Here is a 55729-nt window from a genome sequence, read left to right on the forward strand (position 1 = left end):
GTTCCGGCGACGGCGACGGCGACGGCAACGGCGACGGCTCCTACACCAGCTGTTAATCCTTGACGAATTGTGATGAAGTAGAAGGTAATCAAGATAATTAAAGCAACCCAGCCCCCAGTTTGGTTTTCTATGGATGGGCTAAATATCAGCGACACTATGTAACCCTTAAAAGCTGAGAACAATCCTGACAGTGCCGACAATAAGAATGAGATAATAACTAAACCAATTGCCCAACGTCGTTGTAGTCCCGCTTTGGCATGGCTAAAGTTTGCACCTGTCAGGTTAACACCGCTAAAGTTTGCTCCTCGAATGTCCGCATAGCTAAAGTTTGCCCCCTCAAGGTTTTGTCCTTTGAAAGAGCGCCCACGGAGATTTTGACCTGAGAAGTCCTTGGGCATAGTTTTTAAAGCAAGATGTCTTGATTTACATTGTTATACAGATTTGGTGTAAGATATTCCAGATTTTGGGGAAAAAAATGTTATTGCTGTTAAATATGGCTAGAAATGAAATAGGCTTCGTCTGTACTTTGAGCCTAATGACACAGAGCGTCTGTAATCTTGCGATCGCACATAAGTCCGAAATGGCCTAATGCACTGCTGTAGTAATTATCAGACAAGCAACTATAACGAACTTATATAATTCAACCACAGGGACATACCCCAACTCGAACCCAGTCATAATGGCTGGGTTTTTGAGTTTTGATGGTAGTGTTGTGCTTCTTGCGTGACTGTGGTTAGAAGCGACGCAATGTTTAACTGAAAAGGACGTAGACGTGTAGCAGCTTTTATCTCATATCAATAATCTTCTTTCAGCCCTAACACCAAAGCATCTTCTGTTTTGCAACATAATTCCAGTCTTTAAGCTGCAAAGCTCGATTTGAGCTTTTGATTTTTCTTAAGCTCAAGATTTTAACTCTTTGCTTTATGTTGTCAACTCATGAGGAATGCCTGCTCTTCCTAGAAAAGATTCGTTGGGACGAACAACCAAGATGCCCTTACTGTAAATCAACAAATGCTGCGGCTCTTAGGAAAGAACGGCGGTATCACTGTAATACTTGCTTTACATCATATAGTGTTACGGTTGGTACACTTTTTCACCAAACTCATGTAGATTTACATAAGTGGTTCCAAGCAATCTGGCTTGTGCTAAACCAATCAAGAAGAATTAGTGTACGTCAGCTTGCCAAGGAGATTGGAGTTAGTAAAAACACAGCATCGTATATGATTACCCGTATTCAGAAAGCTATAAATGATGAGCCAGAACTATTACATCAGATTATGAATGCACTAGATTAACATAAAACTCAAGAATTAGCAGGAACTCAAATACTTTAAATACTTTTGGATGTGTCATCTATGATTATTTCAAAAATGATTCTTTCAAGAATTACCATAAAAACAGACAAAAACTGGGCCATTTTTACAGCATTATTTCTCATTTTTATTGCTTTTGTAATAGCCCGTTTATTACCTTTATTAATTCCTCAAGAAGCAAAGTACTTAGAATTCATTATTAATGGTTTTTTTGTACTATTTTCATGGGATATGGTTAATGCAATGGTTGGAGGAGCAATTGACCAAGCAGTTGAATCAGCCAACCAGCAAAATATTGATAATTTGAAGGCCAAAACCCCAGAAGAATCTCATAAGAAGCAAGATTTAGAATTTATGGCATGGGTTACAAGCAAAAATATAAAAGGTAGAAATTCACTTTTACAAAATGATAATGAGCTTGAAATAATCAAAACAAAGGCTCTTATTCGTGATGAAATTGTCAATGTATTGACGAAAAATCAAGATAATCTACTAACAAGTATTGCTACAAAGGCTTCTAGATATACTTTAAATAAAGAAAAATTAACTCATGAAGAGCAGTTGAAAGATATTGATCTACATGAACTAGAAATCTTTAGACAAGATATTTTTATATACCTAAAAGCTTGGTTAGTTATTAGCATAAAATATGATAGAGAAATGCAATCTGAATTGATTAAGCAGAGCCATCCTAGCGAAGAATCACCAAAGAAACAAGATTATTTAAAGGCTCTCAGATACATCAAAGATAACCTAATGGAAAGGGACACTGTAGCCCAGTATTTTCAAGAAAAGTATAAACATGAGGCTAGAGAAATTATCAAGTTCTACCTGAATCGACTTATTGAAAGGATAAAAAAAGAACCGTGATAGCTCTACCTGCAAAAGTCTAATAGACTTTTATAATTTATCTGCTTCCTCTAGTTGTTCCAATGTTATAGGCATTTCTGAGGCTTTTAATTTTTTAACAAGTTCTTCATATTCAAGTAGGCTAGATACTTGATCAAAATTTCCTGTATCTAAGTTTTCTGAAATATTTTTCTTGGCTTGTGCAATCTTATTTCTCGTAACTACGTTTATATGTGGAGTTCCGGGCATAGCTTTTTCAATTGCGTCTAAAATTACAACTGCTTGCCTTAGTATCTGCTTCAATCTAGGCCATTGCTCAGAATTATGCATTGATTGCTTTTCCCAGTAAAAGTGTGCAATCGAAATCATATTTGGCATTTATTAGGATGTCTATACCGCAATCTTGGACAGATGTATAAGTAGCACATAATAAATCAAGATTATTTATAATTTCAGTCACAAAAGCTGTTAACAAGTTTTACTCTACACAGTATCATCCATCCAACCACACTCTGGGTTTGGGCAATCCCAGTGAACACGCGCTGACCAGTCCCGGTCAAATTCTGCACCGCACCGAGGACATTTACCTGTAAACATTGGATGCCAGTCAATTAGTTCTAGCTGTTCCTCTCTAGTCCATCGCTGATTGGGTTGCAAAATCAACTCGCCATTATAGTAGGTTGCCCCTTCTGGCTCCCACAGTTCTACTGATTCGGCGTTAGGGTCTTCTCGAAAGTCTAGGCAACTGCTACCATCTACCCCCGTCGGATGTACGACACAGATGATGTGGGGGTTCTGGGCGTAAAGGAGACAGCGATCGCACTCTGGGATTTTTGGCATAATACCAGTTTAATACCCTGCTTTTACGAATATATTTAACTAAATAAGTTTTCAAGGAGGTAAACAAAATAAATGAATAAGATTGGATTGGTAGTTGCAGCAGTTGTTATCATGTCACCTTTGACCTTAGCTGTAAAAAACGTGCAAGCTGTGAACGAGCAAGTAAAACCAACTCATAGTAATCAACCAGAACAGTCTGTGCAAAGAACTTTTACAAGCTTGATAAATGCTGTTGAACAAAACAACTACACTCAGTTTATATCTCAAGGAAATGCTGCTTTCAAAGAAGGCATTACAAAGCAAACATTTACACAAGTTAGTGGACAGTTGGCTCCTCGCATCAAAAAAGGGTATTCGGCAGTTTTCTTGGGAAATCTGAATCAGCAAGGGTATCAAGTTTATTTATGGAAACTGACATTTAAGGATGGCAGTGATGATGTTTTAGCTAGACTTAGCCTCAAAGATGGAAAAATAGGTGGATTTTGGCTGAATTAATTGATTCACATTGGTTCTTGGTTTTATGTTTCTATAGTTACAGTTTGTCAAGAGTGGGAGCGCAATCATTGTAATGCTTGTAACCTCTGCTGCAATCGGGTATATCGCTCTTGGGACTTTGTAGAACGAACGCACATACTGATTGCCTTCTTGTTGCCTATAATAATCGCCAGTTTCTTGGCACGGGTTAACCCTGTATAAAGTAAATTGCGAGTCAGCATCATGTAATGTTGGGTATACAAAGGCAAAATCACTACTGGGTATTCAGAACCCTGCGATTTATGTATGCTAACGCTCCAGGCTAAAGCAAGCTCATTCATGTCAGCATAATCATAAGTAACTTCGCGCTCTTGATACTGGACAATTACTTCCTGTTCTTCGGTATCTATTGTGGTGATAAATCCCACATCGCCGTTAAAAACTTCGCGTTGGTAATCGTTGGTTAATTGAATTACCCTGTCACCAGCTCTAAAAACTGTTCCACCCCTGGTAATTTCAATTTTTTCAGGGCTAGGTGGATTAATTAACTGTTGGAGTACATTATTGAGATTGCGTGTACCGACTAATCCCCGTGACATTGGTGCAAGCACTTGTACATCAGTAGCAGGGTTAAAACCAAGCCGAGGAACCAAATCAGTAATCAACTCGCTAATTGCCTGTACCCCATGTTCTGGTTGTAATCCTCCACCGTGCCAAAGACAATCAGATTGAGGTGTGTCAGAAATTGATTCAATATTGGGATATTGCCCCCGGTTAATTAGATGCGATGCAGTAATGATTTTACTACTGGCAGCTTGGCGAAATACTTGAGTGAGCCTGACTACAGGCACTCTTCCCGAATTAATAAAATCAGCCAGCACGTTACCCGCACCTACCGATGGCAATTGGTCAATATCTCCCACCAGCAGGAGTTGGGCATTGTCTGCCACAGCTTGAACTAAAGAATACGCTAGAAATAAATCCAGCATACTGGCTTCGTCTACAATAATTGCACTATGGGGTAACGGGTTAGTGCGATCGCGTTTAAAACTGCGAGTTCTGGGGTCAAATTCCAGCAGACGGTGAATGGTTTTAGCTTCCAGTCCCGTCATCTCGCCTAACCTTTGCGCTGCCCGTCCAGTTGGTGCAGCCAGGGCAATTGATTTACCCATTGCCTTCCATAAACTGACTATGGTGCTAGTGCAGAATGTCTTACCGACACCAGGGCCACCTGTAATGACTGTGAATCTAGAGTAAGCAGCCGTCTCTACTGCTTGTTGCTGTTCGGGTGATAGTGAAACTTGGCGGCTACTGCTAAAACGCTCCAACCAAGCACGGACGCGAGGAATATCAGAACTGATGGGGTAGGTGAGGCGATCGCGTACCAATAGAGCTAAATTTTGTTCAGTGTAAAAGTAAGTAGGCTTGTAACAATTGAGCGTTTTATCGGCATCACGTTCTCTAATTAGCTCATCTTTCAAAGCCATATCTTTGATAGTTTGAGCGATCGCATCTTCTGTTGGTTGATGGTCAGCAGTCGTAAGCAGTTTAGTCACCGATTCAATTAATTCTGTTTGAGGTAAGTAGCAATGTCCGTCTTCTGCTGCTTCACTTAAAACATGAACAAGTCCAGCAAAGTAGCGAAACTCGGAATCTGCGGGAACCCCCAAATTACGGGCAATTTTATCAGCAGTTAAAAAACCAATGCCATAGATATCAGTCGCAAGCTGATAAGGATTATGAGTAACTGTATCTATGGATTTATCGCCGTATTGCTTGTAAATTTTGACTGCGTAAGTGGTGCTAACGCCGTGACCTTGCAGAAATACCATCACTTCTTTAATGGCTTTTTGCTCATTCCAGGCTCTTTGAATCATGGCAATACGCTTTTTGGCGATGCCGTTGACTTCGCTCAAGCGCTCAATTTGGTTTTCAATAATATCTAGAGTCTCTATCCCAAAATAGGCAACAATCCGTTTCGCAGTAACAGGCCCCACACCTTTAATTAGACCACTACCTAAATACTTCTCAATTCCTGTGAGAGTTGCAGGTTTGGTTTCTTTATAATTAACAACTTGAAACTGCAAACCATATTGGGGATGTTCGCGCCAAAAACCAGTTAATTGCAGCGTTTGTCCTGGCTGGATATCTGCAAAGCTACCAGTAATCGTAGTTAGTTCCTTAGCACCAGAGCGTTGCAAACGTGCCACAGTATAACCTGACTCTTGACTGTAATAGGTCAGGCGTTCTACTACTCCGGTAATTGATTCATGTTTAGGAGTCGCATTGACTTGCTGCTGGCTTGGTAGGGGTGTAGTGGACATCACTTTCAGGAAACGGCGCAGCTATTATACTCGATACTCACTGTTGGAAAAGTCATAGAGTGAGCTTTTATAGTATTTATGTACTATAAGATTATAGAGAATAGCGATGCCTACGGTTCAAGAAGTCTATCTAGTTTGGAATTTTCGGTATAGCACCAGTTTATTCAGTTCACCCAAGCGATCGCAAGTCTTAAAAATCAAATCTTTATTTTTTGAGCTTTGGGAACTGCATAAACAGAATCATTGGCAGATCGACTAAGGAAAAGAAAGTTTTCCGTTCCAAGACACTCTTCAGGCCATGTAGAGCTTTTTATAGAACGTAAATTAATTGGTATATTAGCCTTGTCACTTGGGGTAAGCTTATTAAATCGATGTAGGCTTAGTAGCCTTTCATAGCTATTAAGTTGGTGAGTGATTAAAAAAGCAATCGGATAAAACTTAATCATATTGAAAAAGCCGCTTGTTTGGAGATGTCCTCTCATGGCTGGCATTACAAAATCTCTCAATATAATAGTTTTTTCATAAGGATAAACCCAATATAAAATATGAATATCATCAGGAATAGGCAATGAAGGCTCTAGAATACAAGGTCTTATGAGATTGTCTATAACTACTTCATCTGTCTCTGTTTTGGCTGCCAGAAGATGACCTAAGACAGAACGCATGATTGCATTTGGGTGACATTCAATTTCAAAGGAGTCTGGTAGAATCAATTTGCTATTAATGAAATTTTCGATTTTCTGACTAAATTCACCCAAAGCCCAATCATATCTTGTACCCAATCCATTATTACAATCGCTGCATATTGTTCTATAAGTTATTCCATTTTGAGAAATTCTTGGACGAAATGAGCGCTCTCCTGTCATCTCATACAAAAGCCTAGAGATGACTATATTTTTAGCTGGAGGACATATTTTAGGGGGCACATGATCATCTGATAATTCTTTCTCTTGCTGGCAAATATTACAAATATTATCCTTTTTCTTAAACTTTTCAATGATTGATTGTTTGCTATTTTTCATAACACCAACTAAATCGTGGGAAAATATAGTTCTGCGAGAACTAACTTGTTAACAGTTTTTAGTTCTGCAATAAATTGGGCGATTGCATTTTGCTTGGTCAATGCCTGCGGTAATGATATCAGTGTGACAGCTAAGATAAGTAGTAATGGTTTAGTAATGTGCTTTGTTTCAATACACTTGTATATAAGGATAAGAGTCTTTAATGTTAGCGTGAAAATATTTCCCGTGCGATGAGGCACTTATTAGTCCCCTATAAGTGGACTCTGGAACTCCCGAATATTGGTATACACTTCCGTTATTAAACTCAACTTCAAGTGTGCGAGTCGTAGCATCGTAACCAACACTGTGCAAATTGCGTGAGTTAACTGGCGTTCGTAGCATTATTTTTTCTTATAGTAAAGTAAACGTCAGGTGGGCTGTCCTCACCTGAACGTATGGTTTGATTTAACTCACCAGTTTTTACCCCTTGGGTGGGTGTGGATCATTGCCATAGCTGTTCCGCTCTCGAATTTGTCCTTCTCGATTATGGATCAACAGTTCTGACTGCTGATTAATAGCAATCTCGCGTCCACGCGCAATCGCTTCTTGCTGAGTAGTGAATACCTGAGTTACTTTAGTAGCACCTTCAGACTGGACTGCCCATCCTTCAGCATGGGGGACAATGTGCTGATTTTTGCTTTTTGTCATAAGAAGTATCACTTATGTAGTATGACATATACACGCTAGCACAAGGTTTACTAATTGACTTCACTAGACCTTTCGTTCATAAATTGAGTTATATAATTTACACCTACTTAAATCTAAAGCTCTAACCTGACGATTACAAGTCAAATGCACAATATGCAATTGTGCGATCGCCTTTCAGCTATGGGAGAAGCTGAGGCAATCGCTAGTCTATTGCCACTCTTTATAGTACATTTGTATTTAAAAAATTCCTTAGAGAAAGCCACAGTCCCCGCCTCAAGTGCGGGTATTTTATTTTGTTGGTACAGGGTGCGATCACTCCTCGTTCTGGGCGAAATACAATTGCACTCCATGCCTTTTCATTGTTTTTACGGAGAGCGCACAAGCCTAGATGTAGTTAAGATGTGTCAAATGATATATCAACTTATCAAGTTTGTTATTTGGAGTAAAAATCATGGGTCAATGGATTGATTTTCAACAAACTGTTAATCAAAGACTGGTGAGAGAAGACCTAGATAAAGAACAAACCAAAGTCAAAAACATGAATATCAAGGGACACTCTCTTGTCCGGGGTATTGCTGGCTCTGGGAAATCCTTAGTATTAAGAAATAGAGTAGAGACAATAATTGAGGAATTTGATAATATTTTGATTTTGAGCTATAACCGTTTTATGAGTGGATGGCTCAACTCAAAATTACAAGAGAATAGTATTAACAGAAAAATTACCTGTAATACATTCCACAGTTGGGCTTATAATAAGTTAGGCTATGATTATAAATTTGATAACAATGACGAATCCAGAAAGCAAATTATAAGCTTTGCTAAAAATTCAAAATTTAAATATCAAGCAATATTAGTAGATGAAGCACAAGATTTTTATGATGAGTGGTTTTTAGCTCTTTTAGAAATTTTAGATGAGACTAATTCCCTATTTTTTGTGTATGATAACACTCAATCAGTATATGGCCAGCCGCATAGAAGAAAGCCAGAATGGACATGGAAAAGTTTAGGAATTGATATTGTAGGACGTTCTCAAATATTTGATGTTAATTATAGAAACTCTCCTGAAATACTAGAGTTGGCTTGGGAATTTATACTCTGTTCTTTATCTGAAGCCAATATGAAAGTTTCCAAAAAAGGACAAGCTGGAAACAGAATTGGTGATATTATTCAGCCTAAAAAGAAAACATCTAGAAGTTCAAATATTCAACCACTTTTATTGCAAATTTCAGATCAGGCAATGCCCGCTAAGATTGCACAGCAAGTTAAATATGCGTTAGAAAGCTATAAAGAATCTTCAATCGGCGTTTTGGTACATCCACAAAACTGGCGATTAAAAGAAGCTATTGGCAGAGAGTTATCAAGCTTAGGTATTCAGCATCATGCCCCAAAAAAATCCACAGACAGAAATATGAATGTAGTGGATAGACCTTTTGTAATTGTTGACTCTTGGAATGCCTTAAAAGGTGTTGAATTTGATGCGGTTATCATTGCTGGACTGGATAAAGCGGATGAAGACCCAGATGATCTAGATAAGGATTTTCAAGAAAAAGCTGGCATTTACACTGCCATGACTAGGGCAAGAGATCATTTAGTTGTACTGTATAACACAAAAAACTCCATTGTTGACCTGATGGAAAGTGCTTTAAACTCCCCTGATCAATTAGAGAGTGAAGACTAAAACAGTCATTTCGTTGATTGCGATCGCCCCCGCCAAATTCTTAGAGGAAACCCCAGGCATACATCGTCCCCCTTAAAAACCCATATAAACATCTACCATTTATGGCTACTCTAATTCCCTCATTTAATAGTTGCTCAATGCGGATGACCCCTGGCGAGAGGAGATTAGCGCAGCGCTTGGAGGACAAATTAGAGGATGACTATTTACTTTGGTATGACGTGCCAGTAGGTAAAAAGCAGCTGCACCCAGATTTTATAGTACTGCACCCCAGCCGGGGCTTATTTATTCTGGAGGTGAAAGACTGGAAACTCGACACTATTCAAAGTATTAACCCCTCCACAGTCACCATCATTACAGAGAATGGGATAAAAGAAGTCAAACACCCACTACAACAGGCCAGAGATTATGCCCTAGCAGTCAACAAAATGCTAGAAAAAGACCCCGCCCTGGTGCAGCAAGAAGGTAAATATCAGGGTAAGCTGGTCATTCCCTATGGTTACGGCGTGGTATTTACCAACATCACCCGCAAAGGGTTCAATGAAAGTGAACTACCAGCAGTGTTTGAGGAACACTTGGTTATCTGCAAAGATGAGATGTATGAAAACATCGATGCAGGCGAATTTCAGCAACGACTTTGGGATTTATCGGCATATCAATTTGGCAAGACCCTCACCAGTAGCCAAATAGATAGAATCCGTTGGCATATCTTCCCAGAATTACGCATTAGTGCCAAGCAGTTATCTTTATTTGATGTAAATACCACCGAAGAATCACCACAGTTGCAAATCCCCGACATTCTCAAAATTATGGATTTGCAACAGGAACAGTTAGCCAGGAGTCTAGGTGATGGGCATCGGGTAATTCATGGTGTAGCGGGTTCAGGAAAAACCATGATTTTAGCCTACCGTTGCCAGCACCTTGCACAAGTCAGTAATAAACCAATTTTGGTACTGTGTTTCAACGTCTCTCTTGCTGCCAAACTCCGGCAAACTATCCAAGACCAAAACAAAGTTAGTCGCATCAAAGTACGACATTTTCATGGGTGGTGCATGGATTTACTCAAAAAGTATGACATCCCCAGACCCGACTCTAGAGAGTATCAAGGTGAAGCTTATATAGAAGAACTGGTTCAAAGAGTAATTACAGCCGTTGATGCCAAGTTAATACCGGCTGGCACTTATGGCGCTGTCATGCTAGACGAGGGTCACGACTTTAAACCAGAGTGGTTAAAGTTGATTGCTCAAATGGTCAACCCCGAAACCAATTCTTTGCTTATCCTCTACGACGATGCCCAAAACCTCTACGGAGAAAAACGCACTAAGAAATTTAGCTTTAAGAGTGTAGGCATCCAGGCACAGGGACGCACGACCATTTTTAAACTCAACTACCGCAACACAGAGCAGGTGTTAGGGGTAGCCTATGAATTTGCTAAAGAAGTGATGACTCCTACCACCGGGGATGATGACCAAGTAGTATTGGTAGAACCGACTAGTGCAGGACGGCAAGGGCCCAAACCAGACCTCATCCGTTTACCCAGTTTTAAACACGAGGTAGATTACCTTGCAGAGCGAGTGCAACAATTACACGAGCGAGATATCCCTTGGAACGAAATAGCAATTATCTATCGCTCCAACTTTATGGGCGAAAACATTTACAACAGTTTCCAACAAGCCCAAATACCAATAGAGTGGGTAAATGCCAACAGTGACAGCCGCAACTATCACCCGGACGAGTTAAGTATCAAACTCATAACCATGTACTCCAGCAAAGGGCTAGAGTTCCCAGTGGTGCTTATTCCTGGTATTGGTTTTATGCCTGACCAGTACGGACACGGTACACCAGAAGAAGAGGCGCGGTTACTTTACGTGGCGATGACACGAGCAATGGAGCAGTTGATTATGAGTTGCGATCGCCCTTCAGAATTTACCAGCCGTTTGGAGACAGTATTAGGTAAAGTAGCAACAAAAATAATTTAATCGTAAAGCTTGCCCACAGACAAAAGAACTTGTTAACAAGTTTAGTTGTAGGACAATAGGAGCAATCGCACTTTATTAATTTCTTGCAATTTATTTTTTATTTTCAATATTGAGGTGAACATTAAGGTAATGTTTACTAATAGTTTTATTACATTCTATAAATTAAAAAAATTTTAATTTTCTGGAATAACACGTTGAGGAGCTTGCACAGCACTATTGCTATGGATATGACTAATTACTTCGCTTGCACTTGTAACATCTGCATTAAGCTTTATCTTTTCTAATTCGAGCTTATCATTCAAAAACTTGTGTTTTAAATCGAACTCAGTAAATAATTCACTCCATTTTTTTACGTATATTTTATAATTATCAACAAAGTAAACTAGTGATTTTTCACCATGAGACTTAGCATTTTGTATTTCTCTTTCAATATATTTAGATTGATCAAAATCATTACCAATTAAATAGAATTCCCAAGACATATTAGAGGCATTGAATTCATCTTGTTGTAAAATTACTCCCATATATCTTTTTACCTGTTCAAGTTCTTTTGAGCCAAGCTTAATTTTAGGATGTTTTAACTCTACAACTACATTATTAATAGAAGAATTATTTAGAAGCTGCCGTACCATAAATATATCCATCTCTCTATTCTTATCAGAATGATCGATAGAAACTACGGGCTTTTCGCCCCTTAATAGATAAATATATCTACGTAATGCTTCTTCAAATTTTGGTTCAGCAGCAGTTACAAGATGATATTCCTCACCAAAAATCCAGTAGTGATTTTCAACAAATTTTTGAATATGATCTCGCTCATTAGCTTCCAAATCCGGTTTGAAAACTAAATTATTTAATTGATTAATAGCTCTGTACCTATCTTCTATCAATCTTACAGTTTTAATAATATTTGCAAGTTTTGTAATTTTTAAAGATTCGGATAAGTGTTCTAATTCAGAGGAGTCTAATTTTATAATTTCTCCCAGTACATCAATTAACTTATTTCTCTCATCTGAATCAAGTATTAAATTTAAAAAATGAACAAATACTTTTTTTTGTTCAATGTTTAGAGAACTGAAAATTTTTGGCTCTACCTGATATAATTCTTTGAGAAAATCTTCTAGCTCATTTTTTCTGTGTTGATCCCAAGTATTATTGCCAAATTTTGGAAAAGCATTATTTCTTTTAAATTCTTCTATAATCTGGTCTGATTTAGTCTTAAGAAAAAGTTTTCTGCGATTTTGAAGCTGCTGATTAATAAAATGAATTAGAGAATGATAAATCTGTCCATCTGGCGTATTTCTTAATACAGAAATTTCATAAGGGAAAAAATGTTCTTGATTAAAAAAAGAACTTTTAACAAAAATACTATGAGAAAAATTATCACCTTTATTATTGAGAGTAGTCGTATTGCTATATATTCCTTCGCCTTTTGAGTTGATAAAGTAGTATCTTGAATATTCTTTATTTAGGCTTTGAAGCCAGCGAATAAATTTTACTTTAAATAAATATTCACCAATTTTATGTTCTAATTCAATAGAATCACTAATAAAATTTTCTTGATAATTTAAATCTGAGTCATTTATTTTAATTGAAAAATTTCTCATTGAATTTAGTTCAATAAACCAACTAAACTCTCTATATAAATAACTCTTAATTTCATTATCAAAATCATCAGGGCTAATTGTATGAATATCATAGAAAGAAACTATTGTTCCTGTTTTTTCATCAGTTTCTCTTTCTTCTGATATATCATAGTTGTCTAATTGATTTGCATTTATAGTTATGCTGTACTTGTACTTTTTACCTTCTTTTTCATAAACAGTGTTCCATTTTGCTGAAGAACAAAAAGTAAAAAAAGTTAACCTACCTATACCATTAGTACCGTGAATAGATGATAAGTTTTTTGAAGTACCAAGAGTAAGTTGTTTATTAGATTCATAAAAAAGCGTAAATCTACTTGAATCAGCAATACCACATCCGTTATCTATAATTTTGAATTCCGATATCCTTCCATAATCATCAGATTTAATCAATATCTTAACTTCAGTAGCTTTTGCATCAAAGCCGTTCCATATATATTCTGCAATAGATGACAAATAACTATGATGTTTAAGTGCTTTTAGAATGCCTAATGAAGTAATTTGAATATTTTTCATATATTTCTACTTTAGAATTGATACTGCTATATGTTGGAACAATTTTGAAAACAAGTAAAATGAAAAAAATATTTTACTTAATACTTAATTAAGTCGACAAAAAGCGACAACATTACTAATAAAACAGAAAAGTACATAATCAACAATGTATCATAACGTAAGTGACATTAAACGTCTACAAAACATCGCCTCTCGTTCTTAGACGAAAAATTATGAGCGATCGCTATAAAGTGGCCGGGTACGCCATACTACCTTTACTATGTGTTTTCTAGTACATTACTAGCCAGTTGTGGCGAAGCGATGACCGAGTGCTGTGAGTTGGCTGCTGAGTTTTTCTACAGCGTTGGGTCAACAACTGGCGATTTGTGGCTGTTCTGTTGTGTTGATATCTCATTTAAACCGCAATTCAGAGATAAGTTATGCCAAATTGCCAGAACCTTGAAACATGGCGGTGTAACTTCAATTTTTTTTAAGAGGAAAGCGTAGGCGCAGCCCCTTAAAGTAGACATCGCCACCTCACAACCGCAAACCCTGCTAAAATCCCTGTATTCAGTACACTAACTACCATGTCTGGCAAAGGATTTGGACAACGCCAACCTACAAAAATCGATAAACTTGTTGAATCTGCGGTGCGTTATTGCCAACAGCGACAGCCAGAAGCATTAGACCAAATTTTTGACAATCTGCCTGTTAAGCTTAACCAGCAAGTGTTAGATGGTACAGTAGCAGCTTTAAAAAAAGACATTGATTGTCTCAGTTGGCTGTGTGGTTACTTTGCATCGGAAATTAACAGCACTTCAGACAACGATAAACCCTACCATCCCATTACCTTGTTATCAAAACTTTTGATTAAATCTGGAATGCAGCCATTCGTTGATTTTATGCCCTACATTGGTTGCCGCATTTCCATACTCAATAACGATAAATTTGAAGCGCTGCCGCCTAGAGTGCAAGCAGCAGTTAGAGAAGCTTTTGATGTGGTAGAAACTAGTGGGGAAGAGGCACAAAGAATAAATGAGGCATTGCTACGTGAGTTGGAAGTGTAATAGAACTGCCGGATGAGCGATCGCGCAAAGCGCCCGCAAAGCGCGATCGCACCCAAAACTTGTTAACCAGTTTATTGCTTCTGAGGGTAACTGAAGGCGATCGCTACTATTTAATAAACGCCTTGTAATCTTCAATTTTAGTAGCCAAGCGAGATGCTAGAAACGGGCTGGCATCGTGCAAAGCTTCATAAATCTGAATACCTTCTTCTCGATATCGAATAATTTTGTCTTGATTCCAATAATGTGGAGGTGCTTGGAGGTTGCTGATTCTATCTGCTAATTTTACCATCCATATTTCTGGCGGTTGCTCTTTTATCCTTCGTAAACTATCTGACATTTGGAGATGTTTTGCTAAACTTTCATCTTTAGTCAATGCAAGTACACCATTAGCTACTGATTCACCAAATTCAGTTTTTATTTCCTCAAAAGTGGTATCAGTATCTTCGATTGTGTCATGTAAGATAGCACATTGAATAGCAAGGTCGCCATCATGTTCTTTTTCTACACTTAAGGCTGCAATGACTTCCATACTTACAAAACTCAAGTGCATGATGTAAGGTATATTTGACCCTGGCACTTTTTGACCTTGATGTGCGTGTGCAGCAAACTTATAGGCTTTGATGTAACTTTCTTGTGACCAGTTTTGTAAGCTGAGTTGATATGTTTCCATTTGTCAATTTTGGTCATAGGATGTAGCGACGAGCGTAACGCTTGCAATAGAAGCGAGTTATAATTTCGCAGGCTCTAACAAAACCTCCAAACTGTTTTCCCACTCATCGAAGAACCCATCAGGCCATCGGTCAATTCTGCCGTCTTTATTAATGCGGGGTGACACAACTTTAATAAAAGCTTGATCTTGGTTGTGGTGACGTTGAAAGTAATGTAATTGCACATCTTCCGGCTCAATTTTACCACTATGTACCGCAAGACGAATACCGTTTAAAATCTGCTCACTATGAGTTTCTACCACAACTTGAACGCCACAGTTAGCAGCCAGTGCTAACAGCTTACCCAACATTGTTTGTGCTTGGTTGTGAAGTCCGGTTTCTGGGTGTTCAATAAGAATTAACACACCTGGACTGGAAGCGAGGATTGCAACGATAATTGGTAAAACGTAAGCAATGCCGTATCCAATAGGGTCACTAAATTTTAAGTTAACCAAATCCATATCTAGATGTGCATTAACTTGGATGCGTAGACCAGAACTTATTTCTCCCATCCATGCCTCAACTTGGTCTAGCAAATTTATTGATTTTCCTTGCGGGTGAGCGAGTTCGGCGATAGGGATTGGTTGACTACCGTAGGTATAAAGAAAATGTGCTGTATATTCGCCAAGCGCACCAATTTGTTTAAGTTCTTGCACTTGGTAATTTAAGATTCCTGATACAACTTTTGCACGTTCTGATTGAAGGTGATAAAGTTGCCCGTTGAAAATGCTTGACTGATAAACATCGGCATCAACAGAGTTGAATCCACTCTCTAAAAAATTTGCTTCTCTCTCTAATGAGTTGTATTTAAAGTGCCATGTTCCTTTAGTTCCGTTTTTTAAACTAAGCTCAAATCCTACGTAGTCTTGTTTGGCATTTTCATACAAAGCATCATTAGCTGTGCCAATATTTACCAAGTTTCCATTGAGCAATAAACCAGTGCTTTGTAGTAAATTTTGCTGGTAAGATTGATGCAGCAGTGATAGTGCTTGCAACACAGAGGATTTAGCAGTGCTATTATAACCAGAGAGCAGGGTAAGTGATTTGAATTCAACCAATTGATTCTCAAATGCTTTAAAATTTAGCAGCCGTAATGAGCTAATCATTAAATTTAAAATATATATTATTGTTAATTCAATTTTATTCTAATTTTGTTATGTAGTTAAAGCTATTTTAGGAAATTTATCTTTTTAATAAATAACTGATATTTTAGTAGTATTGGCGGTTGATGATGGAATCTCAAAATCTTTTGTTGGGACAGTATTTAAGCCTTATCGATTTTTGCACTTGCACTAACACTTATCAAAAGTACACCAAGCAGATTAATCCGTTTCCTACAAACTCCGATAGTATAGATGCTTTGCAAAATCTCTGCAATCATATTGTTGATCCTATTATTCACCATTTTGGTCAAGAGCAATTTCAACTTACTTATGGTTTCTGCTCCAAAGACTTGAAACGTTTTTTGGAGCAGAAAGATCCTGTAACAGGCTTAAAAAATGGACGGGTTGCCCCAAATCTTGACCAACACATGGCACATGAAGTCAACCGCAATGGAAAATACTACTGCGATCGCTTGGGAGCCGCCTGCGATTTTCGGATTGCGAATATATCGAGCAATAAGGTTGTTGACTGGATTTTAGATACACGCTTGCCATTTGATAGGCTGTACTACTATGGCATCGAGCGACCGATTCACATTAGCTATGGTGACGAGCATAGCCGTAGTATCTGCACGTTTACTACAAGCGGGACACCTACTACAAAAGGTATTGAGGCTTGGATAGATTTAGCTAAGAAAATTAAATAGCGATCGCCGCCGTCAAAACCGAGCTAGATTGCGAGACTCAGCAAAGATATTAATGAGGTCAACAACAGCAGTTGATAGTACACCAGGGAAAGAAGCGGTATCATCAAAAACAGTATAAAATCTGACAGCCACATCCTCTTTAAGTGCTAGCGAGAGCGAACCAGATTTACTGTAGTTTCTGTAAGCTAACTCTAAATAAGGTTGAGCCATCTGTAATTTTTCCTGGGAAGGAAGGCGATCGCGCTTGGTGTGTGAATTGAAATTAGGATCAGCAGGTACTAAGTTCCAAAGTTCGTTGATCGGATAGAGAGATACAGGTAAAAGGTGGTCTAAATCGTATCTGATACCATAAGAAATGTGCTTTTGTGTCCAGGGGCAAACAAACTCTGTTCCTTCCATCAAGAGTACATCAACATGGTTGCGCTCCCAACTCAAAGGTCTGCGGTTGTCTGGTCTATCTGTTAGCAGCTGATAAATAAAACCTCGATGCGCTTTTTGCTGATTTTCCTGTTGAACTTTCTCTGTAAACAAGCACCATTCATGAATACAAAGCGCTTCAATCCACAATGACATCTCTCCAAAAGTTTGCCAGAGTTCGGCTTGAATTACTAAGCATTTGTCTTCTGGTTTAGTACCTGGAATTGCTATAACTGGAGTGCTAAGTTCTGTATACTTTAAGGGTTTATCAAACACACTCCAGTGACCAAACCCTGCATATTTAACTGGCATTTCAATTGCCTTGCTAATGGCAGTGAGGGCAGTTTGGTAGACTTGAAGTAACGGTTTGGAGTATGCAAGATATTTTCGCGGGACTCTCAGCTCGTTTATGAGGAAAAAGCCATCGCTAGGGCTTGAGGTTCCACCAACAATTGATTCCCATTCACACCGTAGTCTCTCTAACTCAGGGCGAAACGACATATCATTTCGCAATTGAGCGTTCAGTGTTGTTCGTTGCCCTTGCAAAATGGGTTCGCTGGGTTTGACAAATGGCCAATAGTAAGCCACCCAAAACTGTGCTAGTAAACGCAAAGGAACTGCTACGTCTGCTCTTGGGTTCCGCAAATCGGGGAAGCTGAGGACGACATCATTAATCGCACGCAGCAAGGCTATTTTGTAACTTGTGACTTTCGTATCGTGCTTGAGAATTGTGCTGATAATTTTGCTTCCCGATGACATAACAGGAGTTAAAAACATTACTCTATAGTGTTCCCGTTTTCATCCCGTTTTATTTCTACAACTGTGACATTAAACCCTTCCCATTCCTGGATAGTAAACCCAGCTTCGGTTTCTTCTGGAAACTTGGTTGCCATTTTTTGCCAAGCTTCTTCTTCGCTTTCAGCCCAGATGTAACGACCTTGGCGTGCGGTGATATCATCACGACCTATGCAGTCGTGTGAGTATAATGCGTTACGTGTACATCGATATTCGCGCATAGCTGCAAATGAATAAAGATTTAGCTTACTACGTTAAGAAGTTTTCTCCCAAATCTGCATCCAACAAAATTGGTTTAAACGTTAGCCCCGGCGCACCAAATAAGCCCATACTGCTGCTGTCGGTAATTGAAATGATAGCAACCGGACAGATAGCCAAAAACCAACTCCCCTTCAATGCCGAACTTATCGTCACGTTTCTTAAACTTTGGAGCCACCTAGAACCAGTACGCAAGCCGGATATAGGTTTACCTTTCTATCACCTCACTAGCGATCGCTTTTGGCATTACCAAATGAAACTGGGTTTTGAATCACTGATTGCTGCCAAAATAAAAATCAGGACTCCTAGCACCATTAGGGAAACTGTAGAGTATGCCTACCTTGATGTTGAACTGTGGACACTTCTGCAAAATTCTGAATCTAGAAGTTTTTTAACCCATGTGCTAATTGATTCCTGGTTTAGTGATAAAACACAGGATATTGAACAGTTACTTCAGGTCAACGCCTTTGCTGAACTACAAGACCAGTTGCAACGCTCCGGCGGCAAGGTCTACAAACCAGAGGAATTAGAAGATGAGCAAGCTGTAATTGTGCGAGATGGTGCTTTTCGCAAAATTGTAGTTTCAACTTACAACCAACGCTGCGCGTTTTGCGGGTTACAGATACTCGATTCACTTGGTCAAAACATTGTGGACGGGTCACACATCAAACCATTCTCCCAGTTCTACGACGACCGTATCAATAACGGGCTTTCACTATGCAAAAATCATCACTGGGCATTTGACCGCTTTTGGTTTACTATCAACGACGATTACACCATCATCGTTGCTGAGAACCTGCGAGAAGATTCACCCAACGCTAGACCAATGCGAGAATTTAGGGGCGATCGCATTATCTTACCAAGTCAACAACAGTATTATCCTAGAGTTGATGCAATGAGATGGCATCGCCAGGAGTTCTTAAAGCGCAGCGCATGAGCAAAAAACCTAAAGGTTGGTTTAATGAAATTGTTATTCGTCCTACCTTACCTGTAGACGGTTACGAAAGCTATGAAAAGATGTGCGGTATTGTTGCAGACATTTACTACTCTGCGGAGGAACAAAAGCTACTGCGTCAATTAAGGACTAATCCCGCAGAATCGATGTACATCACCCTATACACCTTGTTTAAAGTAGGTCTTGCTAAATGTCCTGCTTATTGGGTGAACAAAGATTTAGTTGAAGCATTGCTGCAATCGGTTTTAACCGTTGACGTAGACAGTTTAAATTGGGCAATGAAAACGGGAATGTTTATGCTGCCCAAAGGAGTAATTCTTTCTCCTGAAAATAAGAGCGTTGATGCTATTTTTTGGCATTATGATAGTGAAGCTGGTATCCTTTATTGGACAGCAACCGATGGATCTAGTTTCTTTTGCCGCAGATTTAAACTTGATGCACAAAAACTTACTTATACTGATTCACAAGATATTGATCCTAAGGTAGTCAAAGGATTTAATGAATATTTGCACTCAATTTTACTGCGATTAATTTTGATAATGGAATGCCGCCCTGAACTTGTAGATACAACAAGCGAACTAGTCAGGGTGAATAGAGGTTTTGGCAAAGCGCAAGCGCAAGATTTTTATCAACCACTTTGGCTAGGACTTGGATATCGACTCAAACGTGAAGGGACGCAAAGTAGTGAAGGCAGTAGCGGTACACATGGTACTAAGAGCGTCCATTGGCGCAGAGGCTTCTTACGCAATCAGCCTTACGGTGAAGGCAGACAGCAAAGAAAACTAGTTTGGATTGAGCCAGTTTTAGTAATGGGTGGGAAAGAATCATAATGATATCTGACGATAAAATCAATGCCAAATATAAATCTGGTCAATACATCGCACCATCTTGCCTAGCAAACAAGAAATAAAAAGTTAATAAAAAAGTTATGTACACGGCTTATCCCTATGTAATCAAAAATGATAGCGGTGCATACCTGCAAACCGATGCAACGATGCTAAACCCCATCTGGGGCAATATCGACACTGCAATGCACATTCGCCACTACATTGGTGCAGTAACAATTCAAGAAGTAACAGGCAGTTGGGTCTACCAACTCAACCGCGATTGCTATGAATACAATTTTGTCAGCTTGTAAATACATAGTAAACTATGTAGAATATTAAGAGTAAACGATAAGCTATACCGTAGGCGATCGCACATTCTGACTATCCCCAAAACCATCATGAATTTCAATGACTAATGCACAATCCCAAATTGATGAGCTTTTTAAGCTTCTTGAACCGCTAAACAAAACTCAAGGAGAGCATTCGGTCAGTGTAACTTTCAATCCCGGCATGAAAGGTGGAGTTATTAACTTTATGCTGGACTGGAAAACTTTCATCGGTGAGCAAGAATTTGACAATATTGATGAAGCAATAAAATTTGCATACTCTCTTCAAAAGAAAGCAGGTATCGATTCTATTAGTTAATAAAATTAATTAGTTTTGTTTTTATAAAATGTACTACGGTTATCGTTGTTATACCAAAGAAAATAAGCCTTTGGGTTGGCTCTACACATTTGATAGTAATACTGAATATGCTTGGACTAATAAAGATTTACGTTTGTGCAAGCGTTGGAAAACTGAACGGGGTGCAAAGAAACATTTTGATCATTGCAACACACGTTGGCAGTTCAAAAGTCAAGGAGGTTATCTCAAAATTGAAGTTATGCCAGAGTTTTCTGAACATAAGTCTTCTGCTAAGTCTAATCAGCAGCGATGGAATGAAGCCAATCGTGATGCACTTTACCAAGCCCAAGAAAATTACAACCAAAAGCGTCCTGTAATGTCATTTCGTCCAAAAGCCGAACTGTTGGAATGGCTGGAAGAGGAACGCACAGTGGATGATAATGCTGAACCAGAAACTGATGCTTCACTTCTAAATCGTAAATTAGAAAAACTTAAGAAATTAGAACAAAAAGGATTTTAGCGATTTATTTAAGGATAATTAAAATGTCAAATAAAATATTAAATTTTGAATTAATTGAAGGACTACCAGAAGAATATGGAACTTATTTCTTATTATTAGAGGATGGTTCTATAAAACAAGGATATTTCGGATCTTTTCCTTATCCTCATCATCAAGAAGAGATTGCTAGAGTTGCTAACTGTGAAGATGAAGAATTTCATTATGAAAAATGTGTTGGTTGGCTAAAACCTATAGAATGATTTGTTTTAATACAACGATTTATATATAAAATAAAAATATGAAAATATCTATGTAAAACAATGAAAGCAGAAGAATTAAAAACTATAATTATTAATATTCTTGACGAAAAGCCAAGATTTTTTGATGGTGTTTGCGCTAAGGATATTAAAAACTTGCTTTTAGAGCATTACGAAATTTCTGTAAGTGAAAGAACAATTATTAAAGTAATGATGGAAATAATAGATGAGGGTCAGAGTAAATTTGGTGGCTCTGGTTATGTTTGTGGTGATGATAGTACACTAACATGGGCGGATGAACATAGTAATGCAAATTCAAAACTGAGAGGATTACATAAGTATTGGTGGTTTAATATTTAGATAATAAAAATATAAAATCTTGGACATTAGTTATGATGTATTATTTAATCTATACTTTATAAGTTTCATAGTTTTGTAGATACAAAAAAATTAATTTTATGAGTAATAAAGAAGCGATAAATGAAGTATTTAAAAATCAGAGATACATGACCCCAGAACAGCTAAATATTGCTCAGGAATTTCAGAAGACGATAGAGGCTGAGTATGCGCTTTGTGCTGGGGAAATGAAAAAAGCTAAAAAAGCAGCAGCATCTGGAGCTACATCAACTAACTCAGATGAAAAATTGTCAATAAACTATGCCTGTTTAGAAATTGATGCGATTCGTGAATACTGGTTCAATCGGCTAGTCAGCCTCATACAAATCATCGAACACCGAAATCCACAACTTGAAAAAGAACTAGCAAATAAGTATTTAAATAATGAGCAGTAACTTAGACCGTCTGTTGGCAATATTAAAAGAACAAGCAGACTTGATTGATAAACTTAACACACGTTCTGACTTTCAATACAAAAGTACACAAAGGCTAGTTTTGGATTATGGTAAACCTTTTGTAACTCAGGTTAAATCACCATTTAAAGGTGAACGTAAAGCTTGTTTTGAAAACTGCTACAAGGCATTATGGGACTATTCGCAACTAAGTTACTGTGAAGGGTTTGCTATTGATGATGAGTTAGATTTTGCAGTATCTCATGCTTGGTTAGTTAATAACGCAATGGAAGTAATTGACCCTACATGGATTGGAAATAAGTTTAAAGGCAGTACTTATTTTGGAGTAGTTTTTAATAGAGAATTTGTGATGGAGATGGTAGAAATTACTAAAAGTTATGGAATCCTTGATAGTGACTATATGAATGAACACCAACTTAAACAAGAAGGTTTTCCACCTCACGCCCTTCATCCCGTATTTCATTCTTCTGTAAGTGTGCCTGAATAAAACAGTTCTGGGTGCGATCGTATTATGCAAAATTATTCTGATTTAGTCATCTGGAAATTGCCAAGATGAAATACTTTCTACATCTTTGCTACTGCATTGAATACAAGTAACATCAAATGCTGAATCCATCCACTCATAACCGCAAGCACGACAATGACAAAAAATATTATTACGGTTTGCATCTTTTATACCCTGATGCCATTGTTGTAGTTGGTCTGGATTTTGAAAAGGAAAATTATCAGACATTCTCGTAAGCCTCTTATTGTTACAAAAAAATTTTACCCAAACGGTTGCCCCCACTGCTCCCACATTTCCTTGTTAAATGGCGATCGCCACTTCAAAATTAAACTCAATTCCAACTCCTGCCGTGCGCGTCGGTCAACCGGAGTGTCCCACCAAAACGCGATGTTAACTGCTGTCTTTATTCCATAGCGATAATGCAAATCCTGGTAGCTGGCTATGTAATCCTTGCAGGCGTGAATCCCTTTCCAGCGCTTGTTACTTCTGCAAGTTTCCCCTACATATAAAATCAGGCCAGCCGCAGAGTCAACGATGAAGTAGAGACACACATCGCCGGGGCTATCTGCTGGCATTCTCCAAAAAGAGAGCGATCGCACTGACAACTGCAACGGATCAATCCTGTCTGGGCCGCAGTGCGCCGGGGCTAGATCAAATAATGCCGTCTGTTGTGGTGGCTGAATTTCCCTTACTACCTGCTGATAGTCAAAGATTTGCGCTTTCCACTTCAGCAGTACTGCCTCGCTCATCACCAGCGCCTCTGTTCTAGGTGCTGGTGTGGGTTTCACTTCTGGAAATAGGTTTAGCTGGTTGGGTTCCAAAGTCATCACTGGGAGTTACAAAGCAGATTATCTCTCAGAACTGAATCGAGTAAACCTGTTAACAGCTGTAGTTCTCTTGGAAAGTGAGCGATCGGTTATTCTTCGGACTTCAAATTGTGCTTTTTGATTATTTCCTGGTTCTCAGGTTTATTGAGCCAATCTTCTAGAGCCTCAGCGATCGTATCGCTTAGGTTTTTATCTTTGAGGGCTACTACTGCCCGAAACAATCGGTTTAACTCTGGAGAAACATAGCCCCGTAATTCCTTCTTCTCGCTCATCAACCTTGCACAGCGTACAACGGCTTAATTTTTGCACAGCTTTTTAGGATATTTTGATTTAGCGGTTTATCCTATTATCCGATTGTCCTATTTCGGCGATATGATTGTGAGTGTTGCAACGCGCAACGGCGAAGCGATCGCCCCTCGGCTGGGCACCAAACAGAGCGATCGCGGATGTTTACCCCCATATTGGGAGACTAATAAATGATGACACAAAACTTTTTGTCAGGTGCTAACAACCCCACCACCAATCAAACATCCTCTGAAGCAACCCCTCTTAAAGAACCGCTCAAACATCTGTTGATTGGTTCTTCTAAAGCTGTAACTAGCACAATTCACTACTTGCAGGTGATTGGCTATGCAGATGTTGGAGATTGGAGTCCTTTACTACCCAGTCCTAATCCTGGTGAAGTCATGAGCATTTTGAATAGACCTATTGTGGTGAAATAGTCGTCACGCCAAATCTAAGTAATAGATGCCTCCAAGCGGGAGTTATTTTTTGGCGGTAATTTGAGAAGGTCAAAAGTGCGATCGCTTGACCTCCAGTTCTGTGGAAAGGGAGCGATCGCCCTTTATCCCTTCATTCTTAGAGAAAGCCCCCAAGCCAGATATCGGAATGTACCGCCCTTTTTCAAAGAGGGAAGCGGGGATGCTCTGATGCGAAAGGGAGAATAATAAATGATTGTTCGGACTTGACATTAATCATGAGCTAAAATATTTAGTATTTTTGTACTAAAAGTAGCTATGAGCGATGAGCAAAGAAGACATTTTAGGTCAAATATCTGGCGAAGATTGGATAAAAAAAGGTGGTTTGGATGTTCCCGACGATATTTTTAGCGCCTTAGAGAGTCCGTTTGATTGGTTCGACGAGTTAAAACCTATCAGCTTTTCCAGAGGAAATTTACCCACCATAGAAAATATACTTAGCTACTTTTCTGAGAGCGAGATAAGTAATATCGTAAAAAGTTCGTCCATTGAAATGTTACGAACTTCCTACGGTATCAACAAGTGTTTTAATTCCAAGGTGTACAGTAATTTGGCTGCAAAAGGCGACCAGCTTGCAGCTAGTTTAAAATTAAAAACTCGTGACCTTCAGATTTATCAAGCCGCTATTCAAGCAAACAATTTATTCTTGAATGTGGGTTTGTTGAACAAGCAAGTTAGTTCTAGCAGTTATGACGGACAAATGGGAGAGGTTTCAATTTATCAGAAAGTTAAAGCAGCAGAAATTAACAATAAAGATTGGTTGCACAGTCTAGCAGAGAAAATTCAAGAGAAAGCAGTTCAGATTTTAGAACCTCTGCTTGACCAGTTACAAGAACGGAAAGATTCTATTCCAGAAGAAGTAATTAGAGGTATTCAGATTGTCAGGGAAAAGGTATTAGACGAATTTGCAAAATTCTATATTGATTTAGAGAAAAGTTTATTAAAGATAAAGAATGATTTTGCTGAGGGCATTAGAGCATTGAAGAAAAAAGCTCTAGACCCTTTTCTGGCTGACATGAGAGAGTTAAGGAAAAAAGTACTAAATCCGGCAATTAAAGATTTTCGCAAACTTATAAACAAACTTAACAAATTATTGGCAATAATAAAAGACGAAAAATACAAAAATGATTCGGTTGGCGGCTATACAATTTCTTCAAGTTTCTCACCCAGCGCGATTGTTCCTGTTGCTTCGCCGAGTGTTATTGATGTGATTGGCGTGGTAAATGCGATCGCTTCTGGATTGCTGCAAACATTCATCCTCAAAGGCGTAGCTATCCCCGCACAGTTAGCAGAAGCAGTAACTAAAACAGTGACTAGTCTTGTTCTGAAGGGATTAAACGCATCTGGGGCTGAAGCAGTTCGCTACATCGCCGGAGGAGTACTAAGAGGTGCAAAAGACTTACTTCCCGCAGTATTTAATAATACTGGAATGTTTGCAGGAGCTTGGAGTTTTCTAACTTCATGCGCTCCCTACATAATTGCCGCAGCAGTGATTATTATCATTACGATTAAGTTGAGTCAAAAGGCTGATATCGGTAACTGGATAACAGTATTAGCAGTAGGTAATAACAATCAGGAACCTGATACAGTATTTGCTAGACTCCTTGGTGATGCTCAAGAAAAGCTTAAGGACTTGGGCAAAATTAAAGAAGATTTGATTCAAGAAACAGGGAAACAGTATGCCAATATCTACGCATTTTCATTTGATGGAGATGCGAGGAAACTATGTATTGATATGAGTTTGGCTGTACCAATTCCTATGAAAGATGAAATAGCTAATACATTATGGACTGAGTTTTCTACAAATTTTGATTTTTTGAGTAAAGAGTAAAGAGTATGAGTATTCAATTTAAAAACACGAGATATTTACCAGATGCCTCTCAGGGTAGAATCGAGACTGTTTCTGAGTGGCAGGTGTGGAGTTGCAAGAATAAAAACTGGTCAGAAGCACCTGTTGTTGTTAGCCGCAATATATTACTTGCAGGACTTCACCCTAAATTAGAATTTTGTATTGGGGAAATTGAGAAAACCGAAACTAACCCGCGATCGCTAGACTCATTCAAGCCAAAGGGATATGAGGCTGCTTTCTTTTTGGATATGGCAAGTGGTTCTAGGAATCACGGGAGATTTACGTTTACTAATAAACAGACTGTAGGTAAGAAATATTACGGCGAGGCAGCCAAAGACCAATGGAAACGCATTATCTATGGATCAATTCTGCACACTGGCTGTAAGAAAATGGTCTATCAACAAATGAGATTCATCGTCGTTGATGATGAAGCTAAAGATGATGATGGCAATTTCTTGGATGACCAAGTAAACAATATTCACTGGGAAAGTGGTGATTCTCATGCCAAAGCTAGTAAACGTCTGATGCAACTTTTGGGCTTACCTGCTGACCCAGATGGTGATAACAACTATGTAGATGAAGGTAGACCCCTACAGTTTCGCGCTGCTTTGTGGGGTGAGTGGATTGGCAAGGGTACAGTTGCCTACAACCCCAAGCTTGATAGTTTTGGTGCTGATTTAGTAATTCCACTATCCTCACTCAAGGGCAATAAACCGACACTGGGCAACCATGAAGGCAAGATTCTCATGGGTTTGGTGTTTGAAGCAGAAGAACGCCGCGCAAAACCAGGATGGATGTTGTTTCAGTGGTTTGATTTTGAAACTTTACAAAAAGATAAGATTATCAGTCGGCTAGAAGAAAAGTGCGATCGCCTATCCAAAGCCTACAACAGCATCACTGACCTAGCCGAAATCCTGAGAATCGACCAGTCTGAAGCTGAAGCCGAACTTGAAGAAGGGTCTGACAAGCTTCAATCGGAAGCTGAGTATGAGAACACAATGATCCGCATCATCCAGGCAGACAAACAAGGAATATTGCTGCTGCACCCCTATGTTGTGCGGCGGGTGAAAGAGCGTATGCAAGCTGTCTGGTTGAATTTAGCTAAGGCCGCAGGTGTGCGGTTCTATTCACTTATGGCACAACCTGACGAATTGCTAGCTCACTACCATATTGTTCTACCTGATGGACGAATTAAAGGACGAAAGGTATTTTGCGCTCCTGACTTTGAAGAGGGCGAGTACATAGTTTTCTGTAACCCCATGCGGCACTGGGGCGATTGTCAGCTGTGGGAGAACCTTCATGAAGGAACTTACATCAACAGCACTGGTATTATGGCTGCACCCCGTTTACTTCTTCTAAACCTGGGGCGCGATACCGATGGGGATTTTATTCAACTTATCAAGAGCAGTGCGTACCCAAATATGAGGGAGGCGATCGCTAACTTTGATGAACCTCCAGCAACGAAGAAATTTCCTAAAATGGCACTGACTGGTAACTTACAACAAATTGCCATCAACTCAATGAATGACTTAACGGGGATTGTTGCCTCGCTGTTGGCAAGGGCGCGTTCTGGCGGTTGTGAGCAAATCGTTTTAAACATTCCTGCTGGGGGTGAACAGAAACAAGATGAGGAAATGCGGATTATCGATTTTCTCTCTCAGCAGGTGCAAATCGCGGTTGACTCTCTCAAGAGTGCTTACCCCAATAACATCAATGGCTTAGATGCTGTTAAAGCGTTTCTGAATGAACAAGGCGCTGAGTCTCCTTGGCTCAAAGACTTCAAAGAACCAGCCTGTTACCGTGACCGTCCTTGTGCAGTAAAAGCAGATGCTCTTGATACCGTATCCCGCATAGTTCAAACAGTTAATTCAAAATGGAAAGCACCAGACCTCCGGCTTGATTCCTCACCTAGAACTTACGAAAAGGTTTTGTTCAATGATGTAAGTTATGCACCGGAACAACTAGCGATCGCTATTTCTCACCGGGACACCTACCGAGATGCAATGCGAAAAGCTATTGAATGGAAAGAAGGCAATGATGGGTCTACTAGATTAATTCGGGAAACTGCGGAGGCAACAAAGGCCAGTAAGCAAAACATTCTGGAAACTGCCAAACCTGACGGCACTTTCTACGAAGCGATGTCTTGGGTTAGTGCCTACTGGACAGTGGCACATCAGGCGGAAACTGGCGATGCTGGATTAGTGTTTATGATCTTCGCTGACGAAATTGTGGAAAAGCTCAAGAACTCTAAACCAGAGGAAGCCAAGGTTATTATTTGCTACGCAGTTCAGCACGGTTCTTGGTCAGCACCACAAAAAAACCCTTGGAAAGGGCAAGAGGTAATGGTTCGTGCTTACATTCGTGAAGTTTCTAGCAAGCAATATCTAGCCCTTGAGATGAAATGGGAGGGTGCAAAAACTCAAATCGGCTGGTTTCACTTAGGAAATATTGGTGAAAAATATCGTCCCTATATGCTCCCAGGAATTACTAAAACCATGAAGATTTACTCAACTAGATTCAAGGATTCTAAAACAACTGAAGTTACACTTTTTGATCCAAACATGACCGAAGAAGAAATCAAAGACTATCTTTTCTTCAAATAGCTATAATTAGCTATAATCATGTGAAGGTTTTGCGTTTGTTTTCTAATTATGAACTCCCACTTATCTGAATACATTCAGTCTTCAACTGGTTACAACAAGACAACTGTTGATAGCATTCTTGAGTCTTTCATTAATTTTGTACAAGTTTCACTTCGTAAAGGAGAAAATGTCAAACTAGAAAAATTTGGGGTTTTTTCTCACAAAGATTTACCCGAACGTGACGGCAGAAATCCCAAAACAGGAGAAGCAATTAAAATTTCTGCCAGACGAAAGGCAGTGTTTAAATTTGCTAATACATTTTCGATTGAACCTGACCCTGCTGTTTCACAGTCTGTATTGCCAGTTGAGCAAAATAAAACCGAAGTTTCTAAAGTCCCCCCACCAATTCCACTAGAGCTACTAGCAAGTGGTACTGAAAACTTGTGGCATATACAAATCAATGGTCAACCTGTTGAAGTGCCTGAGTCTCAACTTGTTGCCAAGGGGTTAACCGAAACAACTCCGTTGTGGAGTGAGCGCACTGGTTGGAAACTTGCTCAAGACATCCCTGAACTAGGTTACTTGTTTAAAAAAGCTGCTTAGTTTGATGCAGAAAAAATGAACCCTCCGGTCAAATTAAGGAGGGTTATATTTTGGGCATTAATTTGTAGAAAAAGAATTAAAAAAATACCCTGAACCAAATTAGTCCAGGGCTATAGATGGAAATGGGCTGTCAAACTAGATGCAATTAGGTCTGAATTAACAGAGTCTGTGCGTAAACAGTTTCGCTACCTACTGTTCCGGTGATAAACAAACCAACTTGTGCATCGCTTGGGCTGTCAACGTACCATATCTTTGCATCTGTTAGTTGCTTGAATACTTCATACAATTGCACGTAGTACTCAACTGCTTCAGCTTCGCTAGCTAGGCTTTCTAAAGTTGCAGTTCCAGCATCAACCATATCACTCTGATTTTTGAGTTCTGCGATCGCATTATTGGCAAGTGGCACAAACACTTCGTCCAACGTCTTACTAGTGATAATGCGATCCTTGGGAATGCTATTAGAAGTTGCACCAGCCTTAATGCGTAAACTTCTATCCAAAGACAAGAGTTTGTCACTGTCAATAACTGCTTTTGTTCGTCCAGGCTTTAGCGGTGAGTCACTTTCCGATTGGCCCCAAAAGTTATAATCTTTCAGGACTGCATTTAATGTTTTAACTACCAAACTTGCAGTTTCAAAAGCCATTTTGTCTCCTGATTTTGAGGTAGGCTTTAACTTTTAACACTGCCTAGTTTAGCAAAGGTAGTACAAATTAACTATATTTTAAACATTTCTTTTATCCTGAATTAATCTTGAATGATTCGAGAAAATACCGGATGTCTCAAGCTTTTTATAGAACTACTAGAACTATTAGTGATGCCCATATAAATTACCTCAATCTTAGCTCCAGTATATTTGGATTGATTAGCCCAAATATCTAATCTTTCTGCATCAGTAAATCCAGTGCCAACTTTGGATTTTACCGCAACTTCACCTGCCTTACCTTCAACAGAAAGTTTTCCCAGGCTTTTGGAATATTTGCCAGTACCTTTGTGAAATTCCGTGACAATAAATGTGCCCTTCTCAAAGTTTTTGACTTTCAGTAGGTGTTGCGATCGCCCCTGGTAATAGGCTACGTCTGGATGCCTTAGCATCGTTCCTTCATCGGAAGCACCGGAATCTTTATTAAGTTGGTTTTGAGTTTGCACAATCACCGGATTAGTTTCGATAACTGTATACGGCACTGCTACGACTGCCGATTGACCATCAGGAATTATTTCTTGAATTTTGCTAACCATTGCCTCTGTATTCGCCCAGGTGGTGTTGTCTTTCCACAGACCGAATACATGGAACTGAACACGCTGTTTTTGGGTAATGTCATAGCCTTTGCGATCGCGGACTATTCCTGATATGACATCAAATTTTTCATCAGTAATGTAAAGCTCTCCGTCAATAACATAACCAGCTTGTGCTATCTGGGCGCAGACATTCTCGATATGTTCAAGGCCAACATATTTTGTTTTTAACGTCCGGCTTATTAATCCTTGACCGGGAATATATAACCCTCGAATTCCATCCAGTTTTGGGGTTGAAAACCAATTGTTAACGCTATAGTTTTTAGTCGGGCTATAAGTATTTGCAAGCTGACAACTAAACATAAATATTGTAGTACAGATGTTCTATGCTAACTTAAAAAAATCCCTCGCTGATTTCAACGAGGAATAAATTTTCAATTGCCAAAACTAAGCCCATTTACTAGCGGTGACTATCATTTCACCATTTGATTCTGTCTGAGATTCAATATCAAAACCTTGGGCAATTAGGGCAGCGATTGCGTTCTCTTTGGCGTACCAAGGAGTTAGGGTTTCCATAAATTTCTGGGCATCACGCTTTGAACCATCACGGGTTAGAAACTGAAACTCTCCAGAATCACTAAGTTTAAATCCAAAATCGTAACCTCCTTGATAGTTTTGCACTCGTCTAATAACAAGTTCTGCTATCTTGCTATTCCCAAAAGGATCGTGAATATCAGTGTTATGCTCCAGTTTTGCTCCTTGGAGAATGCCATTAAGTCCATCGTCAATCATTTCAATTAGAACTTTCTCAAGAACTTGCGGGTTTTTGATAGTGGTTCTGATATGGGTTAGGTGAGACATTATTCTGCTCCGGTAAAATTGATGAAATTGGGCGGGTCAAAGGTGTTATAATTTCAAAAATTGGTTTTTGGAAGTAACGGACAGCTTCTATTACCTTGCGATTACATTGGGGGCAAAAAAGCTTTCCATCAAAAGCAATAGTGTTTAATATATTTCATCATCCTCATCTTCATAAGCAATCCCACAACAAGGGCAACAAATAGGCAAGTTTCCAGGATTTATATCTGGGTCAGACTCTATTTGATGTTCTCGCTCCTCGTCAGAAAGGCTGTACCAATCAGAGAAATCAGCACCGCAGTGGTAGCAATAGTAATTTTCAGAACTATTTGAATTAAGTTGCTCGTTAATTATTTCTAGGGATTGCTCCAATCGCCCTAGTTCTGATGGGTTTTCAAGATAGTTTACCAATCCTGTTAAAAACGCAGAGTATTCATGGCTTGATAGTGGTTCAGGAAACTCTAAATGTTCTGGTTCTGCCACAGGTTCTCATCCTCCTGATTTTCGATTGGTTGCTGATTGTATTCAGGTAGAACTTCTTGCGATCGCACCTCACCCAATGCCTTCTCTAACCCGGCAGTGAGTTCTGTACAACTATTACCAACTCCATTAATCACGCGCTCGGTGATAGTACCGTCTTTGGCGATTGTTATTTGAATTTGTCGATATTGCATTAATTTTCTCCTGTTCAGATATTCTCTTTCTGGCTGTGGCAAAGATATTGCCAACTTTAAAGTCTTTTTGGAATCTCAGCCTATCGTAGGTTCCTTGAGGTAGAATTTTTAATTTTTCAATAAATTCACAGCAAGGCTTGAAACCGAGATTGTATTTAATTGCTATTTCTGCAATATTAACTGCTGTAAATTTATGATAATTTTCGACAATAGCAGTTGCATCTATCTGAATTTGTCCAGATAAACTCTCAAAAACCAGTCGAGAAAACCTCATATATTCTTTTCTTCTGGAAGTTTTCAGGCTTTCAGTCAAAGTTATTTGATGTTCGGTTAAATTTTGTTTAAATTGATTCATGTTGAAAGGTGGAAGCGACCCACCAATCACGCTAATTACTTAGATTGATGCTGTCCAAGTTTTAGGGGAAGCATTACTCACTGGATTTTTGTTGATATTCAATTGAGATAATCGCCTCGTAAATCTCAAACAATGCTTCAATTGCATCACCCAAAACTAAATCATTAGATGTAGTGAAATATTCACTTTGTTCTAATTTCTGGTATTCTGGCAACGCTGACAGCAGCTTGAGATTTTCCTCACTACCTCGAATAATTGCTTTTATTTGCTCAACTGTTATAGTTTTATTCATGGCTTTACCTGATGTTTTTGAGAAGCATTAACGTTCACTTGGCAACAGCAAAACTTTGTTCTCTAGATAGAGCTTGATTGTTTTCAGTGGAAAGTCAGTCAATATAATTTCCTGCCTAACTAATGGCTTAATTCCTGCATTTGGAGTATCTTCCCAGCAAGTTAAAACAGCATCTTTCCCTGGTTTTGGCTTGATAAATTCATGCTCTTTACCAACGACTAACAACCAGAGTTGAAAATCGTAACTTTGGAGCTTTCTTTGGTAAGAGGCAATAGCATCAATTAGCCAGTATGCCTGCGCCTCATCTGCAAGAAATTTCACTCCATCAGTAAAATGAAACCCTAGAAAGTGTTTGTAATAGCTTTCAGTTCCCGTGAATTGCTGTAGCTGCTGTTCAAGTTTCTGGGCTAGTTCTTCTTGAGCTTGCATGATAAATCCTCAATCATCAAATTCAAAAAGCGACAGCATTAGTTACAAATATTCTATGAAATAATCATCGTCATCCTCTTCAAAATCGTCTAAATCTTCTCTAACTTCTGCCTCGCAGTTTTCACAGACTCCCTCTATACCACCATAAATTACAGCAAATTCAAATCTTTCAACACCACCCCAAAACTGACCACATAGGTAACAAAAACCATGTTCACGAGCGTGTTTAGTGCAGTAATATTCAGGATTTTCTGTCACCCCTGATTCAGTTGGGTAAAAGCATTCTGTAACGTCTGTGCTTTCACAACCTGGATGTTGACATTTACTCATTTCAACTAGATTATTCATCAACTTCCAAAAGTGATGTTTCTTCACTGTTCACACAGACTCTAGAACTGGCACTTTTAGCACCACTGCGTTCTGCCCATTTGATTAATGATTGAATTTGAACCCATGCGATTTGAGACAAGGGAACGCAGCCAGCGATCGCATCTAACAAATCCCCCTCTGTAAATTCCTCCCCCCTGCTAAACCCTTGCTGCATTGCCTCATAAATCACTTGCTCAATCTCCGCGCCTGAGAAATCCCTACCACGAGAGGCGAGTAAGTCAAAATCAAACTCGTTATCAATAACCTGCTGCGGTCTGAGTCTGGAAAGATGAACTCTGAAAATTTGCGATCGCTCTTGTTGATTGGGAAGGTCAAGCCAAAATAGTTCGTCTAACCTGCCCTTGCGTAACATTTCGGCTGGAAGTAGCTCGACATTATTGGCAGTGGCAATGATAAAAACCGGTGCCGTTTTCTCCTGCATCCAGGTGAGTAGTGTTCCAAATACACGGCGGCTAGTTCCAGAATCACCATCAGAACCGTTGGTAATATTGCCAAATGCTTTGTCCAATTCATCAATCATCAAACAGCAGGGAGCGATCGCCTCAGCCAGTCTAATTACCTGCCTCACCCGTGATTCACTTTCACCAACAACCCCCCCAAATAACCGCCCAACATCCAGCCGCAGGAGTGGCAGTTTCCATTCAGCCGCAATGGTTTTAGCCGAAAGTGACTTACCTGTGCCTTGAATACCTGCAAGTAACACCCCTTTAGGAGCGGGTAAACCATATTTTCTAGCCCTATCACTGAAACTTTGACTACGAACTTTTACCCAAGCTTTCAAATTCTCCAAGCCCCCTACAGACTCCAGTCCAGCTTGCACGGGAATAAATTCTAAAATGCCTGTCTCGCATACTGCTTGGCGCTTTTCTTCAATCACGGCAGCGATCGCACTTTCATCAACCTTTCCCGACTTGGCCAAACATTTTGCCAGCACCCGACTGATGCGGCAGCGGCTCAATCCCTGGCAAGCTTTGATTAATTGCTCACGGTCTGGTTCAGTAATCGCGGTTTTCTTGCCAACTAAGTCATTAATGAGGATGGAAATTTCTGTAGCAGTAGGCAATGAGAAATCTACAATCGTAGTTTCTTCACGCAGTTCCAGAGGTAGCCTGAGTTGGTCGCTAAGTAGTACAAGTGTGCGCCTGTCTCGTGCAATGTCCCGCGCCAAATTCTTAATCTCTCGAACCAGAGGCAATTGTGCTGGGGTAATTTGACCGTTGCTGCCAGGGGCAATCAGAGTACAAATGTCTTTTAATACGAATAACGCCACCTGATCCGTTGGAGATTTTGCCACACGCGCCAAGGCATTCATCGGGTTGCCCTTGTCCTGTCCAGAATTGTCTGACCAACCACGGGCATAGTCCCAGAAATAAATCTGACCCTTGCGGGATTGGGCGATCGCAATTAATTCTTTCTCTGCTATCTCTTCCTCTGGCGTGACTACGTAAATCAGAGGAAATCTAGCAGCCAGCATCAATTCAAGTTCTGATTTTTCACCAGCTTTACACCCTGCTTTGCTTTGCATACAGCAGTTTCGGCTGTTATGAGGTACAGTAGCAGCAATTAGCAAACCAATTTCTTAAATGTTGAGGATTTATTAAGTCGAGTGCAACTGATATTATTTTATCAACCATTTCTGTTGTAGTTGGAGCAAAACTGCGTAAAAAAGATTTAAGTTGTGACCACCATAATTCAATTGGATTAAAATCGGGAGAATATGGGGATAAACAAAGAACTGAAGCGCCGACAGCTTCAATCATTGGCACAATTGAATCGAGTTTATGTGCGGATAAATTATCCATAACTACCACTGCTCCTGACCATAACTCTGGCACTAGAAACTTCTCAATAAATAATTCAAAAGCTTCGCCATCCATTGAATTATTCATTGTCATTAATGCAACTACTTTTTTAATACTAATTGCTCCAATTACTGTAACTTTTGATCCCCGATAGAAGGGGTTAAGAGAGTAAGCTCTTGTTCCAATTTGTGAACGGGCATGAGTCCTTGTTAAACCAAGTAAAACGCCAGTTTCGTCCAAAAATACTAAATTTTCTGGCTCTATATGTTTGACCTTTTCCCAAAAATCTAATCTTAAATTCAGGACTCTCTCCGTGCCTGCTTGGGTACTCCGCTTTGTTTTTTTTTCCGATTTAATCCTAATTTCTGTAACGCCCGACACATTGCACTTCGACCTACCCAATTACCAGTCTTATCTGCGAATAATTCACATAACTCTATCAATGTTGCATCAGGATGTGATTCAACTAATTCTCTCAACTCTATGTCAGCATTTGTTAGATGACTAAATTGTGGCTTTCCTCGTGGCTTGCATTGTAAGTTTCCTTCAACTTTTTGTTGTTTTACAAGCTTTTGGACTAAACTCTTTGAGACGGAAAATATATTAGCTACTTTCCTGATTGAGATGTTTTTCTGAAGATGTGCCGCAACTATTTTTTCTCGAAAATCGACAGAGTATGACTTCATTTAAAAATATTTATATTTTAATCTAGTGTACCTTATAACAGACGGAAGTGCTGTAACAAAATTGATGATGCCAATCGATGGGCAAGGTATGTCAGCAATATTGTTGGCTTGTCTGCCATCATTACGACTCGACCAACAACGCCAGATGCGCAGCCACTGGCACAAGCACAGCAACAGCCGCGGCAACAGCAACAGGCACAGCTACAGCAACCTCAGCAGACAGTTTATAATCCTCAAGCATTAGGAGAGGGTTATGCAGTGCTAGTAGATTATTACAATCGTCCTGAACTAGTAAATAGTGTGCAGCAAGTAGTGGGAGGTAACGTAGGTTTTGTTTCTTATGGACAACGCCCTTACTTGTTGGCAGTTTATACCACTAACCAAACTGAAGCATACAACACATTGCAGAAGCTGAACAATGGCGGTTTTGTTGGAAGTATAGTAGATAGCCGTAAGGTGATTATGCTGCGCTCAACTGTTCGGTTGTAGTGATATTAAGTTTGCTGAAATACTGATGCGGTCTACCAGGGTGGTAATTTGTCAGCTGACAAATTACCAGTTACCAATTACAAATAGTGGCTCAAACAAAGATTCATTGCCCTAGCTTAATAAGCAGACCTAGCTAACCAATAGATAGTTATACCCAAAGCCGACCCAGCAATTACCTGAACTGGTGTATGTCCTAGTAATTCCTTCAAACGGTCTTGACTAAAGTCTGGTTTTTCATGAAATAATTCATCAATCATTTGATTGAGGATACGAGCTTGCTTACCAGCCGCTTGACGAACTCCCGCCGCATCATACATGACGATGATGGCAAAAACGATCGCAACGGCAAAATCAGGAGATGCCCAACCCAGTGTTTGCCCTACACCAGCGGCTAGAGCTGTAACTAAAGCTGAATGGGCACTGGGCATCCCTCCTGTTGTCACCAAAACACGTACATTCAGTTTGCGATGTTTGATGATCTCGACTACGAGCTTTAGTGCTTGAGCAATTAAACAAGCTACCAGAGCAACCAGCAGCACCCGGTTGTCTAAAATGTTGCCTATGTCCTGCATGGGATTTTGGTTAGGTTAGTAAATATTAGCAGCAGTTGTCGGTTGAGGAAACATTTAGATTCAACCCAAAATCCAAAATTAACCTAGTACATCATGGCGGAAACAGACCAATGATTCAAAATAGCCTAAAAGCTGATCAAATAAGCTTTTGGAATTTTGAATGAGTGAATTCCGCTGGGCGGTAGTAGTACAGTATGGTGTAAATAAACCACCCATTCCAAATCAATAAAACGCTTGCGGTATAGGAATTACAAATTCCGCAAAGCTGTACTAGTTATTGCGGCTGATAATAAAATGAGCGATCGCTTGGAGTGTCTTGGCTCTCTCCCCAAATGGTTCTAATTCCGCACAAGCTGCTTTAACTAGCTCTTGGGCTTTTGAGCGCGATTCCTCAAGTCCCCAAAGGCTGGGATAAGTCACTTTCTTCGCTTTTTGGTCTTTACCAGCTGTTTTGCCTAATTGCTCTTGAGTAGAAGTGATATCCAGAATATCATCTATGATTTGGAATGCTAGCCCAATATTTTGAGCATAACGGGTCAGTCGTTGTACATCTTCAGGTGATGCCCCAGTTATGATCCCGCCACAAACTACGCAGGCTTCCAAAAGAGCGGCCGTTTTGTGTTTATGAATGAAATTTAGCGTTTCTAGGGAAATATCTGATTTACCTTCCGACTCTAAATCGACTACTTGACCGCCGACCAAACCAGCTGCTCCCAGCGCCCGACCAAGACGGACAACTACCTGCAAGACTAGCTCTCTCTTAACACTTTGGGGGGTTTGAAGGGCAACAAACTCAAAGGCGAGAGCCAACAAGCCATCTCCAGCCAAAATCGCCACATCATCGCCATAGACTTTATGATTTGTCAGCTTCCCACGACGGTAATCGTCATTATCCATCGCTGGGAGGTCGTCATGAATCAACGACATTGTATGGATCATTTCCACAGCACAAGCCGTTGGCATGGCCATTTCGATGGTTCCACCCATCATTTCACAGGTAGCAAGGCAAAGAATGGGACGTACACGCTTGCCTCCAGCTAATAACGAGTAGCGCATCGCCTCATAAATCTTTTCTGGATAAATGATGGGGATAGCCTGATCTAAAGCATTATCACAAAGCTTTTGTCGCTCTTTCAGATAAGCTGCTAAGTTAAACGTGGCTTCCTCTGGTGGTGTCTTTTGAACGTTATCAGTTGCTACCATTCTTAAGTTCCTGACATTTTGGGATTTTTGTCTTATACGTCACAATTTTAAGGTGCTGTGGCGCTGAAAAAATGAAGAGTTGGGAGTTAGGAGTTAGGAATTAAGATTAATAACTCTTAACTCATCACTCCTCACTCCTCACTCTCTTACCGCCCTGGAATAGCTGGCAAATGTATTTTGCAACAATATGGCGACAGTCATAGGGCCAACACCACCAGGAACGGGGGTGATAAATTCTGCTACAGCAGCTGTTGATTCAAAGTGGACATCGCCAATTAAGCGACTTTTGCCACTAGGATCGGTGACGCGATTCATTCCCACATCTACCACAACAGCGCCCGGTTTCACCATATCAGCAGTGATCAGTCCGGGACGACCTACTGCTGCAATTAGAATATCAGCATTTTGGGTGATGGTTTTGAGGTCATGCGATCGCGAGTGAGCGATCGTAACTGTGGCATCACCTTCTAGGAGCATCAGTGCCATCGGCTTACCTACCAAAATACTGCGTCCCACCACTACTGCCTGTTTTCCCTGCAAGGGAATTTCATATTCTTCTAAAAGCCGCATCACACCAGCAGGGGTGCAGCTGCGTAAACCAGTTTCTCCCCGTACTAGTCGCCCCAAGTTAACTGGGTGCAGTCCATCAGCATCTTTATCGGGATCAATTTGATGTAGCAGAGCCACAGCATCCAAGTGGTTAGGTAAGGGCAGCTGCACAAGAATTCCATCCACCCGTTCATCGTGGTTTAGTGCAGCGATTACCTCTTCTAACTCTTCAAAGGTAGTTTGGGCGGGAAAATGCTTACCAAAAGAGGCGATGCCAACTTTAGCGCAGGCTTTTTCTTTATTACGCACATAAGCTGCTGACGCTGGATTATCGCCAACCATCAGCACTGCTAAACCAGGGGGTCGTCCAATTTTTGGTTGTAATTGTGTAATGGCAACAGAAAGTTCTTGCTGAATTTTTGCAGCTAAAGCTTTGCCATCAAGGAGTTTGGCCGTTTTTGTTTCCATGAGAATTCCCAGCTATATTCGCCATTCTGTCAAAATTCAGCCGCTTCTGATCTAGGCGGAGTCAACAGTCTAAAATCCAGAGTTAAAATATTGATTTTTGACTCTTGACTTTTAACTACTTTTGTGATCCTGCTTGATGTCGTAGCGTTTTTCTCACAGTAAATCCATAATGTTTATTTTCTCAGATCAATGGCGTTATCTGAAGAATAAAGAATTAAGGATGAAACTCAGAACATTTTTTGCTCTGTTGAGAGTGTGTTTCTGAAAGCGCAGAGAATAGTATAGATGGGAACAGACCTGATGAAACTGGCGACAAAGCAAGCAGTGAAGCAAAAATTTGCTCAATCGGTGGCTTTCATGCAACAAACAAGAAATTTGTCCCTTTCGTTCTTGTACGGGCACGGTATGATTCCCTACCGCTTGGGGCTGATTTTTTTATTGGTGGTAGGACTTTGTAGTTGTGGTAATTTAACTTCGTCTGGCTTGAATAGGAGTAATTTCAAAATTGGTAGCAATGTCACCCCAATTCGAGAAATTAAACCAGAACAAGACAATCAGGCTATAGTTTACATCCAAGGTCAGGTGGAAAAGCAAGCTCCTCTGATGAAGCAGTGGGCTTATCAAATTAATGACTCGACTGGCAAAATTTGGGTTGTCACCAATCAAAAGAATCTGGTCGAGGGGGCACAAGTGGTCATTAAAGGGAAAGTTCGCTACCGAAGTATCCCCTTAGCTGGGAAAGAATTGGGGGAAGTTTATCTAGAAGAAGAGTAATCAGGAATTAAAAATGAACATATGAACAATAAACCGGTGCATGTAGCGATCGCAATTCTCTACCAAAATAACAAGTTTCTCATGCAACTGCGCGACAACATCCCCGGTATTCTCTACCCTGGTTACTGGGCACTATTTGGCGGTCATATCGAACCTGGTGAAACGCCAGAGGTAGCTGTGAAGCGAGAAATCTTAGAAGAAATCGGCTACAACCTACCACCCTTTGGGGAATTTGGCTGTTATCCCGACGAAAGAGTAGTCCGTCATGTCTTTCATGCACCACTCTTAGTGGAATTAAATCAACTGGTTTTGACTGAAGGATGGGATATGGGGTTATTGACCCCAGAAGATATCCACCAAGGTAACTGTTATTCGCAAAACGCTGGTGAAGTGAGACCTTTGGGGAATATGCATCAACGAATTATGTTGGATTTTATAGAGACAAACCAATAAACCTAGTTTATCCCTGCTTGCGCATATTGCAATTGCAGCATGATCTCCTAGATGACGATATGCTTTTTCATAAATCCAAACTGAAGCCAAAATTAAGTTAGAACTCTTGTGGAGTCATCACTAATGCAATCAGCAAACAAACTACCGCGATGGTTAACTATAGGATTGGCATTTCCCATTGCTATTCTCAACGGTTGGCTATTACTCCAGGTTATACAGTACTTTCAACCCTTGGTCAGCATTATTGCCGCCGCCATTCTACTAGCTTTTGTCTTGAACTATCCAATCCAGTTTCTCCAAGAACAAGGGGTGAAACGCAACCTAGCGATCGGGGGAGTGTTACTTTTAACTGTAGTGGTTTTAGTAGCTTTAGGCATCACCTTGGTTCCCCTGATTATCCAACAGCTTAACGAGCTAGCGAATATCTTGCCTAGTTGGATTGATTCTGGTACTCAGCAGTTGCAAGCTTTCCAAGATTGGGCGTTAAGTCAACAACAGCTTCCCATTAATTTAAGTGGTTTATTTACCCAAGTTCTTGAACGATTATCTAATCAACTGCAATCCTTCACTGGTAGAATTCTTGGTTTTGCCGTCGATACTATTGGTATTGTCCTCAACGTGTTGCTGGCGGTAGTTTTGACTATCTACCTAATATTGAACGGCGAACGTCTTTGGGATGGAATTTTTCAGTGGTTTCCCCATAACATTGGGTTAAGAGTACGGGAATTACTGCGAGAGGATTTCCACAATTACTTTATTGGTCAAGCAACATTGGGAGCTGTGTTGGGGGTGACAATTACACTGGCATTTTTGGCGCTGCAAGTTCCCTTGGCTCTGCTTTTTGGCATCGGTATTGGTTTATTTTCTCTTTTCCCCTTTGGTACAGGAGTAGGTATTGCCATAGTAAGTTTGTTGGTGGCGCTGCAAAACTTTTGGTTAGGAGTTGAAGTCTTAGGTGTAGCTGTTGCCATCGACCAAGTTAATTCTAACTTTATAGCACCTAGAATTCTCGGTAATTTGACTGGTTTAAATCCCGTGTGGGTGGTAATTTCTTTGCTGTTGGGGGCAAAATTGGGAGGAGTGCTGGGCTTGTTAATTGCGATCCCTATTGCTAGTTTTATCAAAGATACAACAGATAGCTGGCGGGCTGGAGAGTTTAATAAGATAGATGATATCGTGTCAGAACCTGTAAAGCTCACTAGTGAAACAGCAGGAACTTATAGTTAAAATTCAATATCTAAGTGAAGGAAAACTGACAATATTGACTATTTCTAAAAATATCTATCCCTTGCTTATTACTTGTTTTTTTAAGCTTGTTAATAATTAAGTGGAACGGGAATTTTAATAATAAACTCAGTCCCTTTGCCAAAAGCCGACATGCATTGCAGTTGACCACCGTGTTTTTCTACAACAATCTGATAGCTGATAGATAAACCTAATCCTGTTCCTTTACCAACAGGTTTAGTGGTGAAAAAGGGATCAAACAATCGGTTTTGGATGCTCTCTGGGATTCCCGGGCCATTATCGGAAATACGAATCATTACTTGCTTGTCATCAGTGAGTTGAGTATGAATGCAAATTTTGCCTTTATCCCTTAGCGATGAAGTAGGTGCTTCGCCTTCGCGCAGGGTATGGCTAATGGCTAATGACTCTTCTATCGCATCAATGGCATTCGCCAAAATATTCATAAACACCTGATTAAGTAATCCAGCGTAGCACTCAACTTGCGGAATATCACCGTATTCCTTAATTATGTTTATGCTTCCACCGAATTGGTTATTTTTAAGACGACTTTGTAAAATTAACAGGGTGCTATCAATACCTTCATGAATATCAACTAATTTTTTCTCAGATTCATCAAGACGAGAAAAATTTCGTAAGGAAAGAATGATTTGCTCGATTCGTTTGGTGCCAACCTCCATAGAGGTGAGAAGATGGGGGAGATCAGTACTTAAAAAATCCAGTTCAATTTGTGCGATCGCAGTTTTAATATCCGCTTCTGGTTCAGGATAACATTGTTGGTATAATCCAATGAGATTGAGTAGATTTTGGCTGTATTCGATTGCGTGAACAAGGTTACCAGCAATAAAGTTGACGGGGTTATTGATTTCATGTGCAATACCAGCAACGAGTTGTCCTAAGGCAGCCATTTTTTCATTCTGGATTAATTGCGTATAGTTCTGTTGAAGATCACGAAAACCTACTTTAGCGACTCTAGATTGTTCCTCTACTTCCTTTAATTCAACAAGTGTTAAGACATGAATTTGAGAGTAAGCTAAGAGTAATTGATGAAAATCGACGAGCTTATATTTTCCAGACGAAGTTTTCACTAAAATCGGCTCATAAGCAATTTGAGGTGATTGTTGCAAAGTTGCCTGAGTGGCATTGACAATGAGCATATCTTCAGAAAATGCTAATATCTCTTGCTGGAAAAACTTGTAAAGAATTTTAATTGGTCTTATAGAAAATAGTGCCAAACTATAGGTTTGACTCATATGCTCAAAAAATTTCCGCCGCGAAATCATCCCCACATACTGTTGATTATTATTTAGAATAATTCCCGGCAGTAAAGGCTCTTGCTTAAAGAGCATAGCTAAATCATTACCTGGACGCTCTACTTCGATGTGAACCTGCCAACAGGGTAATTCTTGCAAAGTTGACTCTAATCGCAAGTTTGACTCATTAGCATTTGTCATGCCACCCATAGTCAGCATACTCTCAAGCCTTGACTGCTGAGATAATATTTCTGGTAACATCTTGAATATCCGTCTCTATAATTTCAAAGTTCATCAATCGTTACAAACTTATGTTTCCCAAATTGCGACCCAAAATTCACAAAGCAGATATGGGAATATAAAGTACTTCAGGAAATCCAATACTTTTCTGACTGCGTACACATTTAGCGGTGAGGGGGTAGCAGTCTTCTCGGTTCGCACTACGTCTCGCAGAGAAGGGGAGACGCTAAGAGCGATAACGAGTCTTGTCTACGATACACCAAGAGGGAACGAGTGTCAGGGCTTATCATTAGACATCGCTTCTTCACGAGCATATTTTTAACATAGGATAAAAAAACTCTGAGCGGTCGGCAAAAAAAGAATGAAGTACAAATTTCTCATACTTCATTGCTTTATATTGAATCAATTATCTATTGTTTTCAATGAGTTACTACAAACAATATTAGCTGTCCCAAAAAAAGGTTAAGATTTAACCTTTTCTATTGATGTTGTCTTTTTCTTCAAGATCCAAGCAAGACCACAAGCAAAAAGAGTAGCACCTAAGTTTGTAGGCTCAGGTACTTTTCTATAAGACACTTTACCAGAAAAAACTTCAGTATTTGGTGAAGTCCTAGAAAAAATTGTAAAATCCTCACCAATAATTTCGTAACTTCTAGAATTTGAAGGATTAGCTTTTTGTCCCATTGGTTCTATGCAAACTCACAGGTAAACGATGTAAGTTAATTTAGATTAATTGTAATTAGAAACATTGCAATTTTTTTATTAACCCTTGGATAACCCAATCTTTACTTATTGCTATAACAGAATGTGCTAAACACTTATCCTGTAATACTTCTTAAGCTTGCCATTATTTATCATGGAATCTAATCGCCCATTACAGCTAAATCGCCGCCAGTTTTTGCTCCATTCAACTATCACAGCAGGTGGAATTATTGCCACAAATTTTGTATCCAAATCACAAGTTTTTGCTCAAGCGCCTGCAATCATCACCTCCGATAAAATGCGTCCTGCGATACCTTATGGCGTAGCTAGCGGAGATATCTCCAACGATAGCATCGTCATTTGGAGTCGCAGCGATCGCCCTGCAAAAATGGTAGTAGAATATTCTACCAGCGAATCTTTTCGCAATGTGCGGCGAGTTGTGGGGCCCAATGCTTTAAAACATAGCGACTTTACAGCACGACTTTATCTGAGGAACCTGCCACCAGACCAACAATTATTTTATCGGGTAATCTTCCAAGATTTAGATTATAAAGGCACTTACAGCGCTCCTTTTCGTGGCAGTTTCCGAACTCCTCCAAAATATGGACGAGATATATTCTTTGTTTGGGGTGGCGACACTGCCGGTCAGGGATGGGGGATTAATCCTGATTTCGGTGGGATGAAAATTTACGAAACTATGCGCCAACTTAATCCCGACTTTTTCATTCATTCTGGCGATAATATTTATGCAGATGGCCCGATTCAATCACAAGTAACTCTAGACGACGGCACTATTTGGAGAAATATCACTACACCAGAAAAATCAAAAGTAGCAGAAACTCTCACAGAATTTCGTGGCAACTATATATACAATTTGCTGGATGAAAACATCAAGCGTTTCAACGCTGAAGTTCCCATATTGGCACAGTGGGACGACCATGAAACTACAAATAATTGGTATCCTGGGGAATTTCTTATCAACGATGACCGCTACACAGTTAAGGATGTTAACTTGCTAGCCCAAAGGGCAAGACAAGCATTTTTAGAATATCTACCTATTGGGTATGCAACTGAAAATCCAGATAAAGCAAGAATTTATCGCTCTTTCAACTATGGCCCGTTATTAGATATTTTCATGTTGGATGAACGCACCTATCGGGGACCAAACACGCCTAATCGTCAGCCAGTGTCAAGTAAAGAAACAGAATTTTTGAGCAGACAACAAGTGCAATGGTTGAAAAGACAATTGCTCTCATCAAAAGCAACATGGAAAGTAATTGCTAGTGATATGCCCTTAGGACTAATAGTTAGAGACGGTAGCACGGACTTTGAAGCTTGGGCTAACGGAGATGGCCCAGCTTTAGGAAGAGAACTAGAACTTGCCGATTTATTACGATTTATTAAAAACAAGAATATTCAGAATGTTGTTTGGTTAACTGCTGATGTCCATTATGCAGCAGCCCACTATTACGACCCCAGTAAAGCGCAATTTACCGACTTTAAGCCTTTTTGGGAGTTCGTCGCCGGGCCTCTTAACTCTGGCACATTTGGGCCAAACCAGTTAGAAAATACTTTTGGCCCACAATTGATATTTCAAAGCCTTCCTCCAGGTACAAAAGCAAATCGGCCCCCAAGCGAAGGTTTGCAATTCTTTGGAGGAGTTAAAATTGATAGAAATACAAAAGTGATGACAGTAACACTGCGTAACTTGCTAGGAGAAACTCTTTACAGTGTAGATTTGCCTCCAGAAAAATAAGTTACTAAAAGTGGAGCGGAATATAGCCAGTTAGATAGAGTAATTACGCAATTTTTTACTCTGTCTGCTGGCTATGTTGTTTCTTTGCTGAGATATTCAAGAAGAAAAAATCTGCGCTGCTGGATGACGGTATGATTGAATCACGCATCGAGTTCGGATTATGCGAAGGCTGAGTTATAAAATTCAGTAATGGAATAAGACCTTGACCCCGTACTAGGAATATCAACCCATGCTAATTTTGAAAAGAGTTCCTTGGGTGTCCCTGGCGCTAGTACTGCTGAGTTACAGTACTTTGGGCTGGGTAATATCTGAAACGCGTGCTCCTCTGTTTGTGTGGCTGGTGACTGTGGTTGCTATCTTGATTTTAATAGTAGCACTGACCACTCCTTGGCCGAAAATGACATATTACTTCAGTATTTTGCTTAAATCAAATACTAGGTCTTTCGGCATTGCCGTCTTAGCAGCTTTCTTATTTTTTATTATGATTGCCTGGTTTCGGGTATTTCTTGATACTTTACTGATCATTTCGGCGACTATATTAGTCAGGATAGATTTTCAAATAGCAGGTCTTAGGGAAGGGTTAGCCTTTTGGACTGCATCTATCTTTTCATTGACAGGTTTGGCCTTGGGTGCGCTAATCTACAAGTTAATATATTCCCAAATTTCGCTAACGTTTTGAAGTATACCCAAAAAGGCTAGCGATGCCTTCTCTAGGAGACGCTACGCGAACGGTGGGCCGCACCAACGCTTCAGAACCAGTATTACTTACCCACAACTTCCTTTTTACCTCCGATTCCCGGCTTCTTAAAAAAGCCGGGAATCTTGTTCTTCAATACTTGGGTTCAAAATGCAGGCTGTTCAAACAGCAGTAGAGAAAGGAAAAAATCCATGATAAAAATTGATACCCAACTAGTAACAACTGCTTTGGTTGCAGATTCTCCTACTTCCTTTGCTCCCCCTTTTGTAGTTAAACCCCAACTACAGCCAATCACAGCAACCAGCACTCCAAAAATAAACCCTTTTAGCAAAATAATAAACAAATCTGATGGTTCTAAAAAATTTCTGACTGATTCTAAAAATATTTCGGGAATAATTTTGTAAAACTGTGAAGCAGCAAAAACTCCGCCGATGATGCCTGTAACTAAAGCCAAAATTGTCATCAAAGGCACCATCAAACAACAAGCAATTACTCTAGGAAGTACTAGATAATCAATTGGATCAGTTTTGAGCATATAAAGTGCATCAATTTGCTCTGTGACTCGCATTGCACCTATTTCTGCTGCAAAAGCAGAACCTACTTGTCCCGCCATAATACTAGCGGTCAAAATTGGAGCTAATTCTCTGCAAAAAGCTAAGGCAAAAGCACCTCCCACAGCATTGACAGCACCAAATCGCACTAATTCCCTCGCTGTCTGAATAGTAAAAATCATTCCTGCAAAACCGCTGACAAGCAGAACTGGAGAGATAGAACCTGGCCCAGCAGTAACCAGATGTTGCAGAATCTTGCGATAGTAAGTTTTTCCCTGAAGAAAATGTAGCCACACTTGACCGAAAAGCAGTACTGCCGCAAAACAGCGTATAATCTCAGATTGCTCGAAATTTGTTTTTATTCGCAATTTTATTGTCCTTAAGACTGGCTTTTTTTGCACATATATTATGTCAATTCTCCAAAATAAGACTACAGATACAAATGGTGGAAACCCAGCCAGATGTAATCTGACTTTCTCAATTACATAGACGCAGTTTCCTGTAGGGTATTACGAATTGGTATTAGGGTATGGTACATGAACAGACGCACTAGATGTTTACCCTCAAAGTTGAGGAGGTGTTTAGGCATGGTTCAACTCAAAGGGTTTAAATATTTAATAATATTTCCAAATAATGTAATGTTAAATAATTTTTTATGAACAACATAAAAACCGTAGTCTTTGTGTTATTTTTGATACTAGCTTTAAGCGTAGCACACCCAGCTTTTGCATCTGTATGCCGCAATTACAATGTCTACGAGGGGCTACATCACAAGATTTGCATTCTCAGTATCAACCGAAGTGCTAAAAATTATTGGGAATACAGGGCAACCATTAGTGTAGATGGAGTAAAAAGACCCACTGAGGTTTATAATTGTCGCGAACGAGTCAAGGTTCAACAAGGTGGAACAATTTTGCCCTTTGAGCAAAACGACCCTGGTGAGATGATATGCAGTTTTTTTAATTCTTCTCGGCGGTAAACACACACCAGATAATAAAGATCGTAAAACCTAGATAGGCGAATACTGTTAGCCATTCTTGCCAGCTACCAAATGCATTATTCATCAGCAAAATTCGGAAAATTAATATTTCTCAATCCTACACGCTGAGGCTGCCAGTTGCTTGCTGTATTTTGGAAGATAAAGGCTATGCAAAAATTCTTAGCTAATTTTCTGGAATCGATATCATTGGGATGGTAGTACATATTAGAGCATCGATATTATACTTAACCTCTATAACTAACCTTCGGGGAATATAGCCCCATTGTTTACGCTTCAAAACCCGGTTTTAACGACCGGGTTTTTGATGGGTAATACCAATTCTCTAAGAAACTCCACCAAATCAGACTTGGCGAGACAATGGAATTTTGCCACTTGTTCTATGCAACTTCACAGGTAATCAGTATAAGTTCGTAGTCAAAACTTTAATTATTATCTTTTAACCACTAAAGTGATTACAACAAACCCTCAAAACTAGCTTTAGCACTTCCAATACGGTTTGCTTAAGGGAAGAGACGCGATAAATCGCCGTCTCTACAAAGGACTGATTATTGTAAAGACGGCGATTTATCGCGTCTTTACAATCTATAACTTTCATCAAAAAACCTTATCCGAACTATATTGCTAGCACTCTTATAGCGGTTCTCGTTTAGGTGAGGTATACCCGTAGGGGCACGGCACTGCCCATTGGTGTCAACTTAAGCTAAAAGCCTTTTCAAATCTCGTTTCCAGCCTTTGGGCTGGAAATGCTATTCCTGGCGGCTCTGCCGCCAGCAAGGGAGGCGGAGCCTCTAAGACGGCATTCCCAGTCGGAGACTGGGAACAAGACAACGAGACAATATCTAAAAGCTGCTTCTAGGATGGGTTTCACCTTAAGTTGACACGTATGGGCACTGCCGTGCCCCTACACCTGGCGATATAATGTTGTACCGCATCTGAGTGGGAACCGCTATAAATACAGTTAAAAATACTTAGAGACGAAATTTTCACGGTTCTAAAAAACTTTGCAAAGGAATTCAAACTTTCACATTAGTACAGCACGGATACAGCCAGCTATCACCTCTATTAAGCAAACAAGGGGCAAAAGCAATTGTTAAGGGTAAGCAAGCTTCCACCACAGTGTACTAGAAGCAATATTGTTGATTTAGAGTGAAATAGGATATTAGTTGAAAATGATGCAAGATGTGAAAGTCGAATATTATTTGTGAGATTTTAACGAACAGATTCAAAAATTACTGTCGTCAATATTAAGCAAAGGAGAACAAGTCCACACCGAAAAATAATCCAATATAAAATAAAGGGTAGTAGACTCATAGCAATATGCGATCCTCCGAAAATAGCTGATAAAACGTAAGCGATCGCTAGACCAAATAATGCCAATAAAAAATATTTAATGAACTTGGATGTCAAACGAAATAACAAGCTGTGACGATTTGTAGTCATATTTTTCTCCTGATAGTTGAATAAAAAAATAACAGGGTTGATGTAGTACCAATAAGCACTATATCAACCCTGCTGTAGTCTTTTTCTAGACTCTCTTGGGCTGGGAAACTATTCACTTGTTAACCCCAATAACGAAAACAATTTTTTACTGTTTCTCTAAACCTTGAGGTGAAATCAGTGGCTGTTGTTGATTAATAGTTAGAATAATCAGCAAAAAACAACCAAACTCAGTCCCTATCCAACAATTCAGATACCATCCAGCCAAATATCGGCGCGGTATTTCCCTTCTTGCATCGAGAAAAGTCCAGTCTGAGTAGTCCAAACCCCTTCTTTAACAATTCTCTCAATCCCACTCGAAAGCGATCGCGATAGATAGATACCTGACTTTGCGTATCTGTTGTATCTGTCGGTAACTCCTCTAAATACCTATTTAGATCCGCATGAACGCAACGAAAAGAACCTCGGAAAGAGATGACACGCAGCTCAAACTCTTCGGTTCCGATCTTGCGGATAGTCACTTCAATTATTCCATCCTTGCAAGTGTGACAGGCAAGAATATCTTTTTCAAGCAACTCAAAGAATTCCTGAGCAGAATTTGAAGTTTCAGGTGTTGGCATAGTGTGGGGTACCTCAGTGCTAGTTACTTCAGCTATCCTCGCGGTTCACACCTAATTTGTTATCGATTTTACATTTATTGTTATAGATTCTACATTTACTTTATTAATATTGTCAATCTAGTTGATAACCTAAATTGACAAGTTGATAATTTAGAGTATAGTTAGTAGTGTCTTGTCAATACGCTTTTCTGTAAAATGCTAGGCGATGTCTACGACGGGCTACGCTAACGCGCAGGACTGGAGACTGGGAAACCTTATAAATAAATTTATAGAGGTTGCGGTTGAGTCCAATACAGACCTAACCTTCAACCCCTTCCCTACCTCTCCCAATACGGTTCGGTTAAGGGAAGAGACGCGATAAATCGCCGTCTCTACAAAGGACTGATTATTGTAAAGACGGCGATTTATCGCGTCTTTGTGATCTATAACTTTCATCAAAAAACCTTATCCGAACCGTATTGAACCCTCTCCTATGAGGAGAGGGAAGTGGAAAAACTTTTATTGCTGGAACAGGAGTAAAATTCAAAACCTCTCTCCTGCTTGGAGAAAGAGCAAATGTAAAATTTAGGTCAGGGTCGATTTCATCTTCTCCCGTTTTATCTGCCCATTGATGACTGGATAAAGCAATAGAAATATACCTCACATATCGATAAATAGTTTTGGCTGGAGAAATTTACTTCATGACGGAAATTCCTGAAAGTTTCTTGAGAGCGGTTGCAGCTGAACACAATGTATCTGAGGCTGAGGTAAGTGCCTTACTTCTAGCTTTAGCTGGCCAAACGGCAGAGTCTATTGCAACTACTCTTGAAATTAGTGCAGCAGCAGTGCGGAAGCGGCTTGGTTCGGTTTACCAAAAGTTTGACATTGCTGGGAGTACTCCTGGGAAATTAGAGGTGATCAGGAGTATCTTCCAGGAAAGATATCAGTTATCAACAGTAGTTAATGCTTCATCCTGTTATGATTTTGGCGAAGCGCCGGATGTCCCCGTTTTCTTTGGGCGTGAGTCGGAGTTAGAGGTTTTAGAGCAATGGGTAAACAAAGATCGTTGTCGGCTTATAGCCATATTTGGTATGGGGGGAATTGGCAAAACAGCGTTATCTATTAAGCTGGCACAGAAAATTCAGGGACAGTTTGAGTATGTTATCTGGCGATCGCTACGTCATGCACCCTCTGTTAAGGAGATTTTTGCAGACCTGATTGAGTTTTTTTCCAAAAAGAATGAGCCTAAAGAAGTAGGAATTTCGCAATTGATTGCCTATTTGCGGAAACATCGCTGTTTATTGGTACTAGATAATGTAGAGTCAGTCCTGCTTGGAGGCGATTATGTTGGACAATATCGAGAAGGATATGAAGAATATGGAGAACTTTTCCGCCAAGTTGGGGAAGTGCCTCATCAAAGCTGTTTAGTCTTAACCAGTCGTGAAAGTCCCAAAGAAATTGTCACCCTAGAAGGAAACAATCTTAAAGTTCAATCCTTGCAGCTAAGTGGGCTAGAAAATATCGCCGCAAAAAGCATATTTGTGGGTAAAGGTGATTTTTTAGGTTCAGAAAAAGACTGGAACAAATTAATTAATCAATATGCAGGTAATCCTTTAGCTTTAAAAATCGTTTGTAATACAATTCAAGAAGTCTTTGGTAGCAATATATCAGAGTTCATTAGTTGTGATATTTCCGTGCTTTTTGGAGATATTCGCAATCTATTAGAACAACAGTTTAATCGACTATCAAATTTAGAAAAAGAAATTTTATACTGGCTAGGAATTAATTGCAAACCCACTTCTTTTGTAGAATTACAAGCAGATATTATTTCAACAACATCACAGCCAGAATTAATTGAAGCTTTAGAATCACTACGACGGCGATCGCTAATTTTTAACGAGAAGGGTTTGGCGAAATTCATGCTCCAAGCTGTGGTTATGGAGTATATAATTAGCCAATTTGTTAACCAAGTTTGCGAAGAAATTATTTCCGAAATTAATCTAGAAAATATTTCCTTATTAAAGAGCCATGCTTTACTCAAAGCGCAAACCCCAGGAAAGATTAGAAATGCCCAAATTCGTTTAATTTTAGAACCAGTTGCTGAAAAAATAATTAATACATTTGGCAACAAACATCGGATTAAAAAACATCTATTAAAAATCATAGAATTACTACAAGTCAATACCCCTTTGACATCTGGCTATGCTGGCGGTAATATTATTAACCTCCTTTGTCATCTGGGAATTGATTTAAATGGATGTGATTTTTCCAATTTAAAGATATGGCAAGCATACCTAATAAGTGTGAAATTGCATAATGTCAACTTTGCTTACTCTGACTTATCTAAGTCTGTATTTACAGGAATATTCGATAGTATTTTGTCAGTGGCATTTAACCCTATAAATGGAGAAATTGTCGCTACAGGTGACGCTGATGGTCGGATTAGCTTTTGGCAAGCTACATATGGTGAGCAACTGTTTCATTGGAAGGCACATGCTAACTGGGTAAGAACTGTTGCCTTTAGTCCCGATGGTAAAACTTTAGTAAGTAGTAGTGATGACCATACTGTAAAACTATGGGATGTTGATAGCCAAAAACACCTCATGACTCTTGAGGAACATACTAGCTGGGTCAGGTCTGTTGCCTTTAGTCCTGATGGCAAAATTGTCGCCAGTGCTAGTAGCGATAAAACCATTAGACTTTGGGATTTAAGTAACCAACAATGCTGGAAAATTTTAAAGGGACATAGTTACTTCGTTCGTTCTGTTGCCTTCAGCCCTGATGGAAAAATACTCGCCAGTGGTAGTGCTGACCAAACTGTGAAGTTATGGGATGTGAAAACAGGTAAATGTTTCAAAACTCTGGAGGGACACACCAAATTAGTCCAATCTGTGGTTTTTAGTTCTGATGGTGAAATACTTGCTAGTTGTAGCGAGGACAAAACTGTGAAACTCTGGGATGTTGAAACAGGGAAATTATTAAAAACTTTGGAAGGACACACCAATTTGATTCATTCTATAGCCTTGAGTCCGATCCCCTCTGCACAAGGAGGAGGAATCATGGCCAGTTGTAGCGACGACAAAACTGTGAAACTCTGGGATGTTGAAACAGGGAAATTATTAAAAACTTTAGAAGGGCATAGTAATTCTATTCAGTCTGTTGCATTTAGTCCTGACGGGAAAACACTCGCCAGTGGTGGCTATGACAAAACCGTTCGGTTCTGGGACATTGAGACTTATCAATGTATCCAAATTTTGCAGGGATACACCAATTGGGTACACGATCTAGCCCTAAGTCCAGATGGGAAGATAATTGCTAGTAGCAATGATGATAAAACCGTTAGGCTGTGGGATGTTCAGACTGACCAATGTATCAGCACTTTAGAAGGACATGCTGGCCGCCTCTGGTCTGTTGCTTTTAGCCCGCTTCCTGGTGGACTATTAGCTAGCGGTGGTGATGACCAAACCATCCGCTTTTGGGATACTCTGAGTGGACAGTGTGTGAAAGTTTTGCAAAATAGCGATCGCATTCGCTCTATTGCTTTTAGTCATGATGGTCAAATTCTGGCTAGTGGTAGTGTTGACTGCAACATCAAGCTATGGAATATTCGGACTGGCCAATGCTTTGAAACTTTACAGGGACATACAAATTGGGTGCAGTCTGTCAGTTTTAGCCCTGATGGTGAAATCCTCGCCAGTGGAAGTGATGATAAAACATTGCGCCTATGGAATGTTTATACAGGGGAATGTATTCGGGTTTTGGAAGGACATACTATGCTAATTTGGTCTGTTGCTTTTAGCCCACTTCTCCCTTCACAAGGGCAATTTGGAGGGTTATTAGCTAGTGGCGGTGATGACAAAACAGTCCGGCTATGGGATGTTCAGACTGGCGAATGTCGCAAAACTTTAGTCAATAATGATTGGATACGTTCTGTTGCTTTTAGTCCTGATGGTAAGATTATTGGCTGTGCTTGTGTTAATCACACTGTAGAAATTTGGGATGTTGACACAGGTAAACGTCTAATTATTTTGCAAGGACATAATAATTGGGTTCGTTCTGTTACCTTTAGTTCGGATGGAACTTTGTATAGTGGTTCCCAGGATGGAGCTATTAAGCAATGGAATGTCAAAACTGGAGAGTGTATCAAAACACTCATGTCAAAAAGACCTTATGAAGGAATGAATATCAAGGGGCTATCTGGTCTAGGCGAAGAACAAAAAAATACACTTAAAGAATTGGGTGCTATTGAAGATTAATCTGTTAATTAAAAATAATCATGATGCTATTTAATTGCACTCTTATATATAAATGTGTATTAGTTTCTTATTGTTGAAGATCATGATTTTTTTTATAAGGATTGCCATTATGCCAAATTATATCGGTTGGATGATTTTTCAAAACAATATGACTCATACTATTGCAAAATGTCACCATAGTTGCTAGATACTTCCAGTATTTTTATTTAAATTAAAATAATAATTAAATGTCGCAACTTAACCCTAAAAAAATTCAGTTATATGAAATTAAAGATATAGATCGGCTTCCGCAACTGCAAAAACTTTCAACAGCAGACCGCTTGGCAATGAAAGCAGTTGCCCAAGTATTGCCGTTCCGTGTCAATAATTACGTAGTAGAGGAACTGATTGACTGGGAGAATATTCCCGATGATCCCATCTTTCGCCTTACCTTTCCTCAAAAAGAAATGTTGGCTCCTGAATCTCTAGACAAGGTTATTTGGCATCTGCAAAATTCTACGCCAGAAGAACTGCGTCAGGTAGTAAATACAATGCGATCGCAACTCAATCCCCATCCAGGCGGACAGGCAGAACATAATATTCCCACTTTAGATGGAAAACAAGTACCAGGAATTCAACATAAATATCCCGAAACAGTCTTGATTTTTCCGACAGCAGGTCAAACTTGTCATGCATATTGCACATTTTGTTTCCGTTGGCCGCAGTTTGTGAAGATGGACGGAATGAAATTTGCTACCCGTGAATCAGGAATTTTCCAAGAGTATCTCCGCCAACATCAAGAAGTCACAGATGTTTTAATTACTGGCGGAGATCCAATGACAATGAAAGCTAGACATCTGGCTTTATATATTGAACCACTGCTAAATTCTGATTTTGAACATATCCGGACAATTCGGATTGGTACTAAATCAGTCGCTTACTGGCCTTATCGCTTTGTTACAGATGAAGATGCTGATGATATCTTACGTTTGTTTGAGAAAGTGACTAGTTCAGGCAAACATCTGTCGATTATGGCGCACTACGATCATCCGACAGAAATTAAAACTGAAATTGCTCAAGCAGCGCTCCAACGTATTCGTAGTACAGGCGCACAGATTCGCACCCAAGGGCCACTGATGCAGGGAATTAATGATTCTCCGCAAGTATGGATAAAGATGTGGAAAGAACAAGTTCGTCTTGGTTGCATTCCCTACTATATGTTTATGGAACGAGATACTGGAGCAAAAAATTGCTTTGAAGTACCAATTATTCGAGCTTGGGAAATTTATCAAGCAGCAATACAAAAGGTGTCTGGGTTAGCTCGCACGGCTCGGGGCCCA

General features: G+C 39.7%; 65 protein-coding genes and 1 pseudogene (1 of these 66 cut by a window edge). 30 read left to right on the top strand and 36 right to left on the bottom strand.

Annotated features, from left to right (window positions below; all coding sequences use genetic code 11):
• Nucleotides 1-398, bottom strand: a 398-nt coding sequence (locus tag F8R90_RS18315; RefSeq protein WP_196511526.1) for a pentapeptide repeat-containing protein, incomplete at its 3' end; no start/stop codon positions are given.
• Nucleotides 399-923: 525 nt separating this feature from the next.
• On the opposite strand from F8R90_RS18315, the gene F8R90_RS18320 reads away from it, so the two are divergent.
• A complete protein-coding gene (locus F8R90_RS18320; RefSeq protein ID WP_196511583.1) occupies nt 924-1295 on the top strand; it encodes a transposase in 372 nt (123 codons plus the stop codon).
• A 60-nt stretch (nt 1296-1355) separates the two neighbouring features.
• Nucleotides 1356-2183 carry a hypothetical protein gene (locus tag F8R90_RS18325; RefSeq protein WP_196511527.1) on the top strand — a complete coding sequence of 276 codons (828 nt, stop codon included), beginning with the start codon at nt 1356-1358 and terminating at the stop codon, nt 2181-2183.
• 30 nt (nt 2184-2213) lie between these two features.
• Here the strand turns inward: F8R90_RS18325 and F8R90_RS18330 are convergent, their stop codons facing one another.
• Together F8R90_RS18330 and F8R90_RS18335 are read right to left on the bottom strand one after the other, a co-directional pair.
• Nucleotides 2214-2540 (bottom strand): hypothetical protein, encoded by a 327-nt coding sequence (locus F8R90_RS18330; protein ID WP_196511528.1) that lies wholly within the window; start codon nt 2538-2540, stop codon nt 2214-2216.
• A gap of 105 nt (nt 2541-2645) precedes the next feature.
• Nucleotides 2646-3002, bottom strand: a complete 357-nt coding sequence (locus F8R90_RS18335; protein WP_196511529.1) for a hypothetical protein — start codon at nt 3000-3002, stop codon at nt 2646-2648.
• Nucleotides 3003-3074: 72 nt separating this feature from the next.
• On the opposite strand from F8R90_RS18335, the gene F8R90_RS18340 reads away from it, so the two are divergent.
• Nucleotides 3075-3497, top strand: coding sequence for a hypothetical protein (locus F8R90_RS18340; RefSeq protein WP_196511530.1), 423 nt, complete (start codon nt 3075-3077; stop codon nt 3495-3497).
• A gap of 65 nt (nt 3498-3562) precedes the next feature.
• Here F8R90_RS18340 and recD2 read toward each other — a convergent pair whose 3' ends face one another.
• The 4 genes from recD2 to F8R90_RS18360 form a co-directional block, all read right to left on the bottom strand.
• Nucleotides 3563-5800, bottom strand: coding sequence for an SF1B family DNA helicase RecD2 (gene recD2, locus F8R90_RS18345; RefSeq protein WP_196511531.1), 2238 nt, complete (start codon nt 5798-5800; stop codon nt 3563-3565).
• Between the two features lie 197 nt (nt 5801-5997).
• A complete protein-coding gene (locus F8R90_RS18350; protein ID WP_196511532.1) occupies nt 5998-6822 on the bottom strand; it encodes a hypothetical protein in 825 nt (274 codons plus the stop codon).
• 168 nt (nt 6823-6990) lie between these two features.
• Complete coding sequence (locus tag F8R90_RS18355; RefSeq protein WP_196511533.1) at nt 6991-7203, bottom strand: KTSC domain-containing protein; 213 nt, start codon at nt 7201-7203, stop codon at nt 6991-6993.
• Between the two features lie 78 nt (nt 7204-7281).
• Complete coding sequence (locus tag F8R90_RS18360) at nt 7282-7509, bottom strand: DUF2188 domain-containing protein (RefSeq protein ID WP_196511534.1); 228 nt, start codon at nt 7507-7509, stop codon at nt 7282-7284.
• A 451-nt stretch (nt 7510-7960) separates the two neighbouring features.
• Between F8R90_RS18360 and F8R90_RS18365 the strand changes: the two genes are divergently transcribed.
• Nucleotides 7961-9187 carry a UvrD-helicase domain-containing protein gene (locus F8R90_RS18365; RefSeq protein ID WP_196511535.1) on the top strand — a complete coding sequence of 409 codons (1227 nt, stop codon included), beginning with the start codon at nt 7961-7963 and terminating at the stop codon, nt 9185-9187.
• A gap of 101 nt (nt 9188-9288) precedes the next feature.
• Entirely contained in the window at nt 9289-11163 is a 1875-nt protein-coding gene (locus F8R90_RS18370) for a 3'-5' exonuclease (protein ID WP_196511536.1), read from the top strand.
• Between the two features lie 173 nt (nt 11164-11336).
• Here F8R90_RS18370 and F8R90_RS18375 read toward each other — a convergent pair whose 3' ends face one another.
• Nucleotides 11337-13322: an ATP-binding protein gene (locus F8R90_RS18375; protein WP_196511537.1), complete on the bottom strand. Its 1986-nt coding sequence runs from the start codon at nt 13320-13322 to the stop codon at nt 11337-11339.
• Between the two features lie 566 nt (nt 13323-13888).
• Here F8R90_RS18375 and F8R90_RS18380 point away from each other — a divergent pair.
• A complete protein-coding gene (locus F8R90_RS18380; protein ID WP_196511538.1) occupies nt 13889-14368 on the top strand; it encodes a hypothetical protein in 480 nt (159 codons plus the stop codon).
• On the opposite strand, the gene F8R90_RS18385 is transcribed toward F8R90_RS18380, so the two are convergent.
• Genes F8R90_RS18385 through F8R90_RS18395 form a run of 3 tightly spaced genes read right to left on the bottom strand, consistent with a single transcriptional unit; the run spans nt 14348 to nt 16133 of the window.
• Nucleotides 14348-14503, bottom strand: a complete 156-nt coding sequence (locus F8R90_RS18385; protein ID WP_196511539.1) for a hypothetical protein — start codon at nt 14501-14503, stop codon at nt 14348-14350. The genes F8R90_RS18380 and F8R90_RS18385 overlap by 21 nt on opposite strands.
• On the bottom strand, nt 14475-15038 hold the full coding sequence (locus tag F8R90_RS18390) for an HD domain-containing protein (RefSeq protein ID WP_196511540.1): 564 nt from the start codon (nt 15036-15038) through the stop codon (nt 14475-14477). Before F8R90_RS18390 ends, F8R90_RS18385 begins: the two co-directional genes overlap by 29 nt.
• A gap of 57 nt (nt 15039-15095) precedes the next feature.
• Nucleotides 15096-16133, bottom strand: coding sequence for an AAA family ATPase (locus F8R90_RS18395; protein WP_331000664.1), 1038 nt, complete (start codon nt 16131-16133; stop codon nt 15096-15098).
• A gap of 170 nt (nt 16134-16303) precedes the next feature.
• Here F8R90_RS18395 and F8R90_RS18400 point away from each other — a divergent pair, with 170 nt between their 5' ends.
• Nucleotides 16304-16885 carry a hypothetical protein gene (locus tag F8R90_RS18400; RefSeq protein WP_230966349.1) on the top strand — a complete coding sequence of 194 codons (582 nt, stop codon included), beginning with the start codon at nt 16304-16306 and terminating at the stop codon, nt 16883-16885.
• 12 nt (nt 16886-16897) lie between these two features.
• Here the strand turns inward: F8R90_RS18400 and F8R90_RS18405 are convergent, their stop codons facing one another.
• On the bottom strand, nt 16898-18079 hold the full coding sequence (locus F8R90_RS18405; RefSeq protein ID WP_230966350.1) for an HNH endonuclease domain-containing protein: 1182 nt from the start codon (nt 18077-18079) through the stop codon (nt 16898-16900).
• On the bottom strand, nt 18079-18318 hold the full coding sequence (locus F8R90_RS18410; RefSeq protein WP_196511542.1) for a hypothetical protein: 240 nt from the start codon (nt 18316-18318) through the stop codon (nt 18079-18081). Before F8R90_RS18410 ends, F8R90_RS18405 begins: the two co-directional genes overlap by 1 nt.
• 8 nt (nt 18319-18326) lie before the next feature.
• Here F8R90_RS18410 and F8R90_RS18415 point away from each other — a divergent pair, with 8 nt between their 5' ends.
• The 9 genes from F8R90_RS18415 to F8R90_RS18455 all read left to right on the top strand — a co-directional run bounded on the left by F8R90_RS18415 (nt 18327) and on the right by F8R90_RS18455 (nt 22813).
• Nucleotides 18327-19292, top strand: a complete 966-nt coding sequence (locus F8R90_RS18415) for an HNH endonuclease (protein ID WP_196511543.1) — start codon at nt 18327-18329, stop codon at nt 19290-19292.
• Entirely contained in the window at nt 19289-20140 is an 852-nt protein-coding gene (locus tag F8R90_RS18420) for a hypothetical protein (protein WP_196511544.1), read from the top strand. Before F8R90_RS18415 ends, F8R90_RS18420 begins: the two co-directional genes overlap by 4 nt.
• 98 nt (nt 20141-20238) lie before the next feature.
• Nucleotides 20239-20448: a hypothetical protein gene (locus tag F8R90_RS18425; RefSeq protein WP_196511545.1), complete on the top strand. Its 210-nt coding sequence runs from the start codon at nt 20239-20241 to the stop codon at nt 20446-20448.
• Between the two features lie 97 nt (nt 20449-20545).
• A complete protein-coding gene (locus F8R90_RS18430; protein WP_196511546.1) occupies nt 20546-20782 on the top strand; it encodes a hypothetical protein in 237 nt (78 codons plus the stop codon).
• A gap of 28 nt (nt 20783-20810) precedes the next feature.
• Nucleotides 20811-21281 carry a hypothetical protein gene (locus tag F8R90_RS18435; RefSeq protein WP_196511547.1) on the top strand — a complete coding sequence of 157 codons (471 nt, stop codon included), beginning with the start codon at nt 20811-20813 and terminating at the stop codon, nt 21279-21281.
• Between the two features lie 23 nt (nt 21282-21304).
• The gene (locus tag F8R90_RS18440) at nt 21305-21520 is read left to right on the top strand and encodes a hypothetical protein (RefSeq protein WP_196511548.1); all 216 of its coding nucleotides are present in this window, start codon (nt 21305-21307) and stop codon (nt 21518-21520) included.
• Nucleotides 21521-21580: 60 nt separating this feature from the next.
• Nucleotides 21581-21877, top strand: a complete 297-nt coding sequence (locus F8R90_RS18445) for a hypothetical protein (RefSeq protein ID WP_196511549.1) — start codon at nt 21581-21583, stop codon at nt 21875-21877.
• A 98-nt stretch (nt 21878-21975) separates the two neighbouring features.
• The gene (locus F8R90_RS18450; protein WP_196511550.1) at nt 21976-22308 is read left to right on the top strand and encodes a hypothetical protein; all 333 of its coding nucleotides are present in this window, start codon (nt 21976-21978) and stop codon (nt 22306-22308) included.
• On the top strand, nt 22298-22813 hold the full coding sequence (locus tag F8R90_RS18455; protein ID WP_196511551.1) for a hypothetical protein: 516 nt from the start codon (nt 22298-22300) through the stop codon (nt 22811-22813). Before F8R90_RS18450 ends, F8R90_RS18455 begins: the two co-directional genes overlap by 11 nt.
• 42 nt (nt 22814-22855) lie before the next feature.
• On the opposite strand, the gene F8R90_RS18460 is transcribed toward F8R90_RS18455, so the two are convergent.
• The 3 genes from F8R90_RS18460 to F8R90_RS18470 form a co-directional block, all read right to left on the bottom strand.
• Nucleotides 22856-23059 carry a hypothetical protein gene (locus tag F8R90_RS18460; protein WP_196511552.1) on the bottom strand — a complete coding sequence of 68 codons (204 nt, stop codon included), beginning with the start codon at nt 23057-23059 and terminating at the stop codon, nt 22856-22858.
• 32 nt (nt 23060-23091) lie between these two features.
• Nucleotides 23092-23658, bottom strand: a complete 567-nt coding sequence (locus F8R90_RS18465; RefSeq protein WP_196511553.1) for a GIY-YIG nuclease family protein — start codon at nt 23656-23658, stop codon at nt 23092-23094.
• An 89-nt stretch (nt 23659-23747) separates the two neighbouring features.
• The gene (locus F8R90_RS18470; protein WP_196511554.1) at nt 23748-23930 is read right to left on the bottom strand and encodes a hypothetical protein; all 183 of its coding nucleotides are present in this window, start codon (nt 23928-23930) and stop codon (nt 23748-23750) included.
• A 204-nt stretch (nt 23931-24134) separates the two neighbouring features.
• Here F8R90_RS18470 and F8R90_RS18475 point away from each other — a divergent pair, with 204 nt between their 5' ends.
• The 5 genes from F8R90_RS18475 (at nt 24135) to F8R90_RS18495 (ending at nt 29450) form a co-directional block, all read left to right on the top strand.
• Nucleotides 24135-24380, top strand: coding sequence for a hypothetical protein (locus F8R90_RS18475; RefSeq protein WP_196511555.1), 246 nt, complete (start codon nt 24135-24137; stop codon nt 24378-24380).
• Between the two features lie 60 nt (nt 24381-24440).
• Nucleotides 24441-24605, top strand: coding sequence for a hypothetical protein (locus F8R90_RS18480; protein WP_196511556.1), 165 nt, complete (start codon nt 24441-24443; stop codon nt 24603-24605).
• 76 nt (nt 24606-24681) lie between these two features.
• Nucleotides 24682-26247 carry a hypothetical protein gene (locus tag F8R90_RS18485; RefSeq protein WP_196511557.1) on the top strand — a complete coding sequence of 522 codons (1566 nt, stop codon included), beginning with the start codon at nt 24682-24684 and terminating at the stop codon, nt 26245-26247.
• A gap of 5 nt (nt 26248-26252) precedes the next feature.
• Nucleotides 26253-28868, top strand: coding sequence for a hypothetical protein (locus F8R90_RS18490; protein WP_196511558.1), 2616 nt, complete (start codon nt 26253-26255; stop codon nt 28866-28868).
• A gap of 48 nt (nt 28869-28916) precedes the next feature.
• Complete coding sequence (locus tag F8R90_RS18495; RefSeq protein WP_196511559.1) at nt 28917-29450, top strand: HU family DNA-binding protein; 534 nt, start codon at nt 28917-28919, stop codon at nt 29448-29450.
• Nucleotides 29451-29595: 145 nt separating this feature from the next.
• On the opposite strand, the gene F8R90_RS18500 is transcribed toward F8R90_RS18495, so the two are convergent.
• The 11 genes from F8R90_RS18500 to F8R90_RS33870 all read right to left on the bottom strand — a co-directional run bounded on the left by F8R90_RS18500 (nt 29596) and on the right by F8R90_RS33870 (nt 36169).
• Complete coding sequence (locus F8R90_RS18500; RefSeq protein WP_196511560.1) at nt 29596-30093, bottom strand: hypothetical protein; 498 nt, start codon at nt 30091-30093, stop codon at nt 29596-29598.
• Nucleotides 30094-30194: 101 nt separating this feature from the next.
• Entirely contained in the window at nt 30195-31046 is an 852-nt protein-coding gene (locus tag F8R90_RS18505; RefSeq protein ID WP_196511561.1) for an ATP-dependent DNA ligase, read from the bottom strand.
• Nucleotides 31047-31130: 84 nt separating this feature from the next.
• The gene (locus tag F8R90_RS18510) at nt 31131-31544 is read right to left on the bottom strand and encodes a DUF1257 domain-containing protein (RefSeq protein ID WP_196511562.1); all 414 of its coding nucleotides are present in this window, start codon (nt 31542-31544) and stop codon (nt 31131-31133) included.
• Nucleotides 31545-31688: 144 nt separating this feature from the next.
• Nucleotides 31689-32024 carry a hypothetical protein gene (locus F8R90_RS18515; RefSeq protein ID WP_196511563.1) on the bottom strand — a complete coding sequence of 112 codons (336 nt, stop codon included), beginning with the start codon at nt 32022-32024 and terminating at the stop codon, nt 31689-31691.
• On the bottom strand, nt 32003-32215 hold the full coding sequence (locus F8R90_RS18520; RefSeq protein ID WP_196511564.1) for a DUF2997 domain-containing protein: 213 nt from the start codon (nt 32213-32215) through the stop codon (nt 32003-32005). Before F8R90_RS18520 ends, F8R90_RS18515 begins: the two co-directional genes overlap by 22 nt.
• 428 nt (nt 32216-32643) lie before the next feature.
• On the bottom strand, nt 32644-32862 hold the full coding sequence (locus tag F8R90_RS18525; protein ID WP_196511565.1) for a hypothetical protein: 219 nt from the start codon (nt 32860-32862) through the stop codon (nt 32644-32646).
• Nucleotides 32863-32889: 27 nt separating this feature from the next.
• Nucleotides 32890-33291 carry a DUF6876 family protein gene (locus F8R90_RS18530; protein ID WP_196511566.1) on the bottom strand — a complete coding sequence of 134 codons (402 nt, stop codon included), beginning with the start codon at nt 33289-33291 and terminating at the stop codon, nt 32890-32892.
• Between the two features lie 42 nt (nt 33292-33333).
• On the bottom strand, nt 33334-33639 hold the full coding sequence (locus tag F8R90_RS18535) for a hypothetical protein (protein WP_196511567.1): 306 nt from the start codon (nt 33637-33639) through the stop codon (nt 33334-33336).
• Entirely contained in the window at nt 33632-35206 is a 1575-nt protein-coding gene (locus F8R90_RS18540; RefSeq protein ID WP_196511568.1) for an AAA family ATPase, read from the bottom strand. The genes F8R90_RS18535 and F8R90_RS18540 overlap by 8 nt, the downstream gene beginning before the upstream one ends.
• Nucleotides 35207-35222: 16 nt before the next feature.
• Nucleotides 35223-35864 (bottom strand): IS630 family transposase, encoded by a 642-nt coding sequence (locus tag F8R90_RS18545; RefSeq protein WP_196511569.1) that lies wholly within the window; start codon nt 35862-35864, stop codon nt 35223-35225.
• Complete coding sequence (locus F8R90_RS33870; protein WP_196511570.1) at nt 35783-36169, bottom strand: helix-turn-helix domain-containing protein; 387 nt, start codon at nt 36167-36169, stop codon at nt 35783-35785. Before F8R90_RS33870 ends, F8R90_RS18545 begins: the two co-directional genes overlap by 82 nt.
• Before the next feature lie 57 nt (nt 36170-36226).
• Here F8R90_RS33870 and F8R90_RS18555 point away from each other — a divergent pair.
• Nucleotides 36227-36658: pseudogene (locus tag F8R90_RS18555) on the top strand (hypothetical protein); the annotation flags it as partial.
• 116 nt (nt 36659-36774) lie between these two features.
• Here the strand turns inward: F8R90_RS18555 and F8R90_RS18560 are convergent.
• From F8R90_RS18560 to folD, 3 genes are all read right to left on the bottom strand, one after another.
• A complete protein-coding gene (locus F8R90_RS18560; protein WP_190894381.1) occupies nt 36775-37230 on the bottom strand; it encodes a divergent PAP2 family protein in 456 nt (151 codons plus the stop codon).
• 270 nt (nt 37231-37500) lie between these two features.
• The gene (gene crtE, locus F8R90_RS18565) at nt 37501-38433 is read right to left on the bottom strand and encodes a geranylgeranyl diphosphate synthase CrtE (protein WP_196511061.1); all 933 of its coding nucleotides are present in this window, start codon (nt 38431-38433) and stop codon (nt 37501-37503) included.
• A 138-nt stretch (nt 38434-38571) separates the two neighbouring features.
• Nucleotides 38572-39450, bottom strand: a complete 879-nt coding sequence (gene folD / locus F8R90_RS18570; protein WP_196511060.1) for a bifunctional methylenetetrahydrofolate dehydrogenase/methenyltetrahydrofolate cyclohydrolase FolD — start codon at nt 39448-39450, stop codon at nt 38572-38574.
• A 285-nt stretch (nt 39451-39735) separates the two neighbouring features.
• On the opposite strand from folD, the gene F8R90_RS18575 reads away from it, so the two are divergent.
• The 3 genes from F8R90_RS18575 (at nt 39736) to F8R90_RS18585 (ending at nt 41904) form a co-directional block, all read left to right on the top strand.
• Nucleotides 39736-40224 (top strand): hypothetical protein, encoded by a 489-nt coding sequence (locus tag F8R90_RS18575; protein ID WP_196511059.1) that lies wholly within the window; start codon nt 39736-39738, stop codon nt 40222-40224.
• Nucleotides 40225-40245: 21 nt separating this feature from the next.
• On the top strand, nt 40246-40677 hold the full coding sequence (locus F8R90_RS18580; RefSeq protein ID WP_196511058.1) for an NUDIX hydrolase: 432 nt from the start codon (nt 40246-40248) through the stop codon (nt 40675-40677).
• Between the two features lie 123 nt (nt 40678-40800).
• The gene (locus tag F8R90_RS18585; RefSeq protein WP_196511057.1) at nt 40801-41904 is read left to right on the top strand and encodes an AI-2E family transporter; all 1104 of its coding nucleotides are present in this window, start codon (nt 40801-40803) and stop codon (nt 41902-41904) included.
• Between the two features lie 89 nt (nt 41905-41993).
• Here F8R90_RS18585 and F8R90_RS18590 read toward each other — a convergent pair whose 3' ends face one another.
• Nucleotides 41994-43433 carry a sensor histidine kinase gene (locus tag F8R90_RS18590; RefSeq protein WP_442946746.1) on the bottom strand — a complete coding sequence of 480 codons (1440 nt, stop codon included), beginning with the start codon at nt 43431-43433 and terminating at the stop codon, nt 41994-41996.
• Nucleotides 43434-43874: 441 nt separating this feature from the next.
• Nucleotides 43875-44096: a PEP-CTERM sorting domain-containing protein gene (locus tag F8R90_RS18595; RefSeq protein WP_196511056.1), complete on the bottom strand. Its 222-nt coding sequence runs from the start codon at nt 44094-44096 to the stop codon at nt 43875-43877.
• Nucleotides 44097-44268: 172 nt separating this feature from the next.
• Here F8R90_RS18595 and F8R90_RS18600 point away from each other — a divergent pair, with 172 nt between their 5' ends.
• Nucleotides 44269-45870: an alkaline phosphatase D family protein gene (locus F8R90_RS18600; protein WP_196511055.1), complete on the top strand. Its 1602-nt coding sequence runs from the start codon at nt 44269-44271 to the stop codon at nt 45868-45870.
• A 229-nt stretch (nt 45871-46099) separates the two neighbouring features.
• Entirely contained in the window at nt 46100-46549 is a 450-nt protein-coding gene (locus F8R90_RS18605) for a hypothetical protein (RefSeq protein WP_196511054.1), read from the top strand.
• Nucleotides 46550-46712: 163 nt separating this feature from the next.
• On the opposite strand, the gene F8R90_RS18610 is transcribed toward F8R90_RS18605, so the two are convergent.
• Nucleotides 46713-47486 carry an MlaE family lipid ABC transporter permease subunit gene (locus tag F8R90_RS18610; RefSeq protein WP_190894372.1) on the bottom strand — a complete coding sequence of 258 codons (774 nt, stop codon included), beginning with the start codon at nt 47484-47486 and terminating at the stop codon, nt 46713-46715.
• Between the two features lie 287 nt (nt 47487-47773).
• Here F8R90_RS18610 and F8R90_RS18615 point away from each other — a divergent pair, with 287 nt between their 5' ends.
• Nucleotides 47774-48097: a hypothetical protein gene (locus tag F8R90_RS18615; protein ID WP_196511053.1), complete on the top strand. Its 324-nt coding sequence runs from the start codon at nt 47774-47776 to the stop codon at nt 48095-48097.
• A gap of 457 nt (nt 48098-48554) precedes the next feature.
• Here F8R90_RS18615 and F8R90_RS18620 read toward each other — a convergent pair whose 3' ends face one another.
• The 3 genes from F8R90_RS18620 to F8R90_RS18630 form a co-directional block, all read right to left on the bottom strand.
• Nucleotides 48555-48713: a hypothetical protein gene (locus tag F8R90_RS18620; protein WP_196511052.1), complete on the bottom strand. Its 159-nt coding sequence runs from the start codon at nt 48711-48713 to the stop codon at nt 48555-48557.
• A gap of 614 nt (nt 48714-49327) precedes the next feature.
• Nucleotides 49328-49558, bottom strand: coding sequence for a hypothetical protein (locus F8R90_RS18625; protein ID WP_190894370.1), 231 nt, complete (start codon nt 49556-49558; stop codon nt 49328-49330).
• Between the two features lie 227 nt (nt 49559-49785).
• Nucleotides 49786-50175, bottom strand: a complete 390-nt coding sequence (locus F8R90_RS18630) for a hypothetical protein (RefSeq protein WP_196511906.1) — start codon at nt 50173-50175, stop codon at nt 49786-49788.
• 680 nt (nt 50176-50855) lie between these two features.
• Here F8R90_RS18630 and F8R90_RS18635 point away from each other — a divergent pair.
• Together F8R90_RS18635 and F8R90_RS18640 are read left to right on the top strand one after the other, a co-directional pair.
• Nucleotides 50856-54410: an NB-ARC domain-containing protein gene (locus F8R90_RS18635; protein WP_196511907.1), complete on the top strand. Its 3555-nt coding sequence runs from the start codon at nt 50856-50858 to the stop codon at nt 54408-54410.
• A 227-nt stretch (nt 54411-54637) separates the two neighbouring features.
• A protein-coding gene (locus tag F8R90_RS18640; protein WP_196511908.1) for a KamA family radical SAM protein crosses the window boundary here: on the top strand, nt 54638-55729 show its 5' portion. It continues 234 nt past the right edge of the window; the window shows 1092 of its 1326 coding nt (coding positions 1-1092); the start codon lies at nt 54638-54640; its stop codon lies beyond the right edge, outside the window.

The organism is Nostoc sp. NZL (genome assembly GCF_015714705.1).
GTDB lineage: Bacteria > Cyanobacteriota > Cyanobacteriia > Cyanobacteriales > Nostocaceae > Nostoc > Nostoc foliaceum_A.

Excerpts from the sequence above, each read along its gene's own strand:
- F8R90_RS18620 (WP_196511052.1), bottom strand. The coding sequence starts at position 48,713 with ATGAAAGTTATAGATTGTAAAGACGCGATAAATCGCCGTCTTTACAAT.
- F8R90_RS18350 (WP_196511532.1), bottom strand. The coding sequence starts at position 6,822 with ATGAAAAATAGCAAACAATCAATCATTGAAAAGTTTAAGAAAAAGGAT.
- F8R90_RS18505 (WP_196511561.1), bottom strand. The coding sequence starts at position 31,046 with ATGTTTAGTTGTCAGCTTGCAAATACTTATAGCCCGACTAAAAACTAT.
- F8R90_RS18340 (WP_196511530.1), top strand. The coding sequence starts at position 3,075 with ATGAATAAGATTGGATTGGTAGTTGCAGCAGTTGTTATCATGTCACCT.
- F8R90_RS18595 (WP_196511056.1), bottom strand. The coding sequence starts at position 44,096 with ATGGGACAAAAAGCTAATCCTTCAAATTCTAGAAGTTACGAAATTATT.
- F8R90_RS18575 (WP_196511059.1), top strand. The coding sequence starts at position 39,736 with ATGGGAACAGACCTGATGAAACTGGCGACAAAGCAAGCAGTGAAGCAA.
- F8R90_RS18400 (WP_230966349.1), top strand. The coding sequence starts at position 16,304 with ATGATGGAATCTCAAAATCTTTTGTTGGGACAGTATTTAAGCCTTATC.
- F8R90_RS18405 (WP_230966350.1), bottom strand. The coding sequence starts at position 18,079 with ATGTTTTTAACTCCTGTTATGTCATCGGGAAGCAAAATTATCAGCACA.
- F8R90_RS18335 (WP_196511529.1), bottom strand. The coding sequence starts at position 3,002 with ATGCCAAAAATCCCAGAGTGCGATCGCTGTCTCCTTTACGCCCAGAAC.
- F8R90_RS18375 (WP_196511537.1), bottom strand. The coding sequence starts at position 13,322 with ATGAAAAATATTCAAATTACTTCATTAGGCATTCTAAAAGCACTTAAA.
- F8R90_RS18510 (WP_196511562.1), bottom strand. The coding sequence starts at position 31,544 with ATGTCTCACCTAACCCATATCAGAACCACTATCAAAAACCCGCAAGTT.
- F8R90_RS18415 (WP_196511543.1), top strand. The coding sequence starts at position 18,327 with ATGAATAAAGATTTAGCTTACTACGTTAAGAAGTTTTCTCCCAAATCT.
- F8R90_RS18605 (WP_196511054.1), top strand. The coding sequence starts at position 46,100 with ATGCTAATTTTGAAAAGAGTTCCTTGGGTGTCCCTGGCGCTAGTACTG.
- F8R90_RS18615 (WP_196511053.1), top strand. The coding sequence starts at position 47,774 with ATGAACAACATAAAAACCGTAGTCTTTGTGTTATTTTTGATACTAGCT.
- F8R90_RS18390 (WP_196511540.1), bottom strand. The coding sequence starts at position 15,038 with ATGGAAACATATCAACTCAGCTTACAAAACTGGTCACAAGAAAGTTAC.
- F8R90_RS18600 (WP_196511055.1), top strand. The coding sequence starts at position 44,269 with ATGGAATCTAATCGCCCATTACAGCTAAATCGCCGCCAGTTTTTGCTC.
- F8R90_RS18360 (WP_196511534.1), bottom strand. The coding sequence starts at position 7,509 with ATGACAAAAAGCAAAAATCAGCACATTGTCCCCCATGCTGAAGGATGG.
- F8R90_RS18380 (WP_196511538.1), top strand. The coding sequence starts at position 13,889 with ATGTCTGGCAAAGGATTTGGACAACGCCAACCTACAAAAATCGATAAA.
- F8R90_RS18560 (WP_190894381.1), bottom strand. The coding sequence starts at position 37,230 with ATGCAGGACATAGGCAACATTTTAGACAACCGGGTGCTGCTGGTTGCT.
- F8R90_RS18435 (WP_196511547.1), top strand. The coding sequence starts at position 20,811 with ATGTACTACGGTTATCGTTGTTATACCAAAGAAAATAAGCCTTTGGGT.
- F8R90_RS18440 (WP_196511548.1), top strand. The coding sequence starts at position 21,305 with ATGTCAAATAAAATATTAAATTTTGAATTAATTGAAGGACTACCAGAA.
- F8R90_RS18420 (WP_196511544.1), top strand. The coding sequence starts at position 19,289 with ATGAGCAAAAAACCTAAAGGTTGGTTTAATGAAATTGTTATTCGTCCT.
- F8R90_RS18450 (WP_196511550.1), top strand. The coding sequence starts at position 21,976 with ATGAGTAATAAAGAAGCGATAAATGAAGTATTTAAAAATCAGAGATAC.
- F8R90_RS18585 (WP_196511057.1), top strand. The coding sequence starts at position 40,801 with ATGCAATCAGCAAACAAACTACCGCGATGGTTAACTATAGGATTGGCA.
- F8R90_RS18325 (WP_196511527.1), top strand. The coding sequence starts at position 1,356 with ATGATTATTTCAAAAATGATTCTTTCAAGAATTACCATAAAAACAGAC.
- F8R90_RS18590 (WP_442946746.1), bottom strand. The coding sequence starts at position 43,433 with ATGTTACCAGAAATATTATCTCAGCAGTCAAGGCTTGAGAGTATGCTG.
- F8R90_RS18475 (WP_196511555.1), top strand. The coding sequence starts at position 24,135 with ATGATGACACAAAACTTTTTGTCAGGTGCTAACAACCCCACCACCAAT.
- F8R90_RS18410 (WP_196511542.1), bottom strand. The coding sequence starts at position 18,318 with ATGCGCGAATATCGATGTACACGTAACGCATTATACTCACACGACTGC.
- F8R90_RS18625 (WP_190894370.1), bottom strand. The coding sequence starts at position 49,558 with ATGACTACAAATCGTCACAGCTTGTTATTTCGTTTGACATCCAAGTTC.
- F8R90_RS18535 (WP_196511567.1), bottom strand. The coding sequence starts at position 33,639 with ATGAATAATCTAGTTGAAATGAGTAAATGTCAACATCCAGGTTGTGAA.
- F8R90_RS18330 (WP_196511528.1), bottom strand. The coding sequence starts at position 2,540 with ATGCCAAATATGATTTCGATTGCACACTTTTACTGGGAAAAGCAATCA.
- F8R90_RS18520 (WP_196511564.1), bottom strand. The coding sequence starts at position 32,215 with ATGCAATATCGACAAATTCAAATAACAATCGCCAAAGACGGTACTATC.
- F8R90_RS18580 (WP_196511058.1), top strand. The coding sequence starts at position 40,246 with ATGAACAATAAACCGGTGCATGTAGCGATCGCAATTCTCTACCAAAAT.
- recD2 (WP_196511531.1), bottom strand. The coding sequence starts at position 5,800 with ATGTCCACTACACCCCTACCAAGCCAGCAGCAAGTCAATGCGACTCCT.
- F8R90_RS18370 (WP_196511536.1), top strand. The coding sequence starts at position 9,289 with ATGGCTACTCTAATTCCCTCATTTAATAGTTGCTCAATGCGGATGACC.
- F8R90_RS18320 (WP_196511583.1), top strand. The coding sequence starts at position 924 with ATGTTGTCAACTCATGAGGAATGCCTGCTCTTCCTAGAAAAGATTCGT.
- F8R90_RS33870 (WP_196511570.1), bottom strand. The coding sequence starts at position 36,169 with ATGAAGTCATACTCTGTCGATTTTCGAGAAAAAATAGTTGCGGCACAT.
- F8R90_RS18365 (WP_196511535.1), top strand. The coding sequence starts at position 7,961 with ATGGGTCAATGGATTGATTTTCAACAAACTGTTAATCAAAGACTGGTG.
- F8R90_RS18455 (WP_196511551.1), top strand. The coding sequence starts at position 22,298 with ATGAGCAGTAACTTAGACCGTCTGTTGGCAATATTAAAAGAACAAGCA.
- F8R90_RS18355 (WP_196511533.1), bottom strand. The coding sequence starts at position 7,203 with ATGCTACGAACGCCAGTTAACTCACGCAATTTGCACAGTGTTGGTTAC.
- F8R90_RS18525 (WP_196511565.1), bottom strand. The coding sequence starts at position 32,862 with ATGAATAAAACTATAACAGTTGAGCAAATAAAAGCAATTATTCGAGGT.
- F8R90_RS18485 (WP_196511557.1), top strand. The coding sequence starts at position 24,682 with ATGAGCAAAGAAGACATTTTAGGTCAAATATCTGGCGAAGATTGGATA.
- F8R90_RS18460 (WP_196511552.1), bottom strand. The coding sequence starts at position 23,059 with ATGTCTGATAATTTTCCTTTTCAAAATCCAGACCAACTACAACAATGG.
- F8R90_RS18470 (WP_196511554.1), bottom strand. The coding sequence starts at position 23,930 with ATGAGCGAGAAGAAGGAATTACGGGGCTATGTTTCTCCAGAGTTAAAC.
- folD (WP_196511060.1), bottom strand. The coding sequence starts at position 39,450 with ATGGAAACAAAAACGGCCAAACTCCTTGATGGCAAAGCTTTAGCTGCA.
- F8R90_RS18500 (WP_196511560.1), bottom strand. The coding sequence starts at position 30,093 with ATGGCTTTTGAAACTGCAAGTTTGGTAGTTAAAACATTAAATGCAGTC.
- F8R90_RS18425 (WP_196511545.1), top strand. The coding sequence starts at position 20,239 with ATGTACACGGCTTATCCCTATGTAATCAAAAATGATAGCGGTGCATAC.
- F8R90_RS18490 (WP_196511558.1), top strand. The coding sequence starts at position 26,253 with ATGAGTATTCAATTTAAAAACACGAGATATTTACCAGATGCCTCTCAG.
- crtE (WP_196511061.1), bottom strand. The coding sequence starts at position 38,433 with ATGGTAGCAACTGATAACGTTCAAAAGACACCACCAGAGGAAGCCACG.
- F8R90_RS18430 (WP_196511546.1), top strand. The coding sequence starts at position 20,546 with ATGACTAATGCACAATCCCAAATTGATGAGCTTTTTAAGCTTCTTGAA.
- F8R90_RS18540 (WP_196511568.1), bottom strand. The coding sequence starts at position 35,206 with ATGCAAAGCAAAGCAGGGTGTAAAGCTGGTGAAAAATCAGAACTTGAA.
- F8R90_RS18530 (WP_196511566.1), bottom strand. The coding sequence starts at position 33,291 with ATGCAAGCTCAAGAAGAACTAGCCCAGAAACTTGAACAGCAGCTACAG.
- F8R90_RS18445 (WP_196511549.1), top strand. The coding sequence starts at position 21,581 with ATGAAAGCAGAAGAATTAAAAACTATAATTATTAATATTCTTGACGAA.
- F8R90_RS18635 (WP_196511907.1), top strand. The coding sequence starts at position 50,856 with ATGACGGAAATTCCTGAAAGTTTCTTGAGAGCGGTTGCAGCTGAACAC.
- F8R90_RS18630 (WP_196511906.1), bottom strand. The coding sequence starts at position 50,175 with ATGCCAACACCTGAAACTTCAAATTCTGCTCAGGAATTCTTTGAGTTG.
- F8R90_RS18495 (WP_196511559.1), top strand. The coding sequence starts at position 28,917 with ATGAACTCCCACTTATCTGAATACATTCAGTCTTCAACTGGTTACAAC.
- F8R90_RS18465 (WP_196511553.1), bottom strand. The coding sequence starts at position 23,658 with ATGACTTTGGAACCCAACCAGCTAAACCTATTTCCAGAAGTGAAACCC.